53 protein-coding genes, 1 tRNA gene and 2 pseudogenes (1 of these 56 cut by a window edge) are annotated in these 55,224 nt (G+C 72.7%); 20 read left to right on the forward strand and 36 right to left on the reverse strand.

The features are described 5' to 3' along the window. Positions 1–153: 153 nt before the first annotated feature. A complete protein-coding gene (locus AB0M16_RS20825; RefSeq protein ID WP_365345147.1) occupies positions 154–705 on the reverse strand; it encodes a GNAT family protein in 552 nt (183 codons plus the stop codon). A gap of 47 nt (positions 706–752) precedes the next feature. Between AB0M16_RS20825 and AB0M16_RS20830 the strand changes: the two genes are divergently transcribed. Continuing rightward, positions 753–1,337, forward strand: coding sequence for a TetR/AcrR family transcriptional regulator (locus AB0M16_RS20830; protein ID WP_365344916.1), 585 nt, complete (start codon positions 753–755; stop codon positions 1,335–1,337). On the opposite strand, the gene AB0M16_RS20835 is transcribed toward AB0M16_RS20830, so the two are convergent. Next, entirely contained in the window at positions 1,323–2,291 is a 969-nt protein-coding gene (locus AB0M16_RS20835; protein WP_365344918.1) for an oxygenase MpaB family protein, read from the reverse strand. The two genes, AB0M16_RS20830 and AB0M16_RS20835, sit on opposite strands and share 15 nt — an antisense overlap. A gap of 405 nt (positions 2,292–2,696) precedes the next feature. After that, positions 2,697–3,185 (reverse strand): hypothetical protein, encoded by a 489-nt coding sequence (locus tag AB0M16_RS20840; RefSeq protein WP_365344920.1) that lies wholly within the window; start codon positions 3,183–3,185, stop codon positions 2,697–2,699. A gap of 172 nt (positions 3,186–3,357) precedes the next feature. Between AB0M16_RS20840 and sph the strand changes: the two genes are divergently transcribed. Next, positions 3,358–4,368, forward strand: coding sequence for a sphingomyelin phosphodiesterase (gene sph / locus AB0M16_RS20845; protein WP_365344922.1), 1,011 nt, complete (start codon positions 3,358–3,360; stop codon positions 4,366–4,368). A gap of 151 nt (positions 4,369–4,519) precedes the next feature. Here the strand turns inward: sph and AB0M16_RS20850 are convergent, their stop codons facing one another. The 3 genes from AB0M16_RS20850 to AB0M16_RS20860 form a co-directional block, all read right to left on the reverse strand. Further along, positions 4,520–5,020, reverse strand: coding sequence for a hypothetical protein (locus tag AB0M16_RS20850; RefSeq protein ID WP_365344924.1), 501 nt, complete (start codon positions 5,018–5,020; stop codon positions 4,520–4,522). Between the two features lie 92 nt (positions 5,021–5,112). Then, positions 5,113–5,595, reverse strand: a complete 483-nt coding sequence (locus tag AB0M16_RS20855; RefSeq protein WP_365344926.1) for a macro domain-containing protein — start codon at positions 5,593–5,595, stop codon at positions 5,113–5,115. A gap of 51 nt (positions 5,596–5,646) precedes the next feature. Then, the gene (locus AB0M16_RS20860) at positions 5,647–6,789 is read right to left on the reverse strand and encodes a PP2C family protein-serine/threonine phosphatase (RefSeq protein ID WP_365344928.1); all 1,143 of its coding nucleotides are present in this window, start codon (positions 6,787–6,789) and stop codon (positions 5,647–5,649) included. Positions 6,790–6,897: 108 nt separating this feature from the next. Here AB0M16_RS20860 and AB0M16_RS20865 point away from each other — a divergent pair, with 108 nt between their 5' ends. Then, positions 6,898–7,698 carry a MerR family transcriptional regulator gene (locus AB0M16_RS20865; protein ID WP_365344930.1) on the forward strand — a complete coding sequence of 267 codons (801 nt, stop codon included), beginning with the start codon at positions 6,898–6,900 and terminating at the stop codon, positions 7,696–7,698. Here AB0M16_RS20865 and AB0M16_RS20870 read toward each other — a convergent pair. The 4 genes from AB0M16_RS20870 to AB0M16_RS20885 form a co-directional block, all read right to left on the reverse strand. Further along, positions 7,682–9,880 (reverse strand): 3-hydroxyacyl-CoA dehydrogenase NAD-binding domain-containing protein, encoded by a 2,199-nt coding sequence (locus tag AB0M16_RS20870; protein ID WP_365344932.1) that lies wholly within the window; start codon positions 9,878–9,880, stop codon positions 7,682–7,684. The genes AB0M16_RS20865 and AB0M16_RS20870 overlap by 17 nt on opposite strands. 38 nt (positions 9,881–9,918) lie before the next feature. Further along, positions 9,919–11,142, reverse strand: coding sequence for an acetyl-CoA C-acetyltransferase (locus AB0M16_RS20875; protein WP_365344934.1), 1,224 nt, complete (start codon positions 11,140–11,142; stop codon positions 9,919–9,921). Positions 11,143–11,232: 90 nt separating this feature from the next. Then, positions 11,233–12,375 carry an acyl-CoA dehydrogenase family protein gene (locus AB0M16_RS20880; protein ID WP_365344936.1) on the reverse strand — a complete coding sequence of 381 codons (1,143 nt, stop codon included), beginning with the start codon at positions 12,373–12,375 and terminating at the stop codon, positions 11,233–11,235. Further along, complete coding sequence (locus AB0M16_RS20885; RefSeq protein ID WP_365344938.1) at positions 12,372–13,523, reverse strand: CaiB/BaiF CoA-transferase family protein; 1,152 nt, start codon at positions 13,521–13,523, stop codon at positions 12,372–12,374. Before AB0M16_RS20885 ends, AB0M16_RS20880 begins: the two co-directional genes overlap by 4 nt. A gap of 213 nt (positions 13,524–13,736) precedes the next feature. Here AB0M16_RS20885 and AB0M16_RS20890 point away from each other — a divergent pair, with 213 nt between their 5' ends. Further along, a complete protein-coding gene (locus AB0M16_RS20890) occupies positions 13,737–14,924 on the forward strand; it encodes a saccharopine dehydrogenase NADP-binding domain-containing protein (RefSeq protein ID WP_365344940.1) in 1,188 nt (395 codons plus the stop codon). Between the two features lie 52 nt (positions 14,925–14,976). Here AB0M16_RS20890 and AB0M16_RS20895 read toward each other — a convergent pair whose 3' ends face one another. Beyond that, positions 14,977–15,390: a VOC family protein gene (locus AB0M16_RS20895; protein ID WP_365344943.1), complete on the reverse strand. Its 414-nt coding sequence runs from the start codon at positions 15,388–15,390 to the stop codon at positions 14,977–14,979. Positions 15,391–15,456: 66 nt separating this feature from the next. Next, positions 15,457–16,158 carry an endonuclease V gene (locus tag AB0M16_RS20900; RefSeq protein ID WP_365344945.1) on the reverse strand — a complete coding sequence of 234 codons (702 nt, stop codon included), beginning with the start codon at positions 16,156–16,158 and terminating at the stop codon, positions 15,457–15,459. Positions 16,159–16,211: 53 nt separating this feature from the next. Here AB0M16_RS20900 and AB0M16_RS20905 point away from each other — a divergent pair, with 53 nt between their 5' ends. Next, a complete protein-coding gene (locus AB0M16_RS20905) occupies positions 16,212–16,511 on the forward strand; it encodes a YciI family protein (protein ID WP_365344947.1) in 300 nt (99 codons plus the stop codon). A gap of 157 nt (positions 16,512–16,668) precedes the next feature. On the opposite strand, the gene AB0M16_RS20910 is transcribed toward AB0M16_RS20905, so the two are convergent. Both AB0M16_RS20910 and AB0M16_RS20915 read right to left on the reverse strand, forming a co-directional pair. Next, positions 16,669–17,211, reverse strand: a complete 543-nt coding sequence (locus AB0M16_RS20910) for a hypothetical protein (protein ID WP_365344949.1) — start codon at positions 17,209–17,211, stop codon at positions 16,669–16,671. Between the two features lie 150 nt (positions 17,212–17,361). Then, the gene (locus tag AB0M16_RS20915; RefSeq protein WP_365345149.1) at positions 17,362–18,438 is read right to left on the reverse strand and encodes an oxidoreductase; all 1,077 of its coding nucleotides are present in this window, start codon (positions 18,436–18,438) and stop codon (positions 17,362–17,364) included. 105 nt (positions 18,439–18,543) lie between these two features. Between AB0M16_RS20915 and AB0M16_RS20920 the strand changes: the two genes are divergently transcribed. From AB0M16_RS20920 to AB0M16_RS20935, 4 genes are all read left to right on the forward strand, one after another. Further along, positions 18,544–19,026 (forward strand): (4Fe-4S)-binding protein, encoded by a 483-nt coding sequence (locus AB0M16_RS20920; RefSeq protein WP_365344951.1) that lies wholly within the window; start codon positions 18,544–18,546, stop codon positions 19,024–19,026. Positions 19,027–19,164: 138 nt separating this feature from the next. Further along, the gene (locus tag AB0M16_RS20925; protein WP_365344953.1) at positions 19,165–19,578 is read left to right on the forward strand and encodes an SsgA family sporulation/cell division regulator; all 414 of its coding nucleotides are present in this window, start codon (positions 19,165–19,167) and stop codon (positions 19,576–19,578) included. 601 nt (positions 19,579–20,179) lie between these two features. After that, complete coding sequence (locus AB0M16_RS20930; protein WP_365344955.1) at positions 20,180–21,850, forward strand: ATP-binding cassette domain-containing protein; 1,671 nt, start codon at positions 20,180–20,182, stop codon at positions 21,848–21,850. Positions 21,851–22,288: 438 nt separating this feature from the next. Next, positions 22,289–23,263, forward strand: coding sequence for an acyl-ACP desaturase (locus AB0M16_RS20935; protein WP_365344957.1), 975 nt, complete (start codon positions 22,289–22,291; stop codon positions 23,261–23,263). A gap of 257 nt (positions 23,264–23,520) precedes the next feature. On the opposite strand, the gene AB0M16_RS20940 is transcribed toward AB0M16_RS20935, so the two are convergent. Beyond that, positions 23,521–23,787 (reverse strand): WhiB family transcriptional regulator, encoded by a 267-nt coding sequence (locus tag AB0M16_RS20940; protein ID WP_365344959.1) that lies wholly within the window; start codon positions 23,785–23,787, stop codon positions 23,521–23,523. A gap of 413 nt (positions 23,788–24,200) precedes the next feature. On the opposite strand from AB0M16_RS20940, the gene AB0M16_RS20945 reads away from it, so the two are divergent. Together AB0M16_RS20945 and AB0M16_RS20950 are read left to right on the forward strand one after the other, a co-directional pair. After that, positions 24,201–24,932 carry an IclR family transcriptional regulator gene (locus tag AB0M16_RS20945; protein WP_365344961.1) on the forward strand — a complete coding sequence of 244 codons (732 nt, stop codon included), beginning with the start codon at positions 24,201–24,203 and terminating at the stop codon, positions 24,930–24,932. A 54-nt stretch (positions 24,933–24,986) separates the two neighbouring features. Next, complete coding sequence (locus AB0M16_RS20950; protein ID WP_365344963.1) at positions 24,987–25,643, forward strand: TetR/AcrR family transcriptional regulator; 657 nt, start codon at positions 24,987–24,989, stop codon at positions 25,641–25,643. Here the strand turns inward: AB0M16_RS20950 and AB0M16_RS20955 are convergent. Both AB0M16_RS20955 and ligD read right to left on the reverse strand, forming a co-directional pair. Continuing rightward, positions 25,553–26,569, reverse strand: a complete 1,017-nt coding sequence (locus tag AB0M16_RS20955) for an alpha/beta hydrolase (RefSeq protein ID WP_365344965.1) — start codon at positions 26,567–26,569, stop codon at positions 25,553–25,555. The two genes, AB0M16_RS20950 and AB0M16_RS20955, sit on opposite strands and share 91 nt — an antisense overlap. Positions 26,570–26,788: 219 nt before the next feature. Then, positions 26,789–27,805: a non-homologous end-joining DNA ligase gene (gene ligD / locus AB0M16_RS20960; RefSeq protein WP_365344967.1), complete on the reverse strand. Its 1,017-nt coding sequence runs from the start codon at positions 27,803–27,805 to the stop codon at positions 26,789–26,791. 66 nt (positions 27,806–27,871) lie between these two features. Between ligD and AB0M16_RS20965 the strand changes: the two genes are divergently transcribed. From AB0M16_RS20965 to AB0M16_RS20975, 3 genes are all read left to right on the forward strand, one after another. After that, entirely contained in the window at positions 27,872–28,930 is a 1,059-nt protein-coding gene (locus tag AB0M16_RS20965) for an ATP-dependent DNA ligase (protein WP_365344969.1), read from the forward strand. Positions 28,931–29,228: 298 nt separating this feature from the next. Further along, positions 29,229–29,483 carry a hypothetical protein gene (locus tag AB0M16_RS20970; protein WP_345491961.1) on the forward strand — a complete coding sequence of 85 codons (255 nt, stop codon included), beginning with the start codon at positions 29,229–29,231 and terminating at the stop codon, positions 29,481–29,483. Between the two features lie 333 nt (positions 29,484–29,816). Further along, positions 29,817–31,910 (forward strand): MDR family MFS transporter, encoded by a 2,094-nt coding sequence (locus tag AB0M16_RS20975; RefSeq protein WP_365344971.1) that lies wholly within the window; start codon positions 29,817–29,819, stop codon positions 31,908–31,910. A gap of 374 nt (positions 31,911–32,284) precedes the next feature. Here the strand turns inward: AB0M16_RS20975 and AB0M16_RS20980 are convergent, their stop codons facing one another. From AB0M16_RS20980 to AB0M16_RS20990, 3 genes are read right to left on the reverse strand one after another with little or no spacing between them, the layout of a single operon-like run. Then, a complete protein-coding gene (locus tag AB0M16_RS20980) occupies positions 32,285–32,725 on the reverse strand; it encodes a YchJ family metal-binding protein (RefSeq protein WP_365344973.1) in 441 nt (146 codons plus the stop codon). Positions 32,726–32,773: 48 nt separating this feature from the next. Further along, positions 32,774–33,367 carry a GNAT family N-acetyltransferase gene (locus AB0M16_RS20985; protein ID WP_365344975.1) on the reverse strand — a complete coding sequence of 198 codons (594 nt, stop codon included), beginning with the start codon at positions 33,365–33,367 and terminating at the stop codon, positions 32,774–32,776. A gap of 57 nt (positions 33,368–33,424) precedes the next feature. Beyond that, positions 33,425–33,811: a VOC family protein gene (locus tag AB0M16_RS20990; protein WP_365344977.1), complete on the reverse strand. Its 387-nt coding sequence runs from the start codon at positions 33,809–33,811 to the stop codon at positions 33,425–33,427. 17 nt (positions 33,812–33,828) lie between these two features. On the opposite strand from AB0M16_RS20990, the gene AB0M16_RS20995 reads away from it, so the two are divergent. Then, on the forward strand, positions 33,829–35,172 hold the full coding sequence (locus AB0M16_RS20995) for a 6-phospho-beta-glucosidase (RefSeq protein WP_365344979.1): 1,344 nt from the start codon (positions 33,829–33,831) through the stop codon (positions 35,170–35,172). Positions 35,173–35,230: 58 nt separating this feature from the next. Then, complete coding sequence (locus tag AB0M16_RS21000; protein WP_365344981.1) at positions 35,231–37,132, forward strand: M64 family metallopeptidase; 1,902 nt, start codon at positions 35,231–35,233, stop codon at positions 37,130–37,132. 210 nt (positions 37,133–37,342) lie between these two features. Here AB0M16_RS21000 and AB0M16_RS21005 read toward each other — a convergent pair whose 3' ends face one another. From AB0M16_RS21005 to AB0M16_RS21015, 3 genes are all read right to left on the reverse strand, one after another. Further along, positions 37,343–38,161, reverse strand: coding sequence for an SAM-dependent methyltransferase (locus AB0M16_RS21005; RefSeq protein WP_365344983.1), 819 nt, complete (start codon positions 38,159–38,161; stop codon positions 37,343–37,345). 72 nt (positions 38,162–38,233) lie between these two features. Then, positions 38,234–38,470 carry a DUF397 domain-containing protein gene (locus AB0M16_RS21010; protein ID WP_015037566.1) on the reverse strand — a complete coding sequence of 79 codons (237 nt, stop codon included), beginning with the start codon at positions 38,468–38,470 and terminating at the stop codon, positions 38,234–38,236. Further along, positions 38,471–39,334, reverse strand: coding sequence for a helix-turn-helix transcriptional regulator (locus AB0M16_RS21015; RefSeq protein WP_365344985.1), 864 nt, complete (start codon positions 39,332–39,334; stop codon positions 38,471–38,473). 211 nt (positions 39,335–39,545) lie between these two features. Here AB0M16_RS21015 and AB0M16_RS21020 point away from each other — a divergent pair, with 211 nt between their 5' ends. From AB0M16_RS21020 to AB0M16_RS21030, 3 genes are read left to right on the forward strand one after another with little or no spacing between them, the layout of a single operon-like run. After that, positions 39,546–40,022: an ATP-binding protein gene (locus AB0M16_RS21020; RefSeq protein WP_365344987.1), complete on the forward strand. Its 477-nt coding sequence runs from the start codon at positions 39,546–39,548 to the stop codon at positions 40,020–40,022. 5 nt (positions 40,023–40,027) lie between these two features. Beyond that, positions 40,028–40,468 (forward strand): hypothetical protein, encoded by a 441-nt coding sequence (locus AB0M16_RS21025; protein WP_365345151.1) that lies wholly within the window; start codon positions 40,028–40,030, stop codon positions 40,466–40,468. 29 nt (positions 40,469–40,497) lie between these two features. Further along, on the forward strand, positions 40,498–41,217 hold the full coding sequence (locus tag AB0M16_RS21030; protein WP_365344989.1) for a methyltransferase domain-containing protein: 720 nt from the start codon (positions 40,498–40,500) through the stop codon (positions 41,215–41,217). A 151-nt stretch (positions 41,218–41,368) separates the two neighbouring features. Here the strand turns inward: AB0M16_RS21030 and AB0M16_RS21035 are convergent. Next, positions 41,369–41,456, reverse strand: a tRNA-Leu gene (locus tag AB0M16_RS21035). Positions 41,457–41,828: 372 nt separating this feature from the next. Here AB0M16_RS21035 and AB0M16_RS21040 point away from each other — a divergent pair. Then, positions 41,829–43,106, forward strand: coding sequence for a DUF2254 domain-containing protein (locus AB0M16_RS21040; protein ID WP_365345153.1), 1,278 nt, complete (start codon positions 41,829–41,831; stop codon positions 43,104–43,106). A 43-nt stretch (positions 43,107–43,149) separates the two neighbouring features. On the opposite strand, the pseudogene AB0M16_RS21045 reads toward AB0M16_RS21040, so the two are convergent. From AB0M16_RS21045 to AB0M16_RS21100, 12 genes and pseudogenes are all read right to left on the reverse strand, one after another. Then, positions 43,150–43,440, reverse strand: a pseudogene (locus AB0M16_RS21045) (myo-inositol-1-phosphate synthase); the annotation flags it as partial. Further along, positions 43,435–43,679: pseudogene (locus AB0M16_RS21050) on the reverse strand (family 16 glycoside hydrolase); the annotation flags it as partial. The pseudogenes AB0M16_RS21050 and AB0M16_RS21045, both read right to left, overlap by 6 nt. A 5-nt stretch (positions 43,680–43,684) precedes the next feature. Further along, positions 43,685–44,689, reverse strand: coding sequence for a sugar phosphate isomerase/epimerase family protein (locus AB0M16_RS21055; protein WP_365344991.1), 1,005 nt, complete (start codon positions 44,687–44,689; stop codon positions 43,685–43,687). A gap of 1 nt (position 44,690) precedes the next feature. Beyond that, on the reverse strand, positions 44,691–45,875 hold the full coding sequence (locus AB0M16_RS21060) for a Gfo/Idh/MocA family oxidoreductase (protein ID WP_365344993.1): 1,185 nt from the start codon (positions 45,873–45,875) through the stop codon (positions 44,691–44,693). Positions 45,876–45,916: 41 nt separating this feature from the next. Next, positions 45,917–46,966, reverse strand: coding sequence for a substrate-binding domain-containing protein (locus AB0M16_RS21065; protein WP_365344995.1), 1,050 nt, complete (start codon positions 46,964–46,966; stop codon positions 45,917–45,919). Positions 46,967–47,158: 192 nt separating this feature from the next. Then, complete coding sequence (locus tag AB0M16_RS21070) at positions 47,159–48,157, reverse strand: ABC transporter permease (protein WP_365344997.1); 999 nt, start codon at positions 48,155–48,157, stop codon at positions 47,159–47,161. After that, positions 48,154–49,674 (reverse strand): sugar ABC transporter ATP-binding protein, encoded by a 1,521-nt coding sequence (locus AB0M16_RS21075; protein ID WP_365344999.1) that lies wholly within the window; start codon positions 49,672–49,674, stop codon positions 48,154–48,156. The genes AB0M16_RS21070 and AB0M16_RS21075 overlap by 4 nt, the downstream gene beginning before the upstream one ends. Before the next feature lie 192 nt (positions 49,675–49,866). Next, positions 49,867–51,048 carry an ROK family transcriptional regulator gene (locus tag AB0M16_RS21080; RefSeq protein ID WP_365345001.1) on the reverse strand — a complete coding sequence of 394 codons (1,182 nt, stop codon included), beginning with the start codon at positions 51,046–51,048 and terminating at the stop codon, positions 49,867–49,869. Between the two features lie 186 nt (positions 51,049–51,234). Further along, entirely contained in the window at positions 51,235–51,870 is a 636-nt protein-coding gene (locus AB0M16_RS21085; protein WP_365345003.1) for a class F sortase, read from the reverse strand. Positions 51,871–51,956: 86 nt separating this feature from the next. After that, complete coding sequence (locus AB0M16_RS21090) at positions 51,957–52,505, reverse strand: hypothetical protein (RefSeq protein WP_365345005.1); 549 nt, start codon at positions 52,503–52,505, stop codon at positions 51,957–51,959. A gap of 485 nt (positions 52,506–52,990) precedes the next feature. Continuing rightward, on the reverse strand, positions 52,991–54,781 hold the full coding sequence (locus AB0M16_RS21095; protein WP_365345007.1) for a serine/threonine-protein kinase: 1,791 nt from the start codon (positions 54,779–54,781) through the stop codon (positions 52,991–52,993). 51 nt (positions 54,782–54,832) lie between these two features. Beyond that, positions 54,833–55,224, reverse strand: the 3' end of a protein-coding gene (locus tag AB0M16_RS21100) for a beta-ketoacyl-ACP synthase III (protein ID WP_365345009.1). 553 nt of this gene lie beyond the right edge of the window; 392 of the gene's 945 nt are visible here — the last part of the coding sequence; the start codon falls outside the window, past its right edge — the gene reads right to left on this strand; the stop codon is at positions 54,833–54,835.

Raw genomic sequence — 55,224 nt, forward strand, 5'->3', positions numbered from 1 at the left:
CCGCTGTCCTCTCGGGTGCCGCTGTCCTCTCGGGTGCCGCTGTCCTCTCGGGTGCCGCTGTCCTCTCGGGTGCCGCTGTCCTCTCGGGTGCCGCTGTCCTCTCGGGTGCCGCTGGCCCTTCGGGCGCCTGCCGCCCTCTCGGGCGCCGTCGCGTCACGCGCGGCGGGTGCGCCATTCCGCGGCGAGGATGCCCCAGATCTGCTTGTCGTGGCGCGCGCCGCCGTACGGCCAGGCTTCGCGGCGGACGCCTTCGAGGGTCATGCCGAGGCGCTGGGCGACCGCGGCACTGCGGTCGTTGTCGGCGCGGCAGTGCCATTCCGCACGGTGCAGGCCGCGCTCGACGAGGGCCCAGTCCAGGAGGACGGAGCAGGCCTCGGTGATCAGGCCGTGCCCCTCGCCTGCCGGTTCGAGCCAGCAGCCGAGCTCGCAGGTCCCCCACGAGGCGTCGAAGTCCGTGAACATCACGCCGCCGACCAGCGTCCCGTCCCGCCAGATGCCGTAGAGGCGTCCGCCGTCCGCGGCCTGGCGCTCGCCGTAGCGCACGAGGGTGCCGCGGGCGCCTTCGACGTCGCCGGTGACGAAGGCAGGACCGACCCACGGCCGGATGTGCTCGCGCGCCCGGTCCAGGTGGGCGGCGAACTCCTCGGCGTGCCACGACTCGAGCGGCCGGAGGACGGCGTTGTCCCGCAGCGGGAGGGAGAACATGAGGGCCCCATTCACACAACAAGCGTTATGGCTATTACCGTAGCAGCATGGCACGTACCAAGGGCGATCACGAGGCCCGGCGCCGCGACGTCTCCGAAGCGGTCTGGCGCGTCCTCGCCGCGCACGGCTTCGGCGGCCTCACCATGCGCGCCGTCGCCGCCGAACTCGGCGCCACCACAGGCCTGTTGACCCACTACTTCCCGGCCAAGCGCGATCTGGTCGGCTACGCCCTCGACCTGCTCGACGAACGCACCGCCGCGCGCCCCAGGCGCTCGGCGGGACAGGGCCTCGCCGCCGTGCGCGCCGCGCTGCTCGACATCCTGCCGCTCACCGCCGAGGCCACGGCCGGTAACCGCATCTGGGTCTCCTCCTGGGACACCGCGCTCGCCGACCCGGCGCTGAGCGACGCCTACGCCGACAAGTACGGGCGCAGCCGGGAGCGGCTCGCCGAGCTGATCGCGACCGCGCAGGAGCACGGCGAACTGCCCCCGGGCGACCCCGGACGCCTCGCGGCCGGTGCCCAGTCCTTCGCCCTCGGGCTGGTGGTCCAGGCCCTCTTCAACCCCGCGGCCTTCCCGCCGGAGACCCAGGTCGAGCTCCTCGACGCCTATCTGGACTCACTGGCGGCGTGACGCCTGCCGAAGCGCCTCCCGTCGGGCCTCCTGCCGCGCCTTCCTGGCCAGCGGGAGATAGCGCAGCCGCTCGGGCAGCACGGGCACCACGGCCCGGACGACCCGGGCGAAGCGGCGCAGCCTGCGCTCCTGGGCTTCCGTCCATTCCAGCCCGATGGCCGCACGGGCGTCGGGCGGCATGAGTCCGACGGTGAGGAAGGAACGGGCCCGCAGGAAGGGTCCACGGAGCAACGGCCACAGCACCTTCAGGGCGAGCCGCACGGGCAGCGGGCCCCGGTCCGGGGGCGGAACGGGCTGATCGGTGGCGAGCAGTTCGCGGACCACGACGGTGGCTTCGATCTCCTCCGCGAGCACGCGGCGGTAGTACGGCCAGAACTCCTCGATCGTCTGCGGCATGTCCCGGTCGTGGATGCCGAGCACCCGGCCGACCTGGAGCCACTCGGCGTAGAGCTGCCGGTCCTGGGCCTCCGTGAGGGGGCGGGCGAGATAGCGCAGTCCGTGCCGGTAGACGGGGTAGCCGGTGGCGTGCACCCAGGCGTAGTAGGCGGGGGTGAGGGCGTGGTAGCGGCGGCCGTGGGCGTCGGTGCCCTGGATCTCCTTGTGGAGCGCGCGGAGCCGGCGCCCCTCCTCGGCCGCCGCCGCACCGCCGTAGATCCACAGCTGGAGCGAGCGCAGGGAGCGCTCGCCGCGCCCCCAGGGGTCGCTGCGGAAGACCGAGTGGTCGTCGACGCCGGCGCCGATGGCGGGGTGCGCGACCTGCATGGTGAGCGCGGCGGGCAGCATCAGCAACGCCCGGACGTCCCCGGCGACCGTCCACAGCACCCCGCCGACGGGCGGCGGCGCGGGCTCGTCCCGCCGGGCGGCACGGGTGGCGGGCCGCTCGTGGCCGGTGCCGTGCTCGGCGGCGACGCCGACGGGACCCGTCCCCCGGTCCGGGTGCTGTGGGCCGGCCATGCGATCGCCCTCCCTCACGCGGTCTCCCCCGTCCGTCTCGGTCACGCCGTGTCCCCCGTCGTCTCGGTCACGCGGTCTCCCCCACGCGGCCTCCCCCAGGCATTGTCCCTCGCGCAGCCCGTGCCGGTCCCCCCGGACCCCTCGGTGCGCCCCTGGGCACCAGGCCACCAGGGAGCCGCGAGCACGCCACCTCCGCCGGCACGGCACGGGCCCCCGAGCCCGACGCGGGGCCGCGACGCGCCACAGGCCTGCGAGCCCGCGAGCATGACGCGGGGCCGCCGACGCGCCACAGGGCCGCCGGCAGGACGCGGGGCCGCGCTCCCGCGGGATCGCGCGGGAACGACGCGGGGCCGCGCCTCGGGCGGTGGGCCCGGGGCGCGGCCCCGTACGGGTGTGCGCGGTGCGTCAGGAGCGCTCGGCGCCGACCGGCTCGCCGACGATGCGGCCGGCCAGGGAGCGGGCCCAGGCGTCGACGTCACCGGCGAGCTCGCGCTCCGCGGCCTCGCGCTCGGCGGCGATGCGCTCGTGACCGGCGGCCAGGATGGCCTCGCGCTCGCGCAGACCCTCGGCGCGGGCGGCGGCGATGGCCTGGGAGCCCTCCTCGGTGGCCTGGGAGCGGATGCGGGCGGCGTCGTGGCGGGCCTCGGCGAGCTCGGCCTCGTACTGCTCGCGGATCGCGGTGGCCTCGGCACGCAGGTCGTCGGCGCGCTCGGTGCCGCCGTCGATGGCGTCCTCACGCTGGGCGAGGGTCCGGTTGATCTTCGGCAGGATCCCCTTGGCGAGGATCAGGAAGGTCAGGGCGAAGAGGACGGCACCGAGGATGAGCTCAGCCCAGACCGGGTTCAGCGGGCCCAGGTCGGTGGGGAAGATCTGCGAGTTCTGCGCGAGGGTCATGGGCGGCATCTTACCTGGTCGCAAAACTCGCAATTCAGGCAGTCGGCCGAGAGTTGGCGCGTTCGTGCGAGCGGCGCAAGATTTCTGGCACCCAATGGCTACCGGAAGGTAACCACGTCTGATCTGATGTGCGGCGCCGGTCCAACCCCCCACTCGTATCTGGGAGTTAACAGTGCCGTTCGCAGCCACCCGCCGTATCCCCGGCGCCGCCCTCTCCGTCGCGCTCGCCGCGGCCGCCCTGGGGGCCACCGCGCCCACCGCTTCGGCCGCCGACACCGCGACGACGGTGAGCAGCGCCGCGGGCCCGCAGCTGAAGGTGCTGACGTACAACGTCTTCCTCTTCTCGAAGACGCTCTACCCGAACTGGGGCCAGGACCACCGCGCCGCGGCCATCCCCGCCGCGCCCTTCTTCCAGGGCAACGACGTCGTCGTGCTCCAGGAGGCCTTCGACAACTCCGCGTCCGACGCCCTCAAGGCGAAGGCCGCCGCGCAGTACCCGTACCAGACCCCGGTCGTCGGCCGCTCGAAGTCCGGCTGGGACGCCACCGGCGGCGCCTACTCGACGACCACGCCGGAGGACGGCGGCGTGACGCTGCTCAGCAAGTGGCCGATCCTCCGTAAGGAGCAGTACGTCTACAAGGACGCCTGCGGCGCCGACTGGTACTCGAACAAGGGCTTCGTCTACGCGGCCCTCGACGTCAACGGCACCAAGGTGCACGTGGTCGGCACGCACGCCCAGTCGACCGACCCGGGCTGCTCGGCGGGCGAGGCGGCGCAGATGCGCAGCCGCCAGTTCAAGAACATCGACGCCTTCCTCGACGCCAAGAACATCCCGGCGAACGAGCAGGTGATCGTCACCGGCGACATGAACGTGGACTCGCGCACGCCCGAGTACGCGTCGATGCTCGCCGACGCGGGCCTGGTCGGCGCGGACTCCCGCACCGGGCACCCGTACTCCTTCGACACGGCGCTGAACTCGATCGCCCACGACCGGTACCCGTCCGACCCCCGCGAGGACCTCGACTACGTCCTCTACCGGGCCGGCAACGCGCGCCCGGCGAACTGGACGAACGACGTGATCCCGGAGCAGACCGCGCCCTGGACCGTCTCCAGCTGGGGCACGCGGTACACGTACACGAACCTGTCCGACCACTACCCGGTGACGGGCTACGTGGCCGGCTGATCCGGCCGGACCAGGCGAAGGCGCCGTGGGCTCGCGCGGAGCCCACGGCGCCTTCGCGCGTCCGCGTACGCACGGCGCGGGCTCTCCGCCCTGTCGTCGCACTCCCGCCCGCCCGGCGACGCGGGTGACGACGGGAGCTCGACGGCCGGGCCTAGTACGCCCCCGCGCCGAAGACGCTGTAGGCCCAGTAGGCCACGACGCCGCCCACGCACAGCAGGACCACCCACGAGCCGACGCCCGTGTGGCGTCCCCGGCGCGGGCGGGCCGCCTTCGCCCGGCCCTCGGCCCTGCCCGGCCGCGAAGCCCTGCCCGGCCGGGCGGCCCGGGCCGGCCTGGCCGCCCCTGCCGTCGACGGCGCCGCCTCGGCGGCGGTCTCCGCGAGCAGCCGACGGCAGACAGCCGCGAGCTCGGCCGTTCCCGACGTCAGGTCGACCACGGCCTCCAGGCGGGCGGGCGCGGTCGTGCCCCCGTCCAGGATCCGGCCGGCCCGGACCAGCGCCTGGTCCCTGCCACCGGTCGGCGCCAGGCTGATCCAGCGCCGCACATGGTCACCCCGGATCACCACACCGCCGCCGCGCTCACGGTAGACGGTGTGCTCCCGCCACAGGACCGCGGCCAACTCCGTGGCCGTCTCCCTGAGTTGCGCCTGCATACCCCTCCCCCTGCCGTGCCCCTGATTCGAACAGACGCATGACTCTAGCGTCCGTCGCGCACCTCCCCCCGCCGGGGTGGCCCCGGGGGCGGCTACGCCCCGAAGTCGTACACGGTGACCGGTATCCCCCGCGCCAGGAGCCGCTCGGCTATCAGCGGCTCGACCCGCGACCACTTCCCGCCCGCCAGCCCGCAGCCGATCCGGGGCATGTGCACGGAGGCCCCGAGCTCCAGCGCCCGGTCCGCGAGCCGCACGAGCGCCGCGTCGATCGCCTCGTACCGCACCGGGACCCCGCTGCTCCGCGCCGTCCGTATCCCCCGCTGACCCACCAGATTGGCCACCCAGACGTACGGCTCCACCTGGACGAACTGTGCCGCGCCGAGCCCGAAGTCGTTCCCCGCGCGCTCGCGGTGCCAGCGGCGGAAGGCCGTCTCGGGCCCGGGCCAGCGGCGCGAGACCGCCAGCACGAAGCCCTTGCCCCAACCTCCCAGGTCGTTGCACACATGCGCGATGATCTTGACGCCCTTCCCGCGCGGCGCGGTGGCGTCCCCCCGTACGTACTCGATCCCCGTCATGCCCTCACCGTACGGGCCGCCTGTGACAGCGCCCGGGGCTCCGCCGGGCGCCTACGGCTCCGGCGCCAGGCGCTGCACCGCGACGAGTGCCGCGTCGTCGCCGAGGTGGCCGCCGGCGTACGCCTGCAGGTCGGCCCGCAGCCGGCCGAGCAGGGTCGGCGGGTCGTACCCGACCCAGGCCGTGAGGCGCTCCTCCAGGGGGTAGAAGGCGCGCGAGCCGTCCCGGGCCTCGACCACCCCGTCCGTGTAGAGCAGCAGCACGTCGCCGACGTCGAAGGGGAAGGTCTCCACCGTCACCTCGGGGGTGAGGACGTCCGACAGCCCCAGCGGCGGGCTCGCGTCGGCCGTGTCGAGGGGGATCACCCGCCCCTCCCTGAGGAGCAGCGGCGGCGGGTGCCCGCAGTTCACGAGCCGTACGACCGGCTCGCGATCGGGGACGTCGAGCACCAGCGCGGTGACGAAGGCCTCCTCCGTGCCGTCCACCGTCCCGTCGACACCGGAGCCCGCCTCCGGCCCGCCCCCGCTGTCCTCCGCCGAGCCGACGCCCGCCTCCAGGTGGCCGACCAGTTCCGGCAGGTCCGTTTCCCGGACGGCGGTGACCCGGAAGGCGCCCAGCACGAGTGACGCCTCGCTGATGGCGTCGAGCCCCTTGCCCCGGGCGTCCCCGATGAGCAGTCGGGTGCCGTGCGCCGTGCGGGCCGCCGCATACAGGTCGCCGCCCATCTGCGCCTCCTCCTCGGCCGCCAGGTAGACGGAGGCGATGCGCAGGGAGCCCGAGCGGTGCGGCAGCGGGCGCAGGACGACGCTCTGGGCGGCGTGGGCGATGGAGCGCAGCCGCGTCACCCTGCTCTCGTCACGCTCGCGCAGATAGGCGAAGAAGGTCGCGATGATCGAGATGAGGACCAGCGCGACGATCTGGTACGTGTGGTTGAGGTCGGTCAGACTGGTCCGCGCGACCGCCACCGTCGACTGGGCGAGCACCGCGACCGCGCCCACGAAGGCCGTCATCCGGGGCCCCGCGAACGACGCCGTCACCGCGGGCGCGGCGATGAGGAACGGCCCCAGGTGGACCTCGGGAGGAACCACGACGTCCACCACGGTCACCACCGCGATGAGCGCGAAGGGCGCGGCGAGCAGCAGCCGTCCGCCGCGCCGGGAGAGGCGCGGGACGAAGGCTCGCCTCCGGGGATCCATGAGAAAGGCATACCCCAGCCGACGCGGCGTGTCCTGTTGCCCTGGGCGGGGGCCCACCCGCGCCCCACCTCTTTTACATGGCCGGTGAGACAGCAATACTGTTGAACCATGCGGCAGGCGAGCGACGAGGACCAGGGCGAGGGGCGGGCGGCCGGGCCCACCTACACCGTCGACGAGCTGGCGGCGCGGGCCGGGGTGACCGTGCGGACCGTCCGCTTCTACGGGACGCGGGGCCTGCTGCCGCCGCCCGTGATCGGGCCGCGGCGGGTCGGGCACTACGGGCCCGAGCACCTGTCCCGGCTCGCGCTCATCGAGGAACTCCAGCGGCAGGGCATGACGCTCGCCGCGATCGAACGCTACCTGGAGCAGCTCCCGCCCGACCTCAGCGCCCAGGACCTGGCGGTCCACCGGGCGCTCGTGGCCTCCTGGGCGCCCGAGTCGGCCGAGGAGACCACCCGGCAGGAGCTGGAGCGGCGGGCCGGGCGGCCGCTGGCCGACCGGGACGTCGACCGGCTGGCCGCGATGGGGGTGCTCGACAAGGGGCCCGACCCGGACGTGTTCCGGCTCGACGGCTCCCTGCTGCGGCTCGGTGTGGAGCTGCTCGACGTGCCCATCGAGCACGAGACGATCCTGGCCTCCCGGACCGTGCTCCTGGAGCACGCCCGGGCCGCCGCGCAGGAGCTGGCCCGGCTCTTCCGGGAGCAGGTGTGGAACCCGTACCGGGAGAGCGGCGAGGACCCGGATCACCTGACCGCGATGAAGTCGCTCTCGGCGCACATGCAGCCGATGGTGATCCAGTCCCTCGTCACGGCCTTCCAGCGGTCGCTCAGCGAGGAGCTGAGGACCGCCTTCAGGACCGTTCCGCGGCCCGCTCCCGGTGCCGCTCCGGGAACTACTCCGCGTCCGTGAACACCTCGCCCCGCTCGGCCTTCTCCACCAGGAGGGCGGGCGGGTTGAAGCGCTCGCCGTAGGTGGTCGCCAGCTCGCGGGCGCGCTCGACGAAGGCGGCGACACCGACGCCCGCTCCTGCGGCGCGGCCGTCGTAGCCGTTGATGTACTGCAGGACGCCGCCCGTCCACGCCGGGAATCCGATGCCCAGGATGGATCCGATGTTGGCGTCGGCCACGGACGTGAGCACGCCCTCCTCCAGGAGCCGGACGGTGTCCAGTGCCTCGGCGAAGAGCATCCGCTCCTGCATGTCGCGGAAGGGGATCTCGACCTCGGGCTTGGTGAAGTGCTCGCGCAGGCCCGGCCACAGCTTGCCGCGCCTGCCGTCCTCGCCGTACTCGTAGAAGCCGGCGCCGCCGCTGCGCCCGGGGCGCCCGAACTCGTCGACCATGCGGTCGATGACGAGCTCGCCGGGGTGGGAGACCCAGGTGCCGCCGGCCTCCTCGATCGCCTTCCTCGTCTCGTTGCGGATCTTGCGCGGCAGGGTGAGGGTCAGCTCGTCCATCAGGGAGAGCACCTTCGCCGGGTAGCCGGCCTGGGCCGCTGCCTGCTCGACGGAGGCGGGCTCGGCGCCCTCGCCGACCATGGCGACGCCCTCGTTGATGAAGTGGCCGATGACCCGCGAGGTGAAGAAGCCACGCGAGTCGTTGACGACGATCGGCGTCTTGTTGATCTGCCGGACCAGGTCGAAGGCGCGGGCCAGGGCCTCGTCGCCGGTGCGCTCGCCCTTGATGATCTCGACCAGCGGCATCTTGTCGACGGGCGAGAAGAAGTGCAGGCCGATGAAGTCGGCCCGGCGCTCCACCCCCTCGGCGAGGTCCGTGATCGGCAGGGTGGAGGTGTTGGAGCAGAGCAGCGCGTCGGGCTCGACGACGTGCTGGATCTCCTGGAACACCTTGTGCTTGAGCGAGGTGTCCTCGAAGACCGCCTCGATGACGGCGTCGCAGCCGGCCAGGTCGGCGACGTCACCGGTCGGGGTGATCAGGGCGAGCAGCGCGTCGGCCTTCTCCTGGGTGGTGCGGCCCTTGGCGACGGCCTTGGCGCACAGCTTCTCGGAGTAGCCCTTGCCCTTGGCGGCGGACTCGGCGGTGACGTCCTTGAGGACGACCTCGATGCCGGCGCGGGCGCAGGAGTACGCGATGCCGGCGCCCATCATGCCGGCGCCGAGGACGGCGACCTTGCGGACCTTGCGCGGCTCGATGCCCCGGGGGCGGTTGGCTCCGGAGTTGACGGCCTGGAGGTCGAAGAAGAACGCCTGGATCATGTTCTTCGCGGTCTGGCCGGTGACCAGCTCGGTGAAGTAGCGGCTCTCGATGGTGAGCGCGGTCTCGAAGTCGACCTGGGAGCCTTCGACGGCCGCCGCCATGATGTTGCGCGGGGCGGGGTAGGGGGCGCCGTTGAGCTGCTTGCGCAGGTTGGCGGGGAAGGCCGGCAGGTTGGCGGCGAACCGCGGGTTCGACGGGGTGCCGCCGGGGATCTTGTAACCGGGGACGTCCCAGGGCTGCTGCGACTCGGGGTGCGCGTCGATGAAGGCGCGGGCCTTGGCGAGCATCTCCTCGGGCGTGGCGGCCAGCTCGTGGACGAGGCCGTTCTCGTGGGCGCGCCTCGGGTTGTACTGGGTGCCCTGCAGGAGCACCTTGAGCAGGGCGTCGGTGATGCCCATGAGGCGTACGGTCCGGGCGACGCCGCCGCCGCCCGGAAGCAGGCCCAGCGTGACCTCGGGCAGTCCGATCTTGGAGCCGGGGGCGTCGAGGGCGACGCGGTGGTGCGAGGCGAGCGCGATCTCGTAGCCCCCGCCGAGCGCGGCGCCGTTGATCGCGGCGACGACCGGCTTGCCGAGGGTCTCGATGCGGCGGAGCGCGTTCTTGATCTCGATGGCGGTGTCGAAGATCGCCTGGGCGTCCTCGGGGCCGGCCTTGATCATGTCCTTGAGGTCGCCGCCCGCGAAGAAGGTCTTCTTCGCGGAGGTGTAGACGATGCCGCGGATGGAGTCCTTCTCGGCCACCGCGCGGTCGGCGATCGCGGTGATGGAGGCCCGGAAGGCCTGGTTCATCGTGTTGGCGGACTGGTCGGGGTCGTCCAGGACGAGGGTGACGACGCCGGTCTCGTCCTGCTCCCAGCGGATGGTGGTGCTCTCGCTCATGCTGATGCTTCTCCGTAAGAGGGGTTCGGACCGGGCGGTCAGAAGCGCTCGACGCGCTCGACGATCGTGGCGATGCCCATGCCGCCGCCGACGCAGAGCGTGGCGAGGCCGTAGCGCTTGTCCTGGCGCTCCAGCTCGTCGACGAGGGTGCCGAGGATCATGGCGCCGGTCGCGCCGAGCGGGTGGCCGAGGGCGATGGCGCCACCGTTGACGTTGACCTTGTCGAGGGAGGTGCCCATGTCCTTGACGAAGCGCAGGACGACGGCGGCGAAGGCCTCGTTGATCTCGATCAGGTCGATGTCGTCGATGGTGAGGCCGGCCTTGGCGAGCGCCTTGCGGGCGGCGGGGGCGGGGCCGGTGAGCATGATGGTCGGCTCGGAGCCGGAGACGGCGGCGCCGACGATCCGGGCGCGCGGGGTCAGGCCGTGGCGCTCGCCGACCTCGCGGGAGCCGATGGCGACGAGGGAGGCGCCGTCGACGATGCCGGAGGAGTTGCCGGCGTGGTGGACGTGGTCGATCTGCTCGATCCAGTGGTACTTCTGCAGCGCGACCGCGTCGAAGCCGCCGAGCTCGCCGATGTCGGCGAAGGAGGGCTTGAGCTTGGCGAGGGAGTCGGCGGTGGTGCCGGGGCGCATGTGCTCGTCGTGGTCGAGGACGGTGAGACCGGCCCGGTCCCTGACGGGGACGACGGAGCGGTCGAAGCGCCCGTCCTTCCAGGCCGCGGCGGCGCGCTCCTGGGAGAGGGCGGCGTACTCGTCGACGTCGCGGCGGGTGAAGCCCTCGATGGTGGCGATGAGGTCGGCGCCGATGCCCTGCGGGACGAAGTTGGTCGCGATGTTGGTCATCGGGTCGGCGAACCAGGCGCCGCCGTCGGAGGCCATGGGCACGCGGGACATGGACTCGACGCCGCCGGCGAGGACGAGGTCCTCCCAACCGGAGCGGACCTTGGCGGCGGCGAGGTTGACGGCTTCGAGACCGGAGGCGCAGAAGCGGTTCTCCTGGACGCCGGCGACGGTGTCGGGCAGGCCCGCGGCGATCGCGGCGATCCGGGCGATGTCGGAGCCCTGGTCGCCGACGGGGCCCACGACGCCGAGGACGATGTCGTCGATGGCGGCCGGGTCGAGGCCGGGGAAGCGGGAGCGGATCTCGTGGATGAGGCCGACGACGAGGTCGATCGGCTTGGTGCCGTGCAGGGCTCCGTTGGCCTTGCCGCGGCCGCGCGGGGTGCGGATCGCGTCGTAGACGTAGGCTTCGGTGGTCACGGTGTTGCCTTTCGCATGAGGGTCAGGCGCGAGGGTCGGGCGCGGGAGTCGGGGTCGCGGACCTGGGTCGCGGGGTCGGGCGGGGCGGGGTCAGCCGAGCAGGGAACGGCCGATGATCTCCTTCATGATCTCCGTGGTCCCGCCGTAGATGGTCTGGATACGGCCGTCGGTGAAGGCCCTGGCGACCGGGAATTCGCTCATGTAGCCGTATCCGCCGTGAAGTTGCAGACAGCGGTCGGCGACCCGCTTCTGCAGTTCGGTGGACCACCACTTGGCCATGGAGGCGTGCACGGCGTCGAGCCCGCCCTCGGCGTGCTCCTCGACGCACCGGTCGAGGAAGGTGCGGGTGACGGCGCACTCGGTGGCCATCTCGGCGATCTCGAAGCGGATGTGCTGGAGCCGGGCGAGCGGGCGACCGAAGGCCTCGCGCTCCTTCACGTACGTGGTGGTGAGCTCCAGGAGGTGCTCGGCGCCGGCGATGGCGGCGACGGCGATGGCCAGTCGTTCCTGGGCGAGGTTGGTCATCAGGTGGACGAAGGCCCCGTTGAGCTCGCCGAGCAGGTTCTCCTTGGGGACGCGGACGTCGTGGAAGAAGAGCTCGGCGGTGTCCTGGGACTTCTGGCCGATCTTGTCGAGGTTGCGGCCGCGCTCGAAGCCCGCCGTGCCGCGTTCGACGACCAGGAGGGACAGGCCGTGGGCGCCGCCGTCGGGGGTGGTCTTCGCGACGACGATGACGAGGTCGGCGAGGATGCCGTTGGAGATGAAGGTCTTGGAGCCGTTGAGGATCCAGTGGTCGCCGTGGTCCTCGGCGGTGGTGCGGATCGCCTGGAGGTCGGAGCCCGCGCCGGGTTCGGTCATCGCGATGGCGGTGACGGTCTCGCCGCTGCAGAAGCCCGGCAGCCAGCGCCGCTTCTGCTCGTCGGTGGCGAGCGAGGTGAGGTAGGGGCCGATGATGTCGTTGTGCAGGCCGATGGCGAGGCCGGGAGTACCGGCCCGGGTGAACTCCTCGGCGAGGACGACGCTGTAGCGGAAGTCGGGGTTCCCGCCGCCGCCGTACTCCTCGTCGACGGCGAGGCCGAGCAGGCCCTGCCGGCCGGCGGCCCGCCAGACCTCGCGGGAGACGATGCCGTCCTTCTCCCACTGCGCGTAGTGCGGCAGCACCTCCTTGGCGAGGAAGGTGCGGACCACCTCACGGAAGGCCTCGTGGTCGGCGGTGTAGAGCTGGCGCTTCATGCGGAGGGCTCCTGGGGCTTCGGGGTCAGTGCGGGTACGGCCCAGTCGCAGGCGACCTCGTCGGTGTCGGCGCCGGGCAGGGCGGGGCCGCTGCGGAGGCCGCCCGGAGTGGCGGAGAAGCGGGGCGCGGGCGCGGGCTGGACGAGGCCGGCGTGCTCGACGAAGGTGCCGCGGGCGGCGAGGTGCGGGTGGCCGGGCGCCTCGCGCAGCGAGAGGACGGGTGCCACGCAGGCGTCGCTGCCGGCGAAGACCTCGGTCCACTCGTCCCGCGTACGGGTGCGGAAGCGCTCGGCGACGGCAGTGCGCAGCTCGGGCCAGCGCGCGAGGTCACGGCGGGCGGGGGCGACGTCCTCGATGCCGAGGAGGCGCGTGAACTCGTCGTAGAACTGCTGCTCCAGGGCGCCGACGGCCATGTGGCCGCCGTCGGAGGTCTCGTACGTGCCGTAGAAGGGGCAGCCGCCGTCGAGCAGGTTGACCCCGCGCCGGTCCTGCCAGCCACCGGCGGCGAGCATGCCGTGGATCATGGTGGCGAGGTGGGCGGTGCCGTCCACGATGGCGGCGTCGACGACCTGGCCCTCGCCGTGCTCGCGGGCGTGCTGGAGGGCCGCGAGGACGCCGATGACGAGGTAGAGGGAGCCGCCGGCGTAGTCGCCGACGAGGTTGGCGGGCACGGTGGGCGGGCCGTCCGGGTCGGGGCCGATCATGCCGAGGGTGCCGGTGATCGCGATGTAGCCGATGTCGTGACCGGCGGTGGGGGCGAGGGGGCCCTCCTGGCCCCAGCCGGTCATCCGGCCGTAGACGAGCCGCGGGTTGCGGGCGAGGCAGACCTCGGGGCCGACGCCGAGGCGTTCGGCGACGCCCGGCCGGTAGCCCTCGATCAGGATGTCGGCCCGCGCGACGAGGTCGAGCACGGTGTCCGGGCCGCCGTCGCCCTTGAGGTCGACGAGGACGGAGCGCTTGTTGCGGTTGGTGAGGTCGTAAGCGGGGTCGATGCCGAGCCCCGGGCCGCTGGGCCGGTCGACGCGGACGACGTCGGCGCCGAGGTCGGCGAGGAGCATGGCGGCGAAGGGGCCGGGACCGATGCCCGCGAGCTCGACCACGCGGACGCCGGAGAGCGGGCCGCCGCGGGGCGGGCGGGGTGTCGTCATCGGGCCCCCAGGGGTGCGCGAGATGGGTGTGACAGTGATGATGTAACACCGGAGATGCTAGGAACGTGTTCCACTCCGCACAAGCCCCCGAGCCGAGCAAGCGCTTGGAAATTACCCAGGGGTACCGCCCGGTCCGCTGCCGGGGTGACGTCCGCTAGAGTCCGCCGACGACATGCGCGCCGGGGGACGGCGCGGGCGAAGGCGAGGGGCAGGATGGAGACAGGGGTGGCCGCACGGCCGTACGACGTCGTTCTCTTCGGGGCGACCGGGTTCGTGGGCGAGCTCACCGCGGAGTACCTGGCCGAGCACGCCCCGTCGGGCTGCCGCTGGGCCCTCGCCGGACGCAGCCGGGGCAAGCTGACCGCGCTGCGCGAGCGGCTCGCCGAACGGTGGCCGCGCTGCGCCGATCTGCCGCTGCTCGTGGCGGACTCCACGGACCCCGTCGCGCTGCGCGAACTCGCGGACTCCACGCGGGTGGTGGCCAGCACGGTCGGCCCGTACGTCTGGTACGGGGAGGAGCTGGTCGCGGCCTGCGCGGAGGCCGGCACGGACTACGTGGACCTGACCGGCGAGGCCGAGTTCGTCGACCGGACGTACGTGCGCCACGACGCCCGCGCCCGGGAGACCGGCGCGCGGCTCGTGCACGCCTGCGGCTTCGACTCCGTCCCGCACGACCTGGGCGTCTACTTCACGGTCCAGCAACTGCCGGAGGGGGTGCCGCTCCGCGTGGACGGCTTCGTCCGCGTCGGCGCGATCTTCTCGGGCGGCACCTTCGCGTCGGCGCTGACCGCGTTCGGGCGCGGCCGGGAGATCCTGCGGGCCGCTCACGAACGGCGGCTGCACGAACCGCGGTTGGTGACCCGACGGGCCCGCGCCCCGCTCGGGAGACCGCGCTTCAGCCGCGAGACCGGCACCTGGGCGCTGCCGCTGCCCACCCTCGATCCGCAGGTGGTCGCCCGCTCGGCCCGCGCGCTCGAGCGCTACGGCCCGGACTTCCGCTACCGCCACTACGCCTCGGTCAAGACCCTCCCCATGGCCCTGGGCGGCACGGCAGCGGTCGGCACCGGCGTCCTCGCGGCCCAGATCCCGTCCGTCCGCAGCTGGCTGATGGGCCGTTACGAAGCGGGCCAGGGGCCGAGCGCCGAGCGAAGGGCCCGCAGCTGGTTCTCGGTCCGTTTCGTCGGGGAGGGAGGCGGACGCCGGGTCTTCACCGAGGTGTCGGGCGGCGACCCGGGCTACGACGAGACCGCGAAGATGCTCGCCGAGTCGGCGCTCTGCCTCGCCCTGGACGAGCTGCCGAAGACCTCCGGCCAGGTCACGACGGCGGTCGCGATGGGCGACGCCCTGCTGGACCGGCTGCGCGCGGCCGGCCTGCGTTTCCGCGTGGCGTACGCGGGCTGAGCGGCCCCCGGGGCGATCGCCGGTGCGTCACGGCCGGCGATCCCGCCCGCCGTCAGTGGCGGACCAGGCAGAAGGGGTGGCCGGCCGGGTCGGCGTAGATCCGCCAGGCCCGGTCCCCCGCCCCCGAGTCGAGCCGCTGCGCACCGAGCGCGGTCACGGCGTCGTCCGCGACGTCCAGGTCGGCGACCCGCACGTCGATGTGGAACTGCTGCTCGGGCGCGCCCCAGACCGGCGGCCGGTGGTCGGCCACGCCCTGGAAGGCGAGCACGGGGGCCCCGGAGGCGTCGTGGAGCGTGGCCCAGGCATCGCCCACCGCCCACTGGGGGTCCGGGCGGTTGATCTCACCGCCGAGCAACCGCTGGTAGAACGTGGCGAGTTCGAGGACATCGGGGCAGTCGAGGACGACGCACTGCAGGGTGCCGATGGGGGCGGCGGAACCGGTGGTGATCATGCCGGGGGAAGTCATGCCGGACACTCTGCCGCCCGGAGAAGACGACCGGGTATCCGTACGGGTACTCAGACGCCCCGGGTGTCACTCGGTCCCCGTGCTCAGGGCCTCCCGCAGGGCCCGCCGGCACAGGGCGTCGGCGTGCCGGGTGGTCTCGGGAAGCCGGAACCGGGGGCTGAGTCGCAGCGCGTGCCCACAGGCCCGCTCCAGCGAGACGCGGTGCCCGACGGACACGAACACCGGCTTCACGCCGTCCCGGGTGCGCAACGCCCGTCCGACGACCTCACCGTCGGCGACGAGCTCGCTGAACTCCCCCCGTCGGTCGCCGGGTTGTTCATAGGTGAAGGTGAACGGATTCTTGGCGACGCCGAGGGACGGCAGGCCCGTCAGCACCCCGAGGTGGCTGGCGAGCCCGAACCGCCGCGGATGGGCGAGCCCGTAGCCGTCGCAGACCAGCAGCCCGGGACCGACCGGGAGCCGCCCGAGCGCGGCGAGCACGGTCGGCACCTCCCGGAAGGCGAGCAGCCCGGGCACGTACGGGAACGACACCCGCCCGACCGCCGTCGCCTCCGCCACGACGTCGAGCGTCCGGCCGTCGAGCACCACGGCCGCGGCCGCCACCAGATCCCGCTCGTCGTCGTAGGCCACGTCGACCCCGGTGACGTACCCCTCCCCGACCCCGGGCCCCTCCTCGCCCAACACCAACCGGCCGCGCAGCTCCTCCTGCACGACCCGCGCCGCGTCCTCGTCGGCGGGCCATCCCTCGGGAATCTCGATGATCGTCATGGTGCGGCACCCTACGTCGCCCCGGGCCGGGTCCGGTCGGTAGCCTGGTGGCCATGTTCGTGCTGGAGCTGAGTTACACCGCGCCCCTCGATCGGGTCGACGCGCTGCTGCCCGCGCATGTCGCGTGGCTGGACGCGCAGTACGCCGCCGGGGTGTTCGTCGCGTCCGGACGGAAGGAGCCGCGGGAGGGCGGGGTGATCCTGGCCGCCGGGGTGGGTCGCGCGGAGATCGAGCAGATCGTGGCGACGGATCCGTTCAGCGTGGCCGGGGTGTGCGCGTACCGGGTCGTGGAATTCCACGCCACCAAGACGGTGGACGAACTCAGCGCTTTCCGCGACCAGTTGCCCACCTAGCCCGGCCCTGGCCGGCGGATCAGGGTCGGACGGGACAGTGGGGGTGTCTCGCCGAGACACCCCCTGGGGCTGTCTCGGTGAGACAGCCCTGGGGCCCTGTCGAGCCCCGATCCGCCGAACCGGCCCCCACGGGCCGGACGGCGGCGTGTCCTGTGCGTCAGCCGATGGTGCGGTCGGCGTCGACGACGACGCAGCGGGTGTACTCGGAGCCGTCGCCGCCGCCCGTGTACGGGGTGCTCGCCTCGCCCTGCTTCGACGCACCGCCCTCGACCCGCAGGTCCTGGACCTTGGCGAGCGCCATGTTGGCGGCGCTGGAACCCTCGGCACCCTTGAACTGCAGGGTGACGTCGTAGAGGTACGCCAGGGAGTCGCTGTTGGTGACGGTCACCTTGGCGACCAGGTTCTTGCGGTCGGCGCTGAGCGCGCACTCGTCGATGCGGACGTCCCGCTCCGCGCGGTTCTTCGACGAGCTGCTGCCGCCCGTGGTGATGCCCCCGGAGCTGGAGCTGGAGCTGTCGGAGCCACCGCTGGAGCTGCTGGAGCTGTTGCTGTCGGAACCACCGCTGGAGCCGCCGGAGCTGCTGGAGCTGCTGGATCCGTGGCCGCCGCCGCAGCTGGCGCCATGGGACCCACGAGCGCCGGTGAGGGCGATCACGGCGATTCCGAAGACGGCGACGGCACGGACATGACGAAGCTTCACGCTTCAACCCCCGTTGAGTGTTTGCAGATGCGCGTGTGCAAGGATACGCCCGACTTGACGAGCGCACGTCACCCTACTGGATCTCGGCGACCCGATCGCACACGCCCCGGGCGGAGCCGGCCCCGCACCCACCCGACCCGCGACTCCCCCTCAGCGCAGCAGCGCCCGCGCGACGCGACCCTTCTCGCCCGAGACCCAGCAGGCCCCGTCGGCGGTGCAGTCCACCGTGTCGTACGAGCCGGTGTCGACGGTGCGCCAGGTGCGGCCCCCGTCCGTGGTCAGGTCCGTGCCCGTGGGGCCGACGGCGAGGGCGGCCGACCTCGTGTGCGGGAGCCAGGCGACGCCCGAGCGGTAGGAGGGCGGCGGGGTGGCGGACGCGGTCCAGGTGCGGGCTCCGTCGCCGGTGACGGCGGCGGCCTGCGGCGAGGGCTGGTCCTTGCGGTAGTCGCCGCCGACCGCGATGCCGTGCCGGCGGTCGCGGAAGGCGAGACCGAAGACGCCCTTGGCGCCCTCGCCCGCCGGGATCGTGGTCTCGGTGGCGGTCCAGGTCAGGCCCCGGTCGGCCGAGTGCAGCACCCGGCCCGTCGCTCCGCCGCCGGTCGCGAGCCAGACGTCCTTCGCCCCGGACGACACCAGGCACTGGCCGCTCGCCGCGAAGCCCGCCTCGCCGGGCAGGGCGGCCGGCATGCCGTCGCTCGGCAGGACCTCCCAGGACCGCCCGCCGTCGCGGGTGGACAGGATGCGGTACCTGCCGTCGACGGGATCGCTCATCGCGAGCCCGTGCCGGTGGTCGAAGAAGGTCATGCAGTCGTAGAAGGCACGCGGGTCGGTGTTGCGGAAGGACTCCGTCCAGGTCGCGCCGCCGTCCTCGGTACGGAAGACCCGGGACGCCTCCCCCTCCCCGATCGCGAGCACCACGGCGCGCCGGGCGTCGAAGGCCTCCACGTCACGGAACTCCAGCTCGCCGGCCCCCGCCGGAGAGACGTTTCGCCAGGTGCTGCCGCCGTCGGTGGTCCGCAGCACCGTGCCCCGCGAACCAGCGGCCCAGGCGACGGACCGGCTCACCGCCGCCAGGCCCCGGAAGCGCGCGTCCGCACCGGTGTGCGTGAGCTGCCATCCGCGCCCCGCCACCCCGGCCGCCGCCGGCTCCCCCGCCGTGCCCTCGTCGGCCTCGGCCGGGACCGTCAGGGCCAGGGCGAGCGCCGCCCCGGCCAGTCCCGCCGCCATCACTCGTCTCGTCTTCCCCTTGGACGTCATGGCGCCGGAAGCTAGTCCACCGCGAAGATCCCGTCCAGAGTGCGTACCCCCCGCCCCCTTCCTAGGCTGGAACGCATGACGGACCGCACCCCCGAACCCGTCCCGGACGAACCCCCGAGGCTCAAGGAGTACGACGGCGAGGGCATCACCGTGACGTTCGAACCGCGTCGCTGCCTGCACGCGGCCGAATGCGTCCGCGGCCTGCCGAGCGTCTTCGACCTGGGCAGACGCCCCTGGGTGCAGCCCGACCAGGCACCCCCGGAACAGGTCGCCGAGGTCGTCCGCCGCTGCCCCTCCGGGGCGCTGCGCTACCGCGCCGCTGACGGCACCGCGGAGCCCCCGGACGCCGCCGAGCCCCCGGACGCCCCCACGACCGTCCGCCGCATGCCCGACGGGCGGCTGGTGATGCGCGGCGACCTTCTCGTCCGGGCCGGCGTCGGCGAGCGGCACGAGGTCAGGGCGGTCCTGTGCGGCTGCGGTGCCTCCGGCAACCAGCCGTACTGCGATCACTCCGGCCCCTGCGCGGGCGGCGACTTCGACGTCGCGCAGGAGCGCTGACCTCGGGAAACCGGCGCGTACCGCCCGTGGTGACACAGCTCACGTCACCTTCCAGTGCACGTCAGGGCCGTTCCGTTCGTCTCTCCTTGTGTCAGGGAGATGCCAGAAGAACGAAGCCGCGCGACAGGAGGCTGGCCCATGTCCACCGTCATCGAGCAGGCCGTGCAGGCCCGTCTGGTCGCCGCCGCGCCGCGGACCGAGTCGGTCGCCGCCACGCTCCGGTACGACCGCGAGGACCCGTACGCCGTGAGCATGGCGTTCCCGCCGCGCGCGACCCTGGAAGGCGTCGAGGTGTCCTGGGCCTTCGCCCGCGAGCTGCTCGCGCAGGGGGTGGAGGGCCCGGCCGGCGTCGGCGACGTACGCCTGCGGCCGTACGGCTACGACCGCACGGTCGTCGAGTTCCACGCTCCCGAGGGCGTCGCCATGGTCCACGTCCGGACGTCGGAGCTGCGCAGCTTCCTGGAGCGCTCGCAGCACCTCGTGCCCAGCGGGCTGGAGCACCAGTACCTGGACTGGGACGACGACCTGGCGCAGCTCCTGGAGGAGCACTAGGGGGTGCCGCCCCGATCGCGCCGCGGGCTCCGGGCGGGCGGGCGCTGGGCCGGCGGGCCCCGGCCCGGCGGGACGGTGAGGCGGCGAGACCGTGAGGCGGCGGGCCCGGCGGGCCCGTGAGGCGGCGAGGCGGCGAGGCAGCGAGACGATCCGGAGGACTGGCCCTGGGGGACGGGCGGTCGGTTCCCGCCCTGGCACCGGGCGGTCCGTTCTCCCACGGCGGGACCGGGCGCTGCGCGCTCCCGCATCGACACCGTTCCGTTCCCGCGCGGCACCGGGCGTTCCGTTCCGGCACCGGCACCGGCACCGGCACCGGCACCAGCACCAGCACCAGCACCGGGCGTTCTGCTCCCGCGCCTGCCGTAATTCGTTTGCCGCCCCACGCCGCCCGCTCGTAACGTCTTCCTCGGCCCTGTTGTCGCCCGATCGGAGAAGGCCGTTGTCCGTCTGAGGTCTCGAGACACTGCGCCGCGCGTGCCGCCCTGCCGCCGCGTGTGCCGTACTCGACCTCGGCGTACGAGCGCTGCTCCGTTCCCCTCCCCGCCCGCGCCCGGTGTCTCACGCGTTGCCCACCATCACGCTTCGCAACCGGGAGGCCTCCATGGCGACCCGCCCATCGTTCATCACCTGCACCTCTCTCTCCTTCGCCTGGCCGGACGGCACCGGCGTCTTCGACGACTTCCGGCTGACCGTCGGGCCCGGCAGGACCGGACTCGTCGGCCTCAACGGCTCGGGGAAGTCGACCCTGCTCAAGCTCCTCGCCGGTGAGCTCGCCCCGGCGACGGGCTCGGTCCGCATCGCCGGCGAGGTCGGATACCTGCCCCAGAACCTGGTCCTGAAGACCGGACTGCGCGTCGACCAGGTCCTCGGCATCGACGCGACCCGGGCCGCCCTGCACGCCATCGAGGCGGGTGACGGCGCCGAGGAGCACTTCGCGGCCGTCGGCGACGACTGGGACGTGGAGGAACGGGCGCTGGCCGTGCTCGACCAGCTCGGTCTCGGGCACATCGGCCTCGACCGCACGGTCGGCGAGGTCTCCGGCGGCGAGTCGGTGCTGCTGCGACTGGCCGCGCTGCTGCTCGCCCGGCCGGAGGTGCTGCTGCTCGACGAGCCGACCAACAACCTCGACCTCGGTGCCCGCCGCCGGCTGTACGAGGCGGTGGACGCCTGGTCGGGAGTGCTCGTGGTGGTGAGCCACGACCGTGAACTCCTGGAGCGCGTCGACCAGATCGCGGACCTGCGGGACGGCGAGGTCGCCTGGTACGGCGGCGCCTGGTCGGACTACGAGGAGGCGCTCGCGGCCGAACAGGAGGCGGCTGAACGGATGGTGCGGGTCGCCGAGGCCGACGTCCAGCGACAGAAGCGCGAACTCTCCGACGCACAGATGAAGTTGGCGCGCCGCAAGCGCTACGCCCAGAAGAGCGTCGAGAACCGGGTGGCTCCGAAGATCGTCGCCAACACCCGCAAGGCACAGGCCGAGGTGTCGGCGGGCAAGCACCGCGCGCTGCACGCCGAACGGCTGGCCGAGGCGCGCTCGCGGCTCGACGCGGCGGTGGACGCCGTACGGGACGACGACGAGATCCGCGTGGAACTGCCGCGCACGACGGTCCACCCGGGGCGCGGGGTGCTGCTGCTCCGTGAACTGGAGCTGCCGTACGGCGCACGGGTCGACGGGGAGTTCGAACTGCGGGGTCCCGAGCGGGTGGCGCTCCTCGGCCGGAACGGAGCCGGGAAGACGACGCTGCTGCGGACGATCGCGGGCGAGCTCGCCCCGGTCGCGGGCGAGGCCGCGGTGCGCGTTCCGCTGCGGTTCCTGCCGCAGCGGCTCGATGTGCTGGACGACGAGCTCAGCGTGGTGCAGAACGTGGCCCGGTTCGCGCCGGAGGCGTCGGCCAACCAGATCCGGGCGCGGCTCGCCCGGTTCCTCCTCCGGGGCGCCCGTGCGGACCGACCGGTGGGGACCCTGTCGGGCGGTGAGCGGTTCCGCGCGACGTTGGCGGCGCTCCTCCTCGCCGAGCCGGCCCCGCAGCTGCTGATGCTCGACGAGCCGACCAACAATCTGGACCTGGCGTCGGTGCGCAGCCTGACGGCCGCGCTCGAGGCCTACGAGGGTGCGCTGATCGTGGCGAGCCACGACGTCCCGTTCCTGGAGTCCCTGGGGATCACCCGCTGGCTGCGGCTCGACGGCGGACTGCGACCGACGACGGCCGAGGCCGTACGGGACGGACTCGGGGCGCCGGCACCCGGGGAAGGTGGTGCAACGGTGCGGTGACGCCCAGGATCCGGTCCCGCCACCGGGGGTGGGTACGGGGCGAGCCCCGCCCTCCCCGCCCCGTACTCCCAGCCCCGCCGAGCGAGTCGACCGCCGCGGCCGGCAGCCACGTGCTGCGGCCGCGGCGGTCGAGGCGTTTCCGGCGGGGACGGACGCGGCGGGGGCCGGGGCCGAGGGCTGATCCGCGCCGTGAAGGCGGGCGGCGGACCATCTGCTCTGAGTAGCCGACCGGCCACCGAGCGGTTCGGCTACCGAGGGGGAACATACGCGTGACCTGGATCTCCTTCGGGGCACAGGAGCAGGGCGCATAACGCAACGTAACCGGACATCACCGAGGCGGGCTTGGCCACCCCCTTATCGAGCCTTAACCTACGGTCTCGTAACCTACGAATCCGTAAGTAGATCCGAATGCCCCCTTCTCCGTCCCCAGGAGTTCCCGTGACGCTCACCTCTCCCCACCTCGCCAGTTCCGCAGGGTGGACCGACGCGCGCCTCCTGTACGCGCTGGAGGAGGTCGTGGAGAAGGAGCTCAACCGGCACCTGAAGGTCACCAAGGACTGGATGCCGCACGAGTACGTGCCGTGGTCGGACGCCCGCAACTTCCCCGGCTTCTTCGAGGACGGTGAGGCCTGGGACCGCTCGCAGTCCAAGGTCACCGACATCGGCCGCATCGCGCTCGTCGTCAACCTGCTCACCGAGGACAACCTCCCGAGCTACCACCACGAGATCGCCACCCTCTTCGGTCGCGAGGGCGCCTGGGGCACCTGGGTGCACCGCTGGACCGCGGAGGAGGGGCGCCACGGCATCGTGATGCGCGACTACCTGCTGGCCTCGCGGGCGGTGGACCCGGACGAGCTGGAACGTTTCCGCATGGCACACATGAGCGAGGGATTCGAGTCCGACAACCGGCACTCGATGCTGCACTCGATCGCGTACGTGGCCTTCCAGGAGCTCGCCACCCGCATCTCCCACCGCAACACCGGCCACCAGTCCGGTGACCCGGTCTGCGACCGGATGCTCGCCCGCATCGCGCTGGACGAGAACCTGCACATGATCTTCTACCGCAACCTGCTGGGCTCGGCCTTCGAACTCGCCCCCGACCTCACCATGCAGGCCGTGCGGGACGTTGTGGTCAACTTCCGGATGCCCGGCCACGGCATGCCCGGCTTCGAGCGCGCGGCGGCCCAGATGGCGATCGGCGAGATCTACAACCTGCGCATCCACCACGACGACGTACTGGAGCCGGTGCTCCGCTTCCTCAAGGTCCTCCAGATCGAGGGCCTCGGCCCCGACGGCCTGAAGGCCCAGGAGGAGCTGGGGCTCTACATGAACGGCCTGGACAGCGAGGCGTCGAAGTTCGACGAGAAGCTCGCGGCGCGCAAGGCCCGGATGGCGGCCCGAGCGGCGGGCTGACACGCACGGCACGGGGCACGGGGCACGAGCCACGAAGTACCGGGCGGCTGGGCGCGGACGGCTGAGGCCGGGCGCCGGCCGCCCTTCGTGTCGGTGCGGCCTTCGGCGCTCGGTGTCGGCCTCGGCGGCCGGTCTGGCCCTTGGCGGTCGGTGCGGGGCCGCCAGGTCTCGGATGGGCTGCGAAGAATGCAAGGACTGCAAGGACGGCAGGTGCTTCTGGGGCTGCAGGGGTCCGGGGACGGGCCCGTCGGAGCGGTTCAGCCCTGGCGGCGCTTGAGCTTGATCCGCTCCTTCTCCGAGAGACCGCCCCACACGCCGAACCGCTCGTCGTGCGCCAGCGCGTACTCCAGGCACGCGACGCGGCCCTCGCACGCCCCGCACAGCAGCTTCGCCTCGCGGGTCGAGGAGCCGGGCGCCGGGAAGAAGAACTCCGGCCCCGCCTGGGCACACAGGGCGTCCTCCTGCCAGGAGAGGTCGGCGTCCATGAGGCTGTGCGGGGCGGAGGGCATCGTGTAGGTCTGCATGGCACCCACACTGGCCCGATGGCCTAAACGCGCCATCAACGTCCGATCAACGCGGCGCGCCGAGCACCGGCGGGAGCGTTTCGGCCAGCTGATTTCCTGTCGTAGCCCGCCCGTCCGCCCACGTGTCCGGGTGCACGCCACCCTGGGGGCACGAGCGTGAACGGCGTGTTTCCGCCCTCCCGACCCGACCGGTTCGACCCCGGCCATGTGGCAGCGTGGAGTCGACCGACAAGATCGACCGACAGGATCGATCGGCAGGATCGATCGGCAAGATCGACCAGGAAGACGGCGGCGCGGAAACGGGCCCAGCAGGTCGACCCGGTAGATCGGCAGATCGGCCGGGGAGATCAGCAGATCGGCCGGGGAGATCAGCGCCGGAGATCGAACGACGAGCAGCGACGGGGGCGGGACACATGACCACCGAGGTCGGCACCATGGCCGGTCCTGGCGGGGCGCAGGCCGTCCGGCGGGCTCTGGACGTGCTGCATTCCTTCCACGACAACGGGCCCGACCTGAGCGCCTCGGATCTCGCGCGGCGGCTGGGTCTCTCGACGTCGACCGCACACCGCCTGGCCAAGACGCTGCTCGCCGCCGGGTTCCTGGAGCAGGACGCCGGCACGGCCCGCTACCGGCTCGGCCCGGCCGTCACGGAGCTCGGCCGACTCTCGTACCACCAGCGGAGACTGCACCTGGCCTCCCCCGAGCTGCGGGACCTGGCCGAACGGACCGGCACCACCGCCGACCTTGCGCTGCGCAGCGGCTCCTACGCGGTGGTCGTGGCCGGCGGCACGGTCGCCCCGAGGGCGGGGCTGCGGCGGTCGCTGCACGCTTCGGCGCCCGGAAGGGTGCTGCTCGCCTGGCACGAGCCCGGGCACGAGGCCTTCACTCATGTCCACGGGTCGGCCGGCGTACGGGAGCAGGGTTACGTCCTGGACGACGGCGAGTCGGAGCTCGGCGTACGGACGCTCGCCGTGCCGGTCCTCGGGCGTGACGGGCGCGCGCGGTTCGCGCTCGCCCTGCGGGCGACGCCCTCGGTGATCACGGACGCCAGGCTCGGCTGGTTCCTGGTGCGGGCGCGGGCGTGTGCGCGGGCCCTGGAGGTGCTGCTGCTCCCGCCGACGGAGCGACGGACCCCGGAGGCGTAGCGGCGCGCCCGGCGACGACTGTCCGCACGGTCGTGCGGACAGTACGATGGGCGCATGAGCGGCAGCACCAAGACGGACGGACGAGTCGAGCGCGGCAACCAGACCCGGCGGCTCGTCCTGGCCCGCACGATGGACATCGCCTCCGTCGAAGGCCTGGAGGGACTGTCCCTGGGGCGGATCGCCACCGAGCTCGAGCTGAGCAAGAGCGGCGTCTTCGCCCTCTTCGGCTCCAAGGAGGAGCTCCAGCTCGCGACCGTACGGGCGGCCACCGCGGTCTTCGCCCGCGAGGTCGTGACCCCGCTGGCCGACGTGCCGCCGGGCCCGGGGCGGGTGTGGGCGCTGTGCCGGAACTGGCTCGCGTACTCCTCCGGCCGGACCTTCCGGGGCGGTTGCTTCTTCTACGCGGTCACGGCGGAGTTCGACGCGCGCACGGGCCCGGTCCACGACGCCGTCGCACAGTCGCGCCTCGACTGGGTCGCGTACGTGGAGCGGGCGATCGAGGAGGCCCGGCTCGCCGGCGGCTTCGTCGAGGACGTCGACGCGCCGCAGCTCGCCTTCGAGATCATCGCCCTGATGGAGTCGGCCAACGCCCAGTCCGTGCTCCTCGGCGACCCTTCCGCCTACGCGCGGGCCGAACGGGGCATCGCCCGCCGGCTGCGCGCCGAGGCGACGGACGGGGCGCGGGACGAGGTCGACTCCCCGGCGGTCTGATCCACCCCGGCGTGGCGATCCGTCCCGGCCTGGCGATCCGTCCCTGCCTGGCGATCCGTCCCGGCCTGGCGATCCGCCCCCGCGGCCGTCGCGAACTCCACTGCCTCCGCGACGACCTGATGGTCGGTCAGAATGCGGCGATGGCCGAGTCCCTGCGTGACGACCAGCCGGGTCCGGTCGGGGCGGGCCTGTCGCAGGACGCGCGCGTGCGCGATCGGCACCATCTCGTCGGACTCGTCATGGATGAGCAGCAAGGGCCCACCGAGGTCCTCTGGTCGCCAGTCGGCCTCCAGGTGCTCCCAGACGCCCGGCTCCTCGGGGGCGAGCCGGCGCTCGACATGGCGGCGCATCGCCCCCATGGCACGGTCGCTCATCCCGAAGGCACCCTGGAACCAGGAGGTGAGCAATCCGAAGGAGCCCACGCCGGAGATGCCGACGAAGCGCCCGGCGCGTACGCCGTCCCGCAGCGCGAAGAGGGCCGCAATGACACCGAAGGAGTGCGCCACGACGGCGTCGAAGTCGCCGTACCGGGCGTGCAACTCCCGGATGATCGCCCGGTATTCGACGATGTTGGTGGCGCGGCCCGGCGCGTCGCCGTGACCGGGCGCGTCGAAGGCCACGGGACTGTACCCCCGGTCGAGCAGCGCCTCGGCGAACGCGGCGAGGCGTGAGCCGCGCGAGGACCAGCCGTGGACGAGCAGCACCGGCCGCCGCCCGTCGCCCCAGGCGTAGGTCACGGCCACCTTGCCGCGCACTGGTATCCGCTCGATCCGGGCGGCGGCCATCAGGCGCTCCTCCGCCGGCCTGACCCGGGACCGCCCCGCGGGGCGGACGAAGAGGTGGAAGACGGCCCGCCCGGCGGGACCGGGCGCGACGCGGGCGGCAGCGTTGAGAGCGGTACGGAGCAGCAGGGCCTTCGGGAACATGCCGGATCTCCTCGATCGTCCTCGATACGAGAAAATGTTAGCACGATCGTTCGTGTTGTTTTGGGACCTGGATCAGCCCGCCGCAGCCTCCTGACACCCGCCGCCCACGATGGCCGGCACCCACCCCGCTCCCCGCGCACCGCACCCGACTCCCCCGCTCCCACGCGCCCCCTCGGCCCCGCACCGCTCCCCCGCCACCACCTCTTCGCCCGACCCCCGCTACTCCTTCTTCGCCCGGCTCGGCTGCACCCGCTTCGGCTCCCCGGGCATCTTCGGGTACTCCGGCGGATACGGCAGGTCGCCCAGGCCGTGTTCCGCCTCGTCGCGGCGGGCCAGTTCGAGGAGCGACTCCAGGCTGAACCGCTGGTCGTCCATGTCCGCGTGCACGTCGCCGAGTTCGGCGTACCGCGTCGGCATCGTGCGAATGTCGAAGTCCTGCGGCACCGCGTCGTCGACCTCCTCCCACCGCAGCGGCGCGGAGACCGGGGCGTGCGCGCGAGGCCGTACGGAATAGGCGGAGGCGATGGTGCGGTCGCGGGCGGTCTGGTTGTAGTCGACGAAGATGCGCTCGCCGCGCTCCTCCTTCCACCACTTGATGGTGACCCGGTCCGGCATCCGCCGCTCCAGCTCCCGACCGCAGGCGATGGCAGCCCGTCTGACCTGGGTGAACGTCCAGTTCGGCAGGATCGGCACGAAGACGTGCAGTCCTCGGCCGCCGGAGGTCTTGGGCCAGCCGCGCAGCCCGTGCTCGTCGAGGACCGCCCGGAGTTCGTGGGCGGCCCGGACGGCGTCGGCGTAGTCCGTGCCGGGCTGGGGGTCGAGGTCGATGCGGAGCTCATCGGGATGCTCCGTGTCCTCGCGGCGCACCGGCCAGGGATGGAAGGTCACGGCTCCGAGGTTCGCCGCCCACAGGACGGCGGCCGGCTCGGTGGGGCACATCTCGTCGGCCGAGCGCCCGCTGGGGAAGGTGATGTGGGCCGTCGGGATCCAGTCCGGCAGGTACTTGGGCGCGCGCTTCTGGAAGAAGGACTCGCCCGTCACGCCGTCGGGGTAGCGCTCCAGGGTGGTGGGCCGGTTCCGCAGGGCGCGCGTGATGCCGTCGCCGACGGCCAGGTAGTAGCTGACCATGTCGAGCTTCGTGTAGCCGGTCTCCGGGAAGTACACCTTGTCCGGATTGGAGACGCGTACGGTCCGTTCGCCGACCTCGAGCTCCACCGCTGCCGCCTTGCCTGCCATGGCCGTCAGCCTAGGCCGGGCACACATAGCGCGCATATCGGGACGAATCGTCTCTAGACTCGGCGCATGGACCTGCCGGTGATGCCGCCCGTGAAGCCGATGCTGGCGAAGGCCGTCAAGAAGATCCCGCCGGGCATGCAGTACGAAGCCAAGTGGGACGGATTCCGGGCGCTCGTGCACCGCGACGGCGCGGAGCTCTTCATCGGCAGCCGCACGGGCAAACCACTGACGCGCTACTTCCCCGAGCTCGTCGAGGCGCTGCTCACCCGGCTGCCCGAGCGCTGCGTCGTCGACGGCGAGATCGTGATCGAGCACGACGGACGGCTGGACTTCGACCGGCTCACCGAGCGGATCCACCCGGCCGCGTCGCGGGTGCGGATGCTGGCCGAGACGACCCCGTCCCGGTTCATCGCCTTCGATCTGCTCGCCCTCGGCGACGACTCCTTCCTCGACACCCCGCTCGGCGAGCGCCGCGCCGCCCTGGAGACCGCGCTCGCCGGCGTCGACGCCCCGGTCCACCTCGCTCCCGCGACCACCGACCCGGAGCTCGCCGCACGCTGGTTCGAGCAGTACGAGGGAGCCGGACTCGACGGGGTGATCGCGAAGCCGCTCGACCTGCCGTACCGGCCGGACGAACGCCTCATGTACAAGATCAAGCACGAGCGCACCGCCGACGTGGTCGTCGCCGGATACCGCTTCCACAAGAGCGGACCCGTGGTCGGCTCGCTGCTGCTCGGCCTGCACGACGCCCAGGGCGCCCTGCAGCACGTCGGCGTGTGCGCCGCCTTCACCGCCAAGCGCCGCGCCGAGCTGATCGAGGAGCTCGAACCGCTGCGCATGGACCCGCCGGACGGGCACCCGTGGGCGGCCTGGACGGACGAGTCGGCGCACGAGTCCGCCCGACTGCCGGGCGCACCGAGCCGCTGGTCGGGGAAGAAGGACCTCTCCTGGGTCGCCCTGCGCCCGGAACGCGTCTGCGAGGTCGGGTACGACCACATGGAGGGCGACCGCTTCCGGCACACGGCCCAGTTCAAGCGCTGGCGCCCGGACCGCACCCCGGAGTCCTGCGGGTACGAACAGCTCGAGGAACCGGTCTCGTACGACCTCGGCGAGATCCTGACCTAGTTCCGAAGATCGTTAAGCCCCGGGGCGGGCGTGAGATGCCCCACACCCGGCGGGCCGGCAACCACCCCCGTCCGCGCTGGCGTTCGGCGAACTGACGCCCGATTGAACGCCCGCACCCCGATGCACCTGCGGGAACGCGTGGAGGGCCGGCGACCCTGTCCGTACGCCTCGCCGAAGCGGGCCCACCGCTGTTGCCCGGCGGTGACGGAGCCGTCGTCGAACCGCCACCGGGATCCGGTACGTATGGAGAGGTGGAGAATCCCTCCACCGTCTCAGAGACCCACAAGGACCGACCGTGATCGCCTCGCCCTCGCCCCTCGTACCCGTGCCGATCCCCGACCGCGTCGCCGCGCTGATCGGGTCCTGCCTGCCGCTGCACGTGCTCCAGGCCGAGGTCGACGCCGACTGCGCTGCGCGCGAGGTGTACCGCTTCCGCGGGCCGCTCTGCGCCGAGGACCGGGCCGACCGGGAGCACGCGCTGGCCGCGCTCGCCCGGGCCAACAAGATCCTGGCAAAGCACCACCCGAAGCTGCCGGTGCGCCCGGGGTACTAGACCGCGTCACGCCCGTCGGCTCGGATGCGCCGTGGGGTAGCAGGTACCCACGCGGCACGAGGCGCGCACGGAAACACCAGGCGCTCCCGGAGCACGACACGCGCCGGGGCACGAGACGCGCACGGAGCACGACGCGCGCCCTGAGTACGCGGCGCGCCGGAGTGCGAGCCGCCCCCCATGGCAGGAGACGCGAACCGGCCAACGGGGGCGAACTGGCCACCAGGGGCGGGGGCGACGCCACGGCCTTCGGCCGTTCGGGGGTCGGGCCCGGTGCCGCACCGGTTCGGGTGTACTCCGCATGCGGGACACCGACGCCGGTGTGACGCTGCGAGAGTGACGACCACCAGCGAAGCAGCGCCCGCGCCCCCCGCCGCCGAGCCACCGGTGCTCGACAGCCGCCGTCGCAACATCGTCTTCGGCACGATCATGCTCGGTGTGCTCCTGGCCGCGCTCGACCAGACGATCGTGGGCACCGCGCTGCCGACGATCGTCTCGGACCTCGGGGGCGCCGCCCACATGTCCTGGGTGGTCACCTCGTACCTGCTGGCGGAGACGGTGGCGACCGTCCTCGTCGGCAAGTTCGGCGACCTGTTCGGCCGCAAGGTGATCTTCCAGATCTCGGCGATCGTCTTCATCACCGGCTCGTTCCTGTGCGGCCTCGCCACCAACATGACGCTGCTGATCATCTGGCGCGGTCTGCAGGGAATCGGCGCCGGCGGCCTCATGGTCACCTCGATGGCGCTGATCGCCGATGTCATCCCGCTGCGCGAACGCGGCAAGTACCAGGGCGCGATCGGCGCGGTGTTCGGCGTCTCGACCGTCATCGGACCGCTCCTCGGCGGCCTGTTCACCGACCATCTGAGCTGGCGCTGGGCCTTCTACGTGAACGTCCCGATCGCGATCCTGGTCGTCATCGCCGCCGCGCGCACCATCCCCTCCGTACGCTCGGCGAGCCGCCCCGTCATCGACTACCTCGGCATCGCGCTCGTCGCGGTCGGATCCAGTGCCCTGATCCTGGCCACGAGTTGGGGCGGGAACGAGTACGCGTGGGGCTCGGGTGTGATCATCGGGCTCTTCGCCGGCGGCCTGCTCGCGCTCGGGCTCTTCTGCTGGGTGGAGACCCGGGCGGCCGAACCGATGCTGCCCATGCGCCTGTTCGGCAATCCGGTCTTCACCATCTGCTCGGTGCTCAGCTTCGTCGTCGGCTTCGCGATGCTCGGCGCGATGACCTTCCTGCCGACGTACCTCCAGTACGTCGACGGGGACTCCGCCACGATCTCCGGCATCCGCACCCTGCCCATGGTCGTCGGCCTGCTGATCGCGTCCATCTTCAGCGGCAACGTCGTCAGCAAGACCGGCCGCTACCGGATCTTCCCCATCGCGGGCTGCCTCGTGATGGGACTCGGGCTCTATCTGCTCTCCCTGATGGACCCGCAGACCAGCACCTGGCTGGCGTCGCTCTACATGTTCGTGCTCGGCGTCGGCATCGGCCTGTGCATGCAGGTCCTCACCATCGCCGTACAGAACACCGTCGACTACGCGGACCTGGGCACCGCCACGTCGGGCGTGACCTTCTTCCGCACGCTCGGCAGCTCCTTCGGCACCGCCGTCTTCGGCACGATCTACACCAACTCCCTCAAGCCCAATCTGACGGAGGGCGTCGGCGAGGCGTCCGCTCGCGCCGCGAGCCTCGGTCTGGACCCGGCCGGCATCGCCCAGGCCTCGCAGAGCCCCGCCGGCCTGCACGGGCTGCCGCCCGTTGTGGCCGAGCCGATCGTCCAGGCGTACGCGGACACCCTGCACACCGTCTTCCTGTGGACCGTGCCGGTGGCGGCCGTCGGCTTCGTCGTGGCGCTGTTCCTCAAGCAGGTCCCGCTGCGCGACACCGCCCGCGCCTCCGCCCCCGACATGGGCGAGGGCTTCGCCTCCCCCACCATCAGCGGTGACTCGGCCAAGCTCCTGGAGCTCTCCGTCGGCCGGATCATCCGGAGGACCGACTACGACACCGCCCGACGGATCGTCACCGCCTCCGACACCCGGCTCGACACGGCCGGCGCCTGGGCGGTCATGCAGGTGGAACTCTTCACCCGGCTCGTCGGCCACGCCAGCCTGGGCCTGATCTCGGCGGGCCGCCGGGTCCCGCCCGAGGTGCTGCTCCCGGTCTTCGACCGGATGGTCGACGAGGGCTTCCTCACCCGTGACGGCAACCTGCTCTCCCACACGCAGGCCGGCAAGCGGGAGGCGGACGTCATCACCAAGGCCTGGGGCGACTGGCTCAGCAACCAGGTCGAGCAGGAGCGCGGCCGCCCCAGCGGCCCGGAACTGCGGGCGGCGACCGACGCCATCGCGAAGAAGCTGATCGCGGAGGACCTGGCACAGGGCCTACCGCGCGACGGGCGGGAACCGGTGGGCGCGGCAGCGCGGTGAGGAGGGGATCCGATATCCAGGATCCGGGAGCCGCATCCGGAAAGTCGGATTCAGGAGGCCGAATCCCGGAAGCCGGCACCCGGAGGCCGGACCCAGGAAGGCCGGACCCAGGAAGGCCGGACCCAGGAAGGCCGGAGCCAGGAGGCCGGATCCAGGAGGCCGGATCCAGGAGGCCGGATCCAGGAGGCCGGATCCAGGAGATCCGATCCCACAGATCGGATCCATAAGGTCGGATCCAGGATCCCGGACGCTGGATCGAACCCAGAATGTCGGATCCAGGATGCTGAATCCAGGGACGGTCGGATCCAGGACGTCGGATCCAGGGTGCTGCATCGAGGGCGGTCGGATCCAGGAAGTCGGATCCAAGCCCGCCCTCAGTCCAGGAAGTCCCCGTCCACGTACACCCACGCCCCCTCGTGCCGCGCGAACCGGCTGCGCTCGTGCAGCTCGCCCGGGGCCCCGTCGTGCGTGAAGCGGGCCCTGAAGGTGACGGTGCCGTGCTGGTGGAAGGCCGTGCCGTCGCCGGTCTCCTCGATGGCGAGGCCCGCCCACCGCATGCCCGGGTCGAAGTCGACCTCCGCGGGACGCGTCTGCGGGGCCCAGGTGCGCAGGAGGTACGGCTCGTCGCGGACGACGAAGGCGCTGTAACGGGAGCGCATGAGGAGTTCGGCGGTGGGCGCGGTGACGGGGCCCGCGTGGAAGCGGCCGCAGCACGCGCCGTACGTGGCCTCCAGGCCGCACGGGCAGGGCGAGGCGTCGGTCACGGCGGGCGCGGGGGCGGCGGGACGGGCGGGGCGGGTCTTGCGTCGGGACATGCGCCCATTGTCGCGTGCCGGCCGCCGCCCGCCCCGCCGAGGTGGCGGTCAGCGGGCCTCGCGCCACATCCCCCACAGCACCGGGCCGCCGCCGGGCAGCTGGAACTCTTCGCGGACGGTGAAGCCGAAGTGCTCGTAGACGGGGAGGTTGGTGGCCTTCGAGGACTCCAGGTAGGCGGGCAGGCCCGCCGCGTCGGCCTTCGCCAGGCCGGAGCGGAGGAGGGCGGCGCCCTGGCCGGTGCCCTGGGCGGCGGGTTCGGCGCCGATCAGGGCCAGGGACCAGTGCGGCTCCTGGGGTGTGTGCGTCGCGGCCGTCTCGACGGCCTCGCGGAAGAGGCCGGCGCGGTCGCCGAGGATGTCCACGAGCTGCCGGATGGTCTCGTCGTCGGGCACGGCCTTCTCCTGCGCCTCCGCCGGCACCCAGAAGGCCGCCGCGGCGTCGGTGCGCTCGCAGACCCCGTTGTGGAGGTACTGCCGGGTGAAGAGGGTGGAGAAGTAGCGCCCCAGGGTCGCCTCGCGCGAGGCCTCGTCGGGAAAGAACCAGCGCATCATCGGATCGTCGTCGAAGGCCCGGGCCAGCGTGCCGCTGATCGCGTCGGCATCGTCGATGACTGCCGCCTTGGGCATGTTCGTTATCGCCATACGGGACATTCTGATCACAAACGATCTTGAACTGTCACGCGGGGTCCCGTTGCGGCCCTACGGCCGGTACCGCAGCGGATGCCCCTCGGGTACCTCCACCACCGCGATCCGTACGCCGTCCGGATCCATGAGCCACATCTCCACCAGCCCCCACGGCTCCGTGACCGGCTCGCGCAGAACCGTCACGTCCTTGCCCCGCAGCTCCTCGCGCGCCGCGCGCACGTCGGCCACCTGGAGCCAGAGACGGAGCTCGGGATCGGGAGGCGCGGCGGGGGCGCGGCCCGAGACCTCGAGGAAGCCGCCGCCGAGGAAGTAGACCGTGCCACGGTCGGGACCGGTGCCGAACTCGCGGTAGACGGCAAGGCCGAGCGTCTCGCCGTAGAAGCGGCGGGAGCGTTCGGGGTCGGTGGGTCGGAGCAGAATCCTGCTGCTCAGTACGTGCATCCGAGTAGCGTACGGGCATGAAACTGACGATTCTCGGAGGCGGCGGATTCCGGGTGCCGCTGGTGTACGGCGCCCTCCTCGGCGACCACGCCGAGGGGCGGGTCACCCACGTCACCCTGCACGACCTGGACGCCGGGCGCCTGTCGGCGATCGCCCGGGTGCTGACCGAGCAGGGCGCGGGAGTGCCGGACGCGCCGGTGGTGAGCGCGACGACGGATCTCGACGAGGCGCTGCGCGGTGCGGACTTCGTCTTCTCGGCCATCCGGGTGGGCGGGCTCGCCGGCCGGGCCGCCGACGAGCGGATCGCGCTGGCCGAGGGGGTGCTGGGCCAGGAGACGGTGGGCGCCGGTGGCATCGCGTACGGGCTGCGCACCCTGCCCGTGGTGACGCACATCGCGCGGCGGATCGCCGAACTCGCCCCGGACGCCTGGGTCATCAACTTCACCAACCCGGCGGGCTTGGTCACCGAGGCGATGTCGCGGATCCTCGGGGACCGGGTGATCGGCATCTGCGACTCCCCGGTGGGTCTCGGCCGGCGGGTGGCGCGGGTACTGGGGACGAACCCGGACGAGGCGTGGATCGACTACGTGGGCCTCAACCACCTGGGCTGGCTGCGGGGGTTGCGGGTCGGCGGACGTGACGTACTGCCGCGCCTGTTCGAGGACGACTCCCTGCTCGGCTCCTTCGAGGAGGGCAAGCTCTTCGGAACGGAGTGGCTGCGCTCGCTGGGCGCGGTCCCCAACGAGTACCTGCACTACTACTACTTCAACCGCGAGGCGGTCCGCGCCTATCGCGAGGCGGAGAAGACCCGCGGCGCCTATCTCTTCGACCAACAGGCCGGATTCTACGCAGAGATGGGGAAGCCCGACACGCCGCCGCTGGGCACCTGGCACCGGGTGCTGGCCGACCGGGAGGCGACCTACATGGCGCACAACCGGGAGGCCGCCGGGGTCGGCGAGCGGGACGAGGCGGACCTGGAGTCAGGCGGCTACGAGAAGGTGGCGCTGGCGCTGATGCGGGCCATCGCGCGCAACGAGCGGGCCACGCTGATCCTCAACGTGCGTAATCGGCACACCCTTTCGGTGCTCGACGCGGACGCGGTGATCGAGGTGCCGTGCTTCGTGGACGCGGCCGGTGCCCATCCGGTGTCGGTGCAGCCGCTGCCGTACCACGCGGTGGGCCTGGTGACGGCGGTGAAGGCGGTGGAGCGGGAGGTGCTGGCGGCGGCGGAGAGCGGTTCGCGGGCGACGGCGGTCAAGGCCTTCGCGCTGCATCCGCTCGTCGATTCGGTCACGGTGGCCCGCCGCCTGGTCGACGGCTACACCGCGGAGCACGCGGGACTGGCGTACCTCCGTCATTGAGATGGACGACTGACGAACATCTTTACGCCCTCCGGGGCGCGGCCTAGGCTCGCGCCCCATGACTTCACTGCGCCGCAGGCGTGTTCGAGGAGGAGTGGCCCGTCTCGTCGCGGGCTGTCTGCTGGCCGCGGGCCTGGTGAGCGCGGGCACCGCGGCCGTCGGCAGTCCGGCCGCCGCCGAGACGGGCGGGGCCACGGTCGTGCCCGTCCAGACCACCGGGCCGGCGGACCGGCGGTTCAACCTGGTGGTCATGGGCGACGGGTACACGGCCGCGGAGATGCCGGCCTTCCGGGCGGACCTGGAGCGGCATCTGAGCATGCTGTGGAGCATTGAGCCGTTCGCCTCGTACCGCTCGTACGTCAACGTGTGGGCGGTGGAGGTGCCGTCGCGGGAGTCGGGCGTGGACTGCGATCCGGGGCTCGACGCGCCGGCCCGTGACACGGCGCTCGACATGGGCTTCTGGGGTGGCTGCAACCCGGGCAGCGTGCAGCGGCTGCTCACGGTCGACAGCGCCAAGGCCGCCGGGTACGCCGACCTGGTGCCGGGTACCGGTCGTGCGAACCGGCAGATCGTGGCGCTCGCCCACAGTTCCACCTATGGCGGTGCGGGCGGAAGTTACGCCACCGCGTCCGGCGGCAACGCCCTGTCGGCGCTCATCACCCCGCACGAGATAGGCCATTCGCTCGGCGGGCTGCAGGACGAGTACGACTACTACGGGCGCGGCGTGCCGGGCGGCGCGTACACCGGGGACTCGGAGCCGTCCTCCGTCCACCACACGCTTCTGACGGAGCAGCAGATGCGGGAGCAGCGGGCCAAGTGGTGGCGCTGGCTCGGCGAGGAGAGCGATGCGGGCGGGGTGATCGGACGGCACGAGGGCGGCCTCTACAGCACGGAGGGCGTCTGGCGGCCGAGCCGTCACTCCATGATGAAGACCCTCGGCTACGCCTTCGACCAGGTCGAGCGTGAGGTGATGGTGAAGGCGATCTCGGCCAAGGTGAACCTGGTCCAGGACCACACGCCGAACACCGCGCCCCTCGGCGCCGACCGGACGGTGTGGGTGGACACGCTGCATCCGCTCGGCGGTGAACTCGCCGTGGAATGGCGGCTCGACGGCCGCCCGTTGCGGACCGGCGGTGTACGCACGGTCGACCTGCGCGGTCTGGACCTCGCCGCGGGGCGTACGTACACGCTGACGGCGAGGGTGACCGACCCGACCCCGTTCGTCCGCGACCCCGCGGTGCGCGCCTCGTCGGCCCTGACGCGCACGGTGAGCTGGACCGTCGACCCGGCCCTGCGTACGGCGGACGACGCCGTACCGGCGGCGTTCACCGGGCACACGCCGACCACGGCCCCGGTCGGTGCGCGGTCCGTCGTCCATGCCGACACCACCCACCCGGTGCGCCGGACCCCGGGCGTGCGCTGGACCCTGGACGGGCGGACGGTTGCCGGTTCCGGCAATGACCTTGATCTGGACCTGAGTTCGCTGCGTCTTGCTCCCGGCACCCACTCCCTGACGGCCCGGATCCCCGGCACACGTGAGGAGTTGCGGTGGACGGTCGACGCGCTCGCCGCTTCCGGAGGGTACGAGCTGTCACCGCCGCTGCGGACGGTGCACCGGCCGGGGCGGCCCGTCGAGTACGTCTACGACGGGGAGTTCACGATGCGGCTGTCGGCGCGGGACGACCAGCAGGCGGCCGCGGTGAGTCAGTTCCGGGTGGACGGCGACGGCTGGTACACGTACTACGGCTGGCCGACGGACGCTGCGGCGCCGTTCCGCTTCTCGCCCTCGGGCACCGTGATCGACGATCTCGTCTACGGCAAGCTGGGGCGGAGCAGGGCGGTGCCGTGGGACGACGCGACACCCGACTACGGCACGCACACGGTGGAGTACCGGACGGTCGACGCGGCGGGGAACGTGAGCCGGCCGCAGGGCTTCCTGGTGACGCTGGTGCAGCCTTGAGACACGGGGCCGCAGGGCAGGTGCGGTCCTGCGGCCGCGTTGCCCTGCCGGGCCGTGACGCCCCTCGGCCACGACGCCCTGCCGCCGTGACACCGTGCCGCCGTGCTGCCGTGCCGCCGTGACGCCCTGCTGCCATGAGTCCGCGTGTCATGCGGATGAGGCCCCCGCCGATGTCGCCGGCGGGGGCCTCTCCTCGTGTACGGGTTGCGGTCAGCGCTTGCGGCCGACCGCCGCCCAGCCCGGGATCGGGTCGTCGCCCTGGACCGGGACCGGCTCGCCGAGCTCGGGGTGCCACTCGGCGGTGAGGGAAACGCCCGGCTCGACCAGGTCGAGGCCGTCGAAGAACGCGGCCAGCTCGTCGCGCGAGCGGGGCCGCAGGGTCAGGCCGCGCGCCTTGTACATGGCGGAGGCCTTCGCCGCGCCCTCGGGGTCGAAGTCGCCGGTGACGTGCGAGAGGACGAGGTAGCTGCCGGGGGCGAGCTTGTCGACGATCTTGCCGACGAGGTCGTAGGCGCCGTCCTCGTCGCCGACGAAGTGCAGCAGCGCGAGCATCGACAGGGCGATGGGCCGGTCGAAATCAAGGATCTTTCCGGCCCGTTCGAGGATCAGTTCGGGGTCGCGGGCGTCCGCCTGGATGTACTCGGTGGCCCCTTCCGGGGTCGAGCGCAGGAGCGCGGCGGCGTGCGCGAGCACGATCGGGTCGTTGTCGCAGTAGACGATCCGGGACTCCGGCGCGGCCGCCTGCGCGATCTGGTGCAGGTTGGGCTCGGTCGGGATCCCGGTGCCGACGTCCAGGTACTGCCGTACGCCGTCGGCGCTGAGCCAGCGGATGGCGCGGTGCATGAAGGCCCGGTTGACGCGGGCCATGTCGCGGCCGCGTGCGTCGACGGTGAGGAGCTGGCGGGCCATCTCCTCGTCCACGGGGTAGTTGTCCTTGCCGCCCAGGAACCAGTCGTACATCCGCGCGGGGTGCGGCTTGCTGGTGTCGATGCGTATCCCGCTCTGCGGGGATGCGGGTTCCTGGGTCATCGGCTCTCCTCGACGGACGAACGGTGTTGCTTACAGCAAGAGTTACGCGATGTGAGGGGTGGGACGGAAGGTTCAGGTAAGCAGGAAGTCAGCCTGACCTGATTTCGCCCCCTGGATGAACGCGGCGATCTCGCCGTGGGTGTAGATGAGCGCGGGGCCTTCAGGGTCTGCGGACTGTCGCACGGCGACTCTGCCGTCGGCCAGCTTCATGGCCTCGACGCAGTTGCCCCCGTTCCCACCGCTCCACGGCTTGTGCCATCCCTCGGCACCGAGCTCAGCGGCGGGCATGCCGTTGTATATGCGATCCATTCACAGCTCCTTGCGGAGATCCCGGAGGATCTCCTTCGTGCGTTGTGCAGTCGCGGCCTGGGCCGCCATGCGGTCCATGACCTCGAGGTGGGAGGCCACCTCGGGGCGCGCGTCGAGGTAGACGGCGCCGGTCAGGTACTCGCTGTAGACCATGTCCGGGAGTTCGGGCATGGCGAAGCGGAAGAGGACGAACGGTCCGTAGGTGCCGGGGTGGTGGCCGGACCGGAACTCCGCGATCTGCAGGGTGACGTTCGGCAGCTCCGACGCTTCGAGCAGCCGATCGAGCTGGGCGCGCATCACTTCGGGCCCGTCGCCGACCGGTCGGCGGAAGACCGTCTCGTCCATGATCACCCAGAACTTGGGCGCGTCCTCCCTGGTCAGCAGGGACTGGCGCTCCATGCGGAGGGCTACATGACGCTCGGTCTCCTCGGCATCGCTGCCGCCGACGGCCCCGCTGCGCAGAATGGCACGGGCGTAGTCCTCGGTCTGCAGGAGACCGGGGACGAACTGGGGCTCGTAGGCCCGGATGAGGCTCGCGGCCCCCTCCAGGCTGACGTACATGGAGAACCAGCCGGGCAGCACGTCGTGGAACCGCTGCCACCAGCCGGGGAGGTTGGCCTCCTCAGCGAGCGCGACGAAGCCCTCGGCCTCGGAGTCCGTGATGCCGTACGCCTTCAGCAGGAGCTGCACGTACGGGATCTTCAGCGCCACCTCGGCCGTTTCCATGCGCCGGATCGTGGCCGGAGCGACCCGCAGGATCTTGGCGGCCTCTTCCCGCTTGAGGCCGGCCCGCTCGCGCAGATCCTGCAGACGCTTGCCGAGGACGACCTGTCCCACCGTGGGGGCGGACCGCGGCTCGCTCACTCTGAAGACCTCCCCGACGCGCTGATTTTCGATGAGAGTGTGCCACGAACAGAGCCAGAGAGAACACAGCACTCTGCATTTTTCAGAGTGCCACTTGCCAAGTGTCCGAGTCGGGAGCAGAGTATTCCGGTGAACCAGTACGCATGCCGTGCGCCTCTTCGCGCGGAATGCGTACGGCACTCCCTCCTGCCCACAGTTGTGAGGATCGGTCGTGGCTTCTGGTAACGCGCAGCCCTCAGGTCTCATGAGCCCCCGCGTCATGGCCCAGCGCTCACGACCCCACACCGGCGACCGCCGCTTCGCCTTCGAGCTTCCGGCCCGCACCGACACGGTCGCCCGGGCCCGACTGCTCGCCGAGGAACGCCTCATCCTCTGGGGCTGCGACGCGGAGATCCGCGACACCGTCATCCTGATCGTCTCCGAGCTCGTCACCAACGCCGTCGTGCACACCGCCAGCACCCGCTTCGTGTGCGAGCTGCGCGAGGGCGAGGAGCGGCTGCGGATATCCGTGCGCGACGAGGGCGGCCCCGCCGGCCCGCGCATCCGCGACTGCGGAGAGGAGGAGCGCGGCCGCGGACTCATCCTGGTCGACGCGCTGTGCAGCGCCTGGGGCGCGGACCGCACCGGCCACGGCACGGCGCAGATCGTCTGGGCGGAGCTGGCGCACGGCATGGGAGAGCCGTGCTGAGGTCCATGGCGACGCTGCTCGTCCCGCGCGCCCGCAAGAACCCCGAGAACTCCCCCGGAAGGTCCCCCTCCCCCGCGCCCGTCGGCGTGACACGGCTGTCCGTGCCCGTCGACCTCCCGGCCGCCCTCGGCCGCGACGCCGTCGGCGTCCCCGCCCGCTACGGATTCCGCATCCTGTCCCGGCTGCCCGCCAAGGGCTGCGTCTACGCCGACGGCGACTGGTGGTGGTGGCTGGTCCCGGCCGGCTCCGACCACGACCTGACCTGGCCCTTCCCTGCCTGCTACGCCCCCGGCGCGGTGATCCCGGACCGCCGGCCGCGGCTGATCCACCACCCCGACGGCGACTCCCCGTACACCCCGCCCATCCCCCTCTATCTGCTGATCTGCCAGCTGACCGGGATCGCGCCGGCGTGGAGTGTGCCGCCACCGGTGCGCAGCACCCTGTGACACGGGCCCGGAGACCGTAGGGTCGGAGCATGTTCTCCCCCGAGGGACCCACGCTCCGCGAGCTGACCCGACAGGCCCTGTCGTCGGTCGAACAGGGCTACGACCTGCTCGCCGCGAAGTTCGACGCCACCCCGTTCCGCACCTCGGACCGGCTCCTCACCGCCGTCGCCGCCGCGCTGGAGCCGCTCGGCCCCTTCGACTCCGGCCTGGACGTCTGCTGCGGCACGGGCGCCGGACTCCCGGTGCTGCGCTCGGTGTGCGCCGGGCGGATCGCCGGGGTCGACTTCAGCGCCGGCATGCTCGCCGAGGCCCACGCCGCCCACCCCACGGCCACCCTCGTACGGGCCGACGCCCTCGCCCTCCCCTTCGCGCCGGTCTTCGACCTGGCGGTCAGCTTCGGCGCCTTCGGACACTTCCTCCCCGCCGAGCAGCGCACCCTCTTCGCCCAGGTGCACGCGTCCCTGCGGCCGGGCGGCACGTTCGCCTTCCCACTGCCGGCCCCGCCGCGCGTGGGCTCCGGCCCGTACTGGACCCTGTGGGGTTTCGACGCGGTGATGCGGCTCCGTAACGCGCTGTGGCGCCCCCCGTTCGTCATGTACTACCGCACCTTCCGCCTCCCGGACGTCCGCGCGCGCCTCGCGGCGGCCGGCTTCCACGTGGAGCTCCGCCCCATCCCCTCCCTGGGCACGCGTGAGGACGGCAGCCCGCACTGCCGGCTCGTCGTGGCGCGCAAAGCCCTGGATCGGTAGGGCCTGCGTCGATCATGATGCGCCCGTGAAGGAAGCCCCGGCGACGGCCGAAGGACGCCGACGTTCGCGTTCGCCGGCGGCTCGCTCCTCTTCTGAGGCACCGGGCCCGTACACGCGAAAGGACCCCGACTTCCGTCAGGGTCCTTCTCCGTGGTGTCCGAGGGGGGACTTGAACCCCCACGCCCGATAAAGGGCACTAGCACCTCAAGCTAGCGCGTCTGCCATTCCGCCACCCGGACCAGGTGTCTGCCGCCGTGCGGTGTTCCCCGCGGCGACATGGATAACTCTACCAGGGGATCCAGGTGGCTTTCACCAGCGTTTTCCGTGGTCAGTGGGGGGAGCTCGCCTTGTTGTCCTTGATCCAGTCCTGGTGGTCCCGCCGGACGTACAGGGTGTGGCCCCCCGTGTACGCGTGGTAGAGACCGCAGCGGTCCGGAGGACCGTCGCGGGTACGTCCGGAGGACCGTCGCGGGTACGTCCGGAGGACCGTTGCGGGTACGACCCGGGGCGCACGGGGCGTCGCCGCTCCCCAGGGGGCGGCTGCGCCTAGCCTGCGCCGGGTGAGTCACGTTTCTCCTCCGCCGCCCGCGTCCTCGTACCGCAGGCCGCGGATGCTGTCGCCGCTGCGGGAGCATCTGCGGGACACCTTCTGGTTCGCACCGGTCGCGGCGATGGTCGCGGTCTTCCTGGTGTGGTGGGCCTGCGCCGAACTCGACCGGAAGATCGTCGAGGCCCTGCAGGAGGAGGGGCAGTACGACGCCGTCGCCGACCTCGTCTCGATCGCCCAGGACGCGCAGACCGTCGTCACCACGGTCAGCTCGGCGATGATGACCTTCATCGGCGTCGTCTTCTCCATCTCGCTCGTCGCGGTGCAGATGGCGAGCGGGCAGTTCAGCCCGCGCGTGGTGCGGATCTTCGTCCGGAGCCGGATCACCAAGGCGACCCTGGCGGTCTTCCTCGCCACCTTCCTGCTGTCGCTGCTCGTGCTCACCTCCTACGAGAGCGACACCGACCCGCGGCTCGTCACGAGCGTGCCGCTGCTCCAGTCGATCCTCACCCTGCTCATGGTCGGGCTCAGCCTCCTGCTCTTCGTCGCGTACGTGAACTCGACCCTGCGGCTGATGCGGGTCAGCCACGTCGTGGACCGGATCACGCAGGAGTCGTTCGGAGTGCTCACGAAGATGCCCTGGTACGCGGGGGAGCGCGGCGACCTCGGGCCGGTGACCGGGCACGTGGTGCACCGGGGGCGCGCCGGGGTGCTGCGCGACGTGAACGTGGCGCGGCTGGTGCGGGCCGCGCGGCGGCACGGGCTCGTGCTGCGGCTGCTGCCGCGGATCGGGGACTTCGTGGTGCCGGGGACGCCGATCCTGGCGGTGCACGGCGGGGCGGTGCCGAAGGGGCTCGCCTCCTCGGTGTCGGTGGGGATCGAGCGGACCTTCCACCAGGACCTGGGCTTCGGACTGCGGCAGCTCGCGGACATCGGGCTACGGGCGCTGTCCCCCGCCGTCAACGACCCCACGACGGCCGTGCAGTGCCTGGACCGGATCACCCAGTTCCTGGCGGCGCTGGCCCGGCGGCCGCTGGGCGCGGTGGAGTACCGGGACGGGCGGGACGGCAGCGGGGCGGTGCGGCTCGTGCAGGACGTGCCGGGCTGGACGGACCTGGTGGACCTGGGCTTCGCCGAGCTCCGGGGCTGCGCGACGGCCAGTCCGCAGGTGTCGCGACGGATGCTGGCCGGGTTCGACGACCTGCTGTCGCTGGTGCCCGCGGAGCGCCGGGCGCCGCTGGTGCGGCACCGTGCGCTCCTGGTCGAGCTCGTGGAGCGCACGGTGCCGGTGGCCGCGGACCGGGACTTCGCGCTGGCGGCGGACCGTCAGGGCATCGGCTGACGGGATCCGTTCGACCCGTCAGGGCGTCGGCGGACGGCGGACGGCGGCCCAGGGTCTGGCCGGTCTTGCCGTCCCGTCCCGCGTACGGCAGCCCGCTCGCCGTGAGCGTGTCCGTGAGGTCGGGGTGACGCAGGCCGGTGGGCGGCGTGACGTTGACGTACGGGCAGCCGGCGCGCGGTGCGGCGGCGGCGTGGAGCGTGCGGGGTGGGAGCCCGACGCCCCCCGACGCCGGCTCCGTAGGAGCAACATTGACCACCACGACCTGGTCCAGGTCCAGTCCATTGCGGAAGTCCGTCAGGTCGGCGGCGAAAGCGGTGACGCGTTGGCCGTCGGTGGCGGGGAAGCCGACGAAGATCCCGGAGTTTTCGTCACCGTCCGTCTTCCCGTCGAGGGTGAGGGAGCAGGCGCCGAACCCCTTTGCCTGGTACCAGAGCAGGCCCCTCCCGCCCACGGACCTGAGCGCGCCGTCGACGACGCCGAAGTCGCCGGGTCCGGCCTGCTTCCAGCCCTCCCGGGTTTCGCCGTTGAAGAGGGCCGGTAGCCGGTCTGCGGCCGGCAGTCGGCCGTGACCTGTCAGCTCAGTCGCCGCTCCCGAAGGCGGCGTCGAAGGAGGCCGCAGGAGGGTCGAAGTCGAAGCGCTTGAGATGAGAAAGCGCTTCCGGAGCACCGGTCAGCCGGTCCATGCCGGCGTCCTCCCACTCCACCGAGACCGGACCCCCGTACCCGATGGACCGGAGCATCCGGAACACGTCCTCCCACGGCACGTCCCCGTGCCCGGCCGAGACGAAGTCCCAGCCGCGCCGCGGATCCCCCCAGGGCAGATGCGAGCCCAACCGCCCGTTGCGGCCGTCGAGGCGCTTCCGGGCCTCCTTGCAGTCCACGTGGTAGATCCGGTCGCGGAAGTCCCACAGGAAGCCCACCGGGTCCAGGTCCTGCCACACGAAGTGGCTCGGGTCGAAGTTGAGCCCGAAGGCCGGCCGGCGGTCCACCGCCTCCAGGGCCCGCTGGGTGGTCCAGTAGTCGTACGCGATCTCGCTCGGATGCACCTCGTGCGCGAAGCGCACCCCCTCGGCGTCGAAGACGTCGAGGATCGGGTTCCAGCGCTCCGCGAAGTCCTCGAAGCCCCGCTCGATCATCCGCTCCGGAACCGGCGGGAACATCGCCACCAGATGCCAGATCGACGAGCCGGTGAAGCCGACGACCGTGTCGACGCCGAGCGCCGCCGCCGCCCGCGCGGTGTCGGCCAGTTCGCGGGCCGCCCGGCGCCGTACGCCCTCCGCTTCGCCGTCGCCCCAGATCCGGTCCGGCACGATCGCCCGGTGCCGCTCGTCGATCGGATGGTCGCAGATGGCCTGGCCCACCAGGTGGTTGGAGACCGCCCAGCACTTCAGATCGTACGCGTCGAGCAGTTCCCGCCTGCCCTTCACGTACGCCGGGTCGGCGAGCGCCTTGTCGACCTCGAAGTGGTCTCCCCAGCAGGCCAGTTCGAGACCGTCGTAGCCGAAGTCGCGGGCCAGCCGGCAGACCTCCTCCAGGGGCAGGTCGGCCCACTGGCCGGTGAAGAGGGTGAAGGGTCGGGGCACGTCACGGCTCCTGTCGGGGTACGGGGGTGTACACGGCGTTCTTCTCCGCGCTCTCCTCGACCGCGGCCAGCACCCGCTGCACCTGGAGACCGTCCGCGAAGGACGGCGCCGGGGCGGTCCCGGACGCGACGGCGAGGACCAGGTCGCGGGCCTGGTGCACGAAGGTGTGCTCGTAGCCGAGCGCGTGCCCGGGCGGCCACCAGCCCCCCAGGTACGGGTGGCCCGGCTCGGTCACGAGGATGCGGCGGAAGCCGGCCGAGACGGCCGGATCGGTGTGGTCGTGGAAGGACAACTCGTTGAGCCGCTCCAGGTCGAAGGCGAGCGAGCCCTTCTCCCCGTTGATCTCCAGACGCAGCGCGTTCTTGCGCCCGGCCGCCATCCGGGTCGCCTCGAAGGACGCGAGCGCTCCCGAGGCCAGCCGCCCGGTGAACAGGGCGGCGTCGTCAACCGTCACGGCTCCGTACGCACCCGCGCCCGGGCCCGCCGAAAGGCCGGTCGCGACCCCGGCGAGCAGCGGCCGCTCCCGTACGAAGGTCTCGGTGAGCGCCGACACCCCGACCAGCAGCTCCCCCGCCAGGTACTGGGCGAGGTCCACGGCGTGCGCCCCGAGGTCCCCGAGCGCCCCCGACCCGGCGTGCTCGCGTTCCAGCCGCCAGGTCAGCGGGAACCCGGGGTCGACGAGCCAGTCCTGGAGGTAGGTGACCCGTACGTGCCGCAGGGCGCCGAGCCGGCCCTCGGCGATCAGCGTCCGGGCGTACGAAAGGGCGGGAACCCGGCGGTAGTTGAAGCCGACCATCGCGACCTGCCCCCGGGCGGCCGCGGCCTCCGCGGCGGCCGCCATCAGTTCCGCCTCGGCGACCGTGTTGGCGAGCGGCTTCTCGCACAGCACGTGCTTGCCCGCCTCCAGGGCGGCCACCGCGATCTCGGCGTGGCTGTCGCCCGGTGTGCACACGTCGACGAGCTGGACGTCGTCGCGGGCGACGAGGGCCCGCCAGTCGGTCTCCGCCGCCGCCCAGCCGTGCCGGTCGGCGGCGGCCCGCACGGCGGTGGCGTCCCGGCCGGCGACGGCGGCGAGCACCGGCCGCAGCGGCAGCTCGAAGGCCCGTCCCACGGTGCGCCAGCCCTGTGAGTGGGCGGCGCCCATGAAGGCGTAGCCGACCATGCCGACGCCAAGCGTCTCTTCCATCTGCGTTCCTCCCGTTGGGTCGTGCGGGCCGGCGTTCCTGGTCAGTTGAAGCCGGTGGGCAGGTACTCGTCGACGTTCTCCTTGGTGACGACGGCCGAGTAGAGGGTGATCGAGGCGGGGATCTCCAGCTCGGCCATGCCGCCGACGCCCTTCCTCTGGCCGAGCGCCCGTGCCAGGTCGATCGCGGAGGCGGCCATGGTCGGCGGGTAGAGCACGGTCGCCTTGAGCACGCTGTTGTCGGCCTTGATGGCGTCCATCGCGGACCGGGAGCCGGCGCCGCCGACCATGAGGAAGTCCTTGCGTCCGGCCTGGGCGACGGCTCGCAGGGCGCCCACTCCCTGGTCGTCGTCGTGGTTCCACAGCGCGTCGAACCGCGGCTGGGCCTGCAGGAGTTGGGCCATCTTCGCCTGGCCGGACTCGACGGTGAACTCGGCGGCCTGGCGGGCCACCTTGGTGATGTTGGGGTAGTTCCTGAGGGCGTCGTCGAAGCCCTGGGTGCGCTGCTTGGTGAGCTCCAGGCTGTCCATGCCGGCGAGTTCGATCACCTTGGCGTTCGGCTTGTCCTTGAGCTTCTCCCCGATGTAGCGGCCGGCGTTGAGGCCCATGCCGTAGTTGTCGCCGCCGATCCAGCAGCGGTAGGCCTGCGGTGAGGCGAAGATCCGGTCGAGGTTGATGACGGGGATGCCTGCCTTCATCGCCTGGAGGCCGACCTGGGTGAGGGCCTTGCCGTCGGCGGGGAGGATGACGAGGACGTCGACCTTTTTGTTGATGAGGGTCTGGATCTGGCCGATCTGGGCGGCCGTGTCGTTGGAGCCCTCGGTGATCTCCAGGGTGACGTCGGCGTACTTCTTGGCGCGGTCCTTGGCGTTCTGGTTGATGGCGTTGAGCCAGCCGTGGTCGGCCTGGGGGCCGGCGAAGCCGATGGTGACCGGGGTGCCGGGCCGGTCGTCCGCGGCGGGGACGCCGCTCGCCGCCGGGGCCTGGTTCTTGGGCTCGTTGCCGGTGCAGGCGGTGAGCAGGGCGCCGGCGGAGACGGCGGCTCCGCCGAGGAGCAGGGATCTGCGGCCGGCGGCGGCGGTGAATTCGGGCATGACGGATCAACCCTTCGGATGCGAGGGACGGTCGGGGGTGGCGCGGGGGGCCTCGGGGCCTTGGAGGCCTGCGGGGCCCGGGGGGCCGGGGAGGTCCGGGGGGCCTGGGAGGTCTGGGGGGCCTGGGGGCCTGGGGGGGCCTGGGGGCCTGGGGGCCTGGGGGCCTGGGGGCCTGCGGTGGAGCGTCGTGGCTCAGGTGTCGCCGTCGTGCGCGGTGCGGCGCTGCACGAGGACGGCGGCGACGATGATCGCGCCCTTGGCGATCTGCTGGACGTCGCTCTGCAGGTTGTTGAGAGCGAAGATGTTGGTGATCGTGGTGAAGACGAGGACGCCGAGGACGGAGCCGACGATGGTGCCGCGGCCCCCGCTCAGCAGGGTCCCGCCGATGATGGCGGCGGCGATGGCGTCGAGCTCGTACAGGTTGCCGTTGGTGTTCTGTCCCGAGCCGGACAGGACGATCAGCAGGAAGGCCGCGATGCCGCAGCACAGGCCGGAGAGCAGATAGAGGTGGAGGCGCTGGCGGCGGACGTCGATGCCGGCGAGCCGGGCGGCCTCCGCGTTGCCGCCGACGGCGACGGTGCGGCGGCCGAAGGTGGTGCGGTTGAGGAGGAGCCAGCCGGCGACGGTGACCGCGGCGAAGACCAGCACGAGCGGCGGGACGCCGAAGACGTACGCGTCGGGGACGCCGAGGTCGAGCACGGACTGCACGGTGACGATCTGGGTGCGGCCGTCGGTGATCTGCAGGGCCAGGCCGCGGGCCGAGGCGAGCATGGCCAGGGTCGCGATGAACGGCACGACCCGGCCGTACGCGACGAGCAGCCCGTTGACGAGACCGCAGCCCAGCCCGACGACCACGGCGGAGAAGAGGATCCCCGCGAAGCCGTACTCCTGGGTGGCCACGGTGGTCGCCCAGACGGAGGCGAGGGCGACGATCGCACCGACGGAGAGGTCGATGCCGCCGCTGGTGATGACGAAGGTCATGCCGACGGTGACGACGCCGATGACGGAGGCCTGGGTGAGGACCAGTTGCAGGTTGGAGGCGGCCAGGAACTCCGCCGGCCGGGTGAGACCGCCGACCGCGATCAGCGCGGCGAGCACACCGAGCAGCGACAGGTTGCGCACGTCGGGTCCGAAGCCGAGTGCGCGCGGGCCGCGCTCCTGCGCGGGGGACTTGGCGGTGGACAGTGTCATGCGGCGGGGCTCCCTTCCATCACGAGGTCGAGTACGCGGTGTTCGTCGAGGTCGCGGGCGGGCGCGGTGTGCACGACGCGGCCCTCCCTGAGCACGAGGACGCGGTCGGCGAGTCCGAGCACTTCGGGGACCTCGCTGGAGACGAGGAGGACCGCGAGCCCCTCGTCGGCGAGGCGGCGGACCACGGCGTACAGCTCGGCACGGGCGCCCACGTCCACGCCGCGGGTCGGCTCGTCGAGCAGCAGGACCCGGCAGCCGCGGAGCAGCCAGCGGGCGAGGACGGCCTTCTGCTGGTTGCCGCCGGACAGGGTGCGGACCCTGACCTCGGGTCGGTCGGGGCGCAGGGACAGTGCGCGGGTGGCCGCCCGGGCCGCGGTGTGTTCGGCGCGGCGGTCGATCCAGCCGGCCCGGGAGAAGCGGGTGAGGGAGGAGACGGAGACGTTGCGGGTGACGGATTCCCGCATGAGCAGGCCCTGGGTCTTGCGTTCCTCGGGTGCGAGGCCCAGCCCTGCGCGGACGGCGGCGCGGACGCTGCCGGGACGCAGCGGGCGCCCGTCGACGAGGACGCGCCCCGCGGTGGGCCGTCGGGCTCCGTAGATCGTCTCCAGGACCTCGGAGCGCCCGGAGCCGACGAGCCCGGCGAGCCCGACGATCTCACCGGGCCGCACCTCCAGGTCGAGCGGCGCGAACTCGCCTTCGCGGGAAAGTCCTTGGACCTGGAGGACGGGATCGGCGCGGGGCGTCTCCACGGGCCGCTCGGGGAACAGGTAGGGCACGTCCCGGCCGGTCATGAGGGCGACGATCTCGCGTGTGGGGGTCTCGGCGGCGGGCAGTCCGCCGGCGACGGCCCGGCCGTCCTTGAGGACGGTGACCCGGTCGCCGATCGTCCGGATCTCCTCCAGGCGGTGGGAGATGTAGACGACGGCGACCCCGTCGGCGGTGAGCGACTCGACGATACGGAACAGGTTGGCGACCTCGTCCGGGTCGAGCGCGGCGGACGGCTCGTCCATCACGATGAGGCGGACGTCGTGGGAGAGCGCGCGAGCCATGGAGACGATCTGCCGCTGGGCGGCGGAGAGTTCGCCGACGAACCGGTCGGGGGCGATCTCGGGGTGGCCGAGCCGGGCGAGCAGCGCGGAGGCGTTCGCGCGGGCGGTGCGGGTGCGGACGACGAAGCCGGCGGTGGTCGGCTCGTGCCCGAGGTGGACGTTCTCGGCGACCGAGAGGCCTCCGACGAGGTCGAGTTCCTGGTAGATGGTGGCGATGCCGAGCCGCACGGCGGCGCTCGGGGAGCGCAGGCGGACGGGTTCGCCGCGCCAGGTGATCCGTCCGCCGTCGGGCTGGTGGGCACCGGCGAGGACCTTGATGAGGGTGGACTTGCCGGCGCCGTTCTGGCCGAGGAGGCAGTGCACCTCGCCGGGGCGGACGTCCAGGTCGACGCCGTCGAGGGCGCGGACGCCGGGGAAGGACTTGGTGATGCCGGACATGGTGAGCAGGGCTGGCTGTTCTGGGGGCATGGCGGGGATCCCCTCGGCGGGTGCGGTGTGCGCCTGGGCGATTGGGTGCGGGGGGCACGGGGGTACGGGGGTACGGGGGCACGGGGGTGCCCAGGGTGAGGGCGACGGGTGCGGGCCGGTGGGGTTTCATGCCCGCCCGTTCCGCCCTGCGGAACGGGCGCCCACGAAACCCGAGGAACGGCGAGGACCCGCTTACGCGGGAGAGAAGACGTGGTCGCTGATGAGGCGGGCCGCGCCGATGACGCCGGCGGTGTGGCCCAACTCTCCGAGGACGATGGGGAGGTTGCCGGTGGCCAGCGGGAGGGACTGGCGGTAGACCTGGGTGCGGACACTGGCGAGGAGATGGTGACCGAGGCCGGTGACACCGCCGCCGATCACCACCAGACCGGGGTTGAAGAAGCTGACGAGTCCGGCGATGACCTGCCCGACCCGGTTGCCTCCCTCGCGGACGAGGGCGAGCGAGGTGGCGTCGCCGGCGGCCGCGGCCGCCGCGACGTCGACGGCGGTGAGCCGGCCGGCCTCGGCGAGGCGGGCGGCGAGCTCGTCCGAGCGGCCGCCGCGGGCGGCCTCCTCGCCGTCGCGCGCCAGAGCGGCACCGCTGAAGTGGGCTTCCAGACAGCCCGTGTTGCCGCAGGCGCAGGGGCGCCCGTCCGGGTCGACCTGGATGTGTCCGATGTCGCCGGCGCTGCCCGTCGTGCCGCGGTGGACGTTTCCGCCGACGACGATGCCGCAGCCGATGCCGGTGCCGATCTTGACGCAGAGGAAGTCGCCCACGGAGCGTGCGACGCCCGCGTGCTGCTCCCCCATGGCCATGAGGTTCACGTCGTTGTCGACCATGACCGGGCAGCCGAGCTCCTGGCTGAGCGCCTCCCGTACGGGGAAGCCGTCCCAGCCGGGCATGATCGGCGGGGCGACCGGGACGCCCTCGGGAAAGCGGACGGGTCCGGGGACGCCGATGCCGGCACCGTCGAAGCCTTCGGCGAGGCCGGAGGCGCGCAGCTTCGCCGCCATCGCCAGGGCCTGTTCGAAGATCGCGACGGGGCCCTCGCGGACGTCCATCGGGTGATTGAGGTGCCCGAGCACCTCCAACTCGGCGTTGGTGACGGCGACATCGATGGACGTGGCGCCGATGTCGATGCCGAGGAAACGGAGTTCGGGCGCGAGCCGGAGGTTGTGCGAGCGACGTCCGCCGCGCGAGGCGGCGAGGCCGTCCGCGACGACGAGGCCGGTGTCGAGCAGCCGGTCGACCTCGACAGCGAGCCTGGAACGCGAGAGGTCGATCTGATCGCCCAGCTGCGCACGGGAGTTGGGTCCTCCGTCGCGCAGCAGCCGGAGGAGTCGCGCCTGGTGGGCGTTGGCAGGTCGTGCCGTCATGCGTCTCACGCGCCCCTCCCCTGATGGTCTTCGCGGATGCTCCGCGCCGGGCTTTCGAGGGGAACGTAGCAGCGGCGTCCCGGGCTGGGAAGAAGTTGCACAGGAATAAGCCCCTACTTTTTCCCGACCCAGGACAAAGGAAGGTCGCGGTGCGGGAAAGGGCCTCAGCGCACCCTCAGCGCACCCTCAGCGCACCTCGGTCAGGCGCGCGGAGACGACCACGTTGCCCGCGTAACCGCCGTCCTTCGCGTACGGACCGCCGCAGGTGATGAGCCGGAGTTCCGGGCTGCCGGTGGAGCCGTAGACCCGCTTCGCGGGAAAGCCCTCCTTCGGGACGACCTCGACGCCGTACACGGTGAAGACGGCCGTGCGGCCGTCGGTGCGCGTGATCTCGATCCGCCCGCCCGGGGCGAGCGCGCCGAGGTCGTAGAAGACGGCCCGGCCCTCAGGGGTGTCGACATGACCGACGACGACCGCCGTGCCGCGCTCCCCCGGGGTGACGGCACCGGTGAACCAGCCGGCGAGATTGCGGTCGTCCGGCGGCGGGGCCTCGATCCAGCCCTCGGCGTCCAGGCCCACCCGGACCACCGGCGCGTCGATCCGGACGCCCGGCACGCGCACCCGGACCGGCGGCGATGCCGACAGGGGCGCGGCAGCCACGGCCAGGGACCGGCCGCCCGGCGCCGCGGCGGCCAACGGCTGCGGAGGGCCTTCGGCCGGCCACTCCCCCGCACCGCCGCGTACGAGGTGCACGCCCACCAGGAGGACGACGGCGACGACGCCCCAGGCGCCGCGCCGGTTCGGCCCGTTCGACCCCTGCACGTCCGTCCCGCCCTCTCTGGCTCGTACGCCTCAGGTGTGGCGCCCCTCCGTCCCGGTCCTCGTCACGCCGGGGCGGAGGGGCCGTTTCAGGACCCGGAGGTCGCGCGGCGGCGCATCAGGACCACGGCGGCGCCGAGCGCGCCGACGATCAGCACGCCGCCGGTGACCATCTCGGTGGTGCCGACGCCGTCGGAGCCGCTGCTGCCGAAGCCGGCCTTCACGCCCTTGTGGACGCCGGTCGAACCGGTGGAGGCGCCGTCGTGGTGGCCCTCCCCGGCGACGGTGAGCTTGGCGGTGCCGCGCTCGCCCTTGCAGTCGAAGGTGACCTCGTACTGGGCGCCGATCTTGGCCTCGAAGTCGATGGTGGCGGTGCCCTGGTGGCCCTCGCTCAGGGTGACGGTCTCGAAGATCCCCGACGTGACGGTGACGGTGGGGACCTCGCATCCGTCGGACTTGAGCGTGACGGTGCCGCCGGGGACGACGGTCTCCGGCGTGACGGAGAACCCGAACGACGTGATGTCGTGCCCGGTCCCCTCCTTCGGGAAGCCGTCGTCCTCCGCGGACGCCGGGGGCGCCGCGATCGCGAGCGGGGCGACGGCGAGCAGGGCTGCGGCGGCGGCACGTATCGCACGCATGGTGGTCCTCCCGATCACGCGAGGGCGGACTGCGGAGGGTTCCGCAGAGGGGCCGGAAGAAGACCCTCGCCGCGATCGAAGCTAGGCGGGCCCCAGGGCCCCCGCCACCGGGCTCCGCCGAACGGGGCAATTCCCGGCCGCCCGGCACCGGGTTCCGCCGAACGGGGCAATTCCCGGCCGCCCGGCACCGGGCTTCGCCGAACGGGGCATGCCGGGTCGCCCGGCGACGGAGGGGCCCCGCCGCCCCTGGGGCCTTCCGGCGCAGCGGGCGGGGTGGCGGGCGTCAAGGCGCAGGGAGCCTGGGCCCGGCAGGGGCTGACGTCCCGTGTGCCCACCCGTCCCGCCCTGCGGGACGATTGCCCACACGGGGTGCGGCGGGCACGCCCGCGCGGAGGACCCGGCGGGGCGGGGCGGAACCCCCGGCTCGGGCAGGAGATTACGGCCGGGCGTGGGGACCACGGCCGGGCGGGAAGACCACTGTCGAGTCAGTTGTCGGGGTGGGGGGTGAGGGTGTGCCAGCCCTGGGTGACCTGGTCATGGAGCGAGCGCGCGTCGGGGACGGTGTTCCCCGGTCCTTCGGTGAGCAGCGCGAGCAGCGCCGTGCCGTCCGCGGGGCGGTCCTCGGGACGCGGGCTCAACGCACGCCGTACGACCGCGGCCAGAGCCGGGGCGACCGTCTCCACCGCCGCGAGCGCCGCCGGTTCGGGACCGGTCTCCGTGATCCTGCGGTAGGCGGCGCCGAAGCCCGTCGCCGCGAAAGGGCTGTCGCCGTGCACGGCGCACACCACGCAGCAGGCCCACGCCCAGATGTCGGCGGCGGGCCCCACCGGCCCGTCCTCGAACTGTTCGGGCGCCATGTACGTGAGCGTGCCCGGACCGCCGCCGACCGCGGTGAGCCGTGTCCTGTCCACGATCGTCGCGATGCCGAAGTCGAGCAGACGGGGGCCCGCGCTGGTCAGCATGATGTTGCCGGGCTTGAGGTCGCGGTGGACCAGGCCGAGCCGGTGGACGGCGGCGAGCGCCGCCGCCAGGGCGAGGGCGAGCGCGCGCAGCGCCTCCGCGCCGCTGAAGGGGCCGAGTTCGCCGAGGTGCGCGTCGAGCGGGCGCCCGTCGAGCAGTTCCATGGCCAGGTACGGGCGCCCGGCGTCCACGCCGGTGTCGAGCACGCGGGCCGTGTACGCACCGGACACCATGGACAGCACTTCGGCCTCGCGCTCGAAGCGGCCGAGGAGCTCCGGATTGCCGAGCAGTTCGGGGTTGATCGTCTTCAGCGCGACCTGGGTCGCGGAGCCGTCCCGCCGCGCGAGGTACACCGTGCCCATGCCGCCGGAGCCGATCCTGCCGAGGAGCCGGTACGTGCCGATGCTTCGCGGCTCGTGCGGATACAGCTCCTGGACGGCGAGGGCCGCGTCGGCCGGTGCGGGCAGCTGCCCGGCGGCGGGCCGCGCCGCCGGTACGGCGGGGGCGGGGGCGGAGGAGGGGACTGGGGCGGAGGAGGGGGCGGCCGCGATGGTCGGGGCGGCGCTGCCCGCGGCTGAGGCCGGACCCCCGGCACTCATCCCGGCCGACGGCTGCAAGGACGCCTCGACCGACGGCGACGGCGACGGCGGCGACGGCGGCGACGGCGACGGCGACGAGGGTGCCACCACCCCCGTGTCCTCCGTCACGAGCGGCTGATGCCGGCGGGCGACCGCCAGCGCGACGGCCTGGCACACCAGCGCCACGGCGGTGGCCCCGATAGGAAGCACGATCACCAGCAGGGCCATGTACACGAGGAGCCCCGCGGCGACCCGGACACGGGTGCGCGACGAGGACCACACTCCCTCGGGCAGGCCGGTGGTCAGCAGGCTCCGCTGGGTCAGGACCCGCAGGAAGCCGCACAGCACCGCGAAGACGATGGCCGTGACGGCCACGTCCTGCGACAGATAGGCGTGCGTGTCCGCGATCTCCCCGACCATGCTGCCGAGGTCGAGCGGGTTCTCCGGCCACTGCGCCATCGACAGCTGCTCGAAGTCGACCGGCTCGTCGAAGTTGGCGAGGAAGGCCGTCAGGCCGACGGCGAGCACCAGGGCCAGCGCCCGTTCGAGGAACGGCGCCGTCCAGTCGTCTCCGGAGGGCGCGCCGCCCGCGAAGGCCCCGGCCTCCCGCTGCCGGTACGCGCGCTGGGCGCGCAGGAGAAGCGGCAGCGTCGCCAGGCGCACCACGAGGGCGGCGGCGAACAGGAGGAACCAGGCCTTGCCGAGTGTGGACGACGCCGCCTCCGCTGCCTCGACCATGTGTCCCCCGTTCGATGGCTCAACGACCGCCTGGAGTATAGGAGATGGGCGCTACGGCAGCCGGACGACCTGACCCGCGTAGGAGAGGTTGCCGCCGAAGCCGAAGAGCAGGACCGGGGCGCCGGAGGGGAGTTCGCCGCGCTCGACGAGCTTGGACAGGGCGAGCGGGACGGAGGCGGCGGAGGTGTTGCCGGAGTCGACGACGTCGCGGGCGACGACCGCGTTGACCGCGCCGATCTTCGCGGCGAGCGGTTCGACGATGCGCAGGTTGGCCTGGTGGAGGACGACGCCGGCCAGGTCCTCGGGGGCGATGCCCGAGCGCGCGCAGGCCTGGCGGGCGAGCGAGGGCAGCTGCTGGGTGGCCCAGCGGTAGACCGCCTGGCCCTCCTGGGCGAAGCGCGGCGGGGTGCCCTCGATGCGGACGGCGTGCCCCATCTCGGGGA

This window comes from Streptomyces sp. NPDC051921, assembly GCF_040680975.1.
Classification (GTDB): Bacteria; Actinomycetota; Actinomycetes; order Streptomycetales; family Streptomycetaceae; genus Streptomyces.

Coding starts and splice junctions, on each gene's coding strand:
- AB0M16_RS21095 (WP_365345007.1), bottom strand. CDS start 54,781: ATGGTCGAGGCAGCGGAGGCGGCGTCGTCCACACTCGGCAAGGCCTGG.
- AB0M16_RS20940 (WP_365344959.1), bottom strand. CDS start 23,787: ATGCAGACCTACACGATGCCCTCCGCCCCGCACAGCCTCATGGACGCC.
- AB0M16_RS21080 (WP_365345001.1), bottom strand. CDS start 51,048: ATGACGGCACGACCTGCCAACGCCCACCAGGCGCGACTCCTCCGGCTG.
- AB0M16_RS20930 (WP_365344955.1), top strand. CDS start 20,180: ATGGCGACCCGCCCATCGTTCATCACCTGCACCTCTCTCTCCTTCGCC.
- AB0M16_RS21075 (WP_365344999.1), bottom strand. CDS start 49,674: ATGCCCCCAGAACAGCCAGCCCTGCTCACCATGTCCGGCATCACCAAG.
- AB0M16_RS20920 (WP_365344951.1), top strand. CDS start 18,544: ATGACGGACCGCACCCCCGAACCCGTCCCGGACGAACCCCCGAGGCTC.
- AB0M16_RS21025 (WP_365345151.1), top strand. CDS start 40,028: ATGGCGACGCTGCTCGTCCCGCGCGCCCGCAAGAACCCCGAGAACTCC.
- AB0M16_RS21070 (WP_365344997.1), bottom strand. CDS start 48,157: ATGACACTGTCCACCGCCAAGTCCCCCGCGCAGGAGCGCGGCCCGCGC.
- AB0M16_RS20870 (WP_365344932.1), bottom strand. CDS start 9,880: ATGAGCGAGAGCACCACCATCCGCTGGGAGCAGGACGAGACCGGCGTC.
- AB0M16_RS20945 (WP_365344961.1), top strand. CDS start 24,201: ATGACCACCGAGGTCGGCACCATGGCCGGTCCTGGCGGGGCGCAGGCC.
- AB0M16_RS21000 (WP_365344981.1), top strand. CDS start 35,231: ATGACTTCACTGCGCCGCAGGCGTGTTCGAGGAGGAGTGGCCCGTCTC.
- AB0M16_RS21005 (WP_365344983.1), bottom strand. CDS start 38,161: ATGACCCAGGAACCCGCATCCCCGCAGAGCGGGATACGCATCGACACC.
- AB0M16_RS21040 (WP_365345153.1), top strand. CDS start 41,829: ATGCTGTCGCCGCTGCGGGAGCATCTGCGGGACACCTTCTGGTTCGCA.
- AB0M16_RS21065 (WP_365344995.1), bottom strand. CDS start 46,966: ATGCCCGAATTCACCGCCGCCGCCGGCCGCAGATCCCTGCTCCTCGGC.
- AB0M16_RS21060 (WP_365344993.1), bottom strand. CDS start 45,875: ATGGAAGAGACGCTTGGCGTCGGCATGGTCGGCTACGCCTTCATGGGC.
- AB0M16_RS20990 (WP_365344977.1), bottom strand. CDS start 33,811: ATGCACGTACTGAGCAGCAGGATTCTGCTCCGACCCACCGACCCCGAA.
- ligD (WP_365344967.1), bottom strand. CDS start 27,805: ATGGCAGGCAAGGCGGCAGCGGTGGAGCTCGAGGTCGGCGAACGGACC.
- AB0M16_RS21030 (WP_365344989.1), top strand. CDS start 40,498: ATGTTCTCCCCCGAGGGACCCACGCTCCGCGAGCTGACCCGACAGGCC.
- AB0M16_RS20860 (WP_365344928.1), bottom strand. CDS start 6,789: ATGGATCCCCGGAGGCGAGCCTTCGTCCCGCGCCTCTCCCGGCGCGGC.
- AB0M16_RS20850 (WP_365344924.1), bottom strand. CDS start 5,020: ATGCAGGCGCAACTCAGGGAGACGGCCACGGAGTTGGCCGCGGTCCTG.
- AB0M16_RS20895 (WP_365344943.1), bottom strand. CDS start 15,390: ATGACTTCCCCCGGCATGATCACCACCGGTTCCGCCGCCCCCATCGGC.
- AB0M16_RS20865 (WP_365344930.1), top strand. CDS start 6,898: ATGCGGCAGGCGAGCGACGAGGACCAGGGCGAGGGGCGGGCGGCCGGG.
- AB0M16_RS20890 (WP_365344940.1), top strand. CDS start 13,737: ATGGAGACAGGGGTGGCCGCACGGCCGTACGACGTCGTTCTCTTCGGG.
- AB0M16_RS20925 (WP_365344953.1), top strand. CDS start 19,165: ATGTCCACCGTCATCGAGCAGGCCGTGCAGGCCCGTCTGGTCGCCGCC.
- AB0M16_RS20950 (WP_365344963.1), top strand. CDS start 24,987: ATGAGCGGCAGCACCAAGACGGACGGACGAGTCGAGCGCGGCAACCAG.
- AB0M16_RS20835 (WP_365344918.1), bottom strand. CDS start 2,291: ATGGCCGGCCCACAGCACCCGGACCGGGGGACGGGTCCCGTCGGCGTC.
- AB0M16_RS21090 (WP_365345005.1), bottom strand. CDS start 52,505: ATGCGTGCGATACGTGCCGCCGCCGCAGCCCTGCTCGCCGTCGCCCCG.
- AB0M16_RS20915 (WP_365345149.1), bottom strand. CDS start 18,438: ATGGCGGCGGGACTGGCCGGGGCGGCGCTCGCCCTGGCCCTGACGGTC.
- AB0M16_RS20965 (WP_365344969.1), top strand. CDS start 27,872: ATGGACCTGCCGGTGATGCCGCCCGTGAAGCCGATGCTGGCGAAGGCC.
- AB0M16_RS20900 (WP_365344945.1), bottom strand. CDS start 16,158: ATGACGATCATCGAGATTCCCGAGGGATGGCCCGCCGACGAGGACGCG.
- AB0M16_RS20855 (WP_365344926.1), bottom strand. CDS start 5,595: ATGACGGGGATCGAGTACGTACGGGGGGACGCCACCGCGCCGCGCGGG.
- AB0M16_RS20985 (WP_365344975.1), bottom strand. CDS start 33,367: ATGGCGATAACGAACATGCCCAAGGCGGCAGTCATCGACGATGCCGAC.
- AB0M16_RS20840 (WP_365344920.1), bottom strand. CDS start 3,185: ATGACCCTCGCGCAGAACTCGCAGATCTTCCCCACCGACCTGGGCCCG.
- AB0M16_RS20885 (WP_365344938.1), bottom strand. CDS start 13,523: ATGACGACACCCCGCCCGCCCCGCGGCGGCCCGCTCTCCGGCGTCCGC.
- AB0M16_RS20905 (WP_365344947.1), top strand. CDS start 16,212: ATGTTCGTGCTGGAGCTGAGTTACACCGCGCCCCTCGATCGGGTCGAC.
- AB0M16_RS20955 (WP_365344965.1), bottom strand. CDS start 26,569: ATGTTCCCGAAGGCCCTGCTGCTCCGTACCGCTCTCAACGCTGCCGCC.
- AB0M16_RS20825 (WP_365345147.1), bottom strand. CDS start 705: ATGTTCTCCCTCCCGCTGCGGGACAACGCCGTCCTCCGGCCGCTCGAG.
- AB0M16_RS20980 (WP_365344973.1), bottom strand. CDS start 32,725: ATGTCCCGACGCAAGACCCGCCCCGCCCGTCCCGCCGCCCCCGCGCCC.
- AB0M16_RS20880 (WP_365344936.1), bottom strand. CDS start 12,375: ATGAAGCGCCAGCTCTACACCGCCGACCACGAGGCCTTCCGTGAGGTG.
- AB0M16_RS20830 (WP_365344916.1), top strand. CDS start 753: ATGGCACGTACCAAGGGCGATCACGAGGCCCGGCGCCGCGACGTCTCC.
- AB0M16_RS20995 (WP_365344979.1), top strand. CDS start 33,829: ATGAAACTGACGATTCTCGGAGGCGGCGGATTCCGGGTGCCGCTGGTG.
- AB0M16_RS21010 (WP_015037566.1), bottom strand. CDS start 38,470: ATGGATCGCATATACAACGGCATGCCCGCCGCTGAGCTCGGTGCCGAG.